This window comes from Daejeonella sp. JGW-45 (assembly GCF_029360805.1).
Classification (GTDB): domain Bacteria; phylum Bacteroidota; class Bacteroidia; order Sphingobacteriales; family Sphingobacteriaceae; genus Daejeonella.
Window position 1 is genome coordinate 519,042 of record NZ_JARKNC010000001.1, and the last position, 57,671, is coordinate 576,712.

Annotated in this window: 56 protein-coding genes (2 of these 56 cut by a window edge); 28 read left to right on the forward strand and 28 right to left on the reverse strand. The window is 43.2% G+C overall.

All coding sequences use genetic code 11. The features are described from left to right. From argG to P2W76_RS02385, 4 genes are all read right to left on the reverse strand, one after another. On the reverse strand, positions 1-266 hold the start of the coding sequence (gene argG / locus P2W76_RS02370) for an argininosuccinate synthase (RefSeq protein WP_276345875.1). The gene continues 925 nt to the left of window position 1, outside the view; the window shows 266 of its 1,191 coding nt (coding positions 1-266); its start codon is at positions 264-266; its stop codon lies off the left edge, out of view. A 1-nt stretch (position 267) separates the two neighbouring features. Further along, entirely contained in the window at positions 268-993 is a 726-nt protein-coding gene (locus P2W76_RS02375) for a GNAT family N-acetyltransferase (protein WP_276345876.1), read from the reverse strand. Between the two features lie 474 nt (positions 994-1,467). Further along, entirely contained in the window at positions 1,468-1,944 is a 477-nt protein-coding gene (locus P2W76_RS02380) for a hypothetical protein (RefSeq protein ID WP_276345877.1), read from the reverse strand. Positions 1,945-2,264: 320 nt separating this feature from the next. Beyond that, entirely contained in the window at positions 2,265-3,071 is an 807-nt protein-coding gene (locus tag P2W76_RS02385) for a DUF4369 domain-containing protein (protein ID WP_276345878.1), read from the reverse strand. 38 nt (positions 3,072-3,109) lie between these two features. On the opposite strand from P2W76_RS02385, the gene P2W76_RS02390 reads away from it, so the two are divergent. After that, positions 3,110-3,568, forward strand: a complete 459-nt coding sequence (locus P2W76_RS02390; RefSeq protein ID WP_276345879.1) for a DUF1801 domain-containing protein — start codon at positions 3,110-3,112, stop codon at positions 3,566-3,568. 11 nt (positions 3,569-3,579) lie between these two features. Here P2W76_RS02390 and P2W76_RS02395 read toward each other — a convergent pair whose 3' ends face one another. Next, the gene (locus tag P2W76_RS02395; protein WP_276345880.1) at positions 3,580-6,129 is read right to left on the reverse strand and encodes a phosphoenolpyruvate carboxylase; all 2,550 of its coding nucleotides are present in this window, start codon (positions 6,127-6,129) and stop codon (positions 3,580-3,582) included. Between the two features lie 137 nt (positions 6,130-6,266). Here P2W76_RS02395 and P2W76_RS02400 point away from each other — a divergent pair, with 137 nt between their 5' ends. The 8 genes from P2W76_RS02400 to P2W76_RS02435 all read left to right on the forward strand — a co-directional run bounded on the left by P2W76_RS02400 (position 6,267) and on the right by P2W76_RS02435 (position 11,948). Continuing rightward, positions 6,267-7,220, forward strand: coding sequence for a hypothetical protein (locus tag P2W76_RS02400; protein ID WP_276345882.1), 954 nt, complete (start codon positions 6,267-6,269; stop codon positions 7,218-7,220). Between the two features lie 413 nt (positions 7,221-7,633). Continuing rightward, positions 7,634-8,170: an ORF6N domain-containing protein gene (locus P2W76_RS02405; protein WP_276345883.1), complete on the forward strand. Its 537-nt coding sequence runs from the start codon at positions 7,634-7,636 to the stop codon at positions 8,168-8,170. A 770-nt stretch (positions 8,171-8,940) separates the two neighbouring features. Then, positions 8,941-9,183 carry a type II toxin-antitoxin system RelE/ParE family toxin gene (locus tag P2W76_RS02410; protein WP_276345884.1) on the forward strand — a complete coding sequence of 81 codons (243 nt, stop codon included), beginning with the start codon at positions 8,941-8,943 and terminating at the stop codon, positions 9,181-9,183. Beyond that, a complete protein-coding gene (locus P2W76_RS02415) occupies positions 9,167-9,469 on the forward strand; it encodes a helix-turn-helix transcriptional regulator (RefSeq protein WP_276345885.1) in 303 nt (100 codons plus the stop codon). The genes P2W76_RS02410 and P2W76_RS02415 overlap by 17 nt, the downstream gene beginning before the upstream one ends. A gap of 186 nt (positions 9,470-9,655) precedes the next feature. Further along, the gene (locus P2W76_RS02420) at positions 9,656-10,153 is read left to right on the forward strand and encodes a DinB family protein (protein WP_276345886.1); all 498 of its coding nucleotides are present in this window, start codon (positions 9,656-9,658) and stop codon (positions 10,151-10,153) included. Between the two features lie 163 nt (positions 10,154-10,316). Then, a complete protein-coding gene (locus P2W76_RS02425; protein WP_276345887.1) occupies positions 10,317-10,535 on the forward strand; it encodes a hypothetical protein in 219 nt (72 codons plus the stop codon). A 124-nt stretch (positions 10,536-10,659) separates the two neighbouring features. Beyond that, the gene (locus tag P2W76_RS02430) at positions 10,660-10,986 is read left to right on the forward strand and encodes a metalloregulator ArsR/SmtB family transcription factor (protein ID WP_276345888.1); all 327 of its coding nucleotides are present in this window, start codon (positions 10,660-10,662) and stop codon (positions 10,984-10,986) included. After that, positions 10,983-11,948 (forward strand): SRPBCC domain-containing protein, encoded by a 966-nt coding sequence (locus P2W76_RS02435; RefSeq protein WP_276345889.1) that lies wholly within the window; start codon positions 10,983-10,985, stop codon positions 11,946-11,948. Before P2W76_RS02430 ends, P2W76_RS02435 begins: the two co-directional genes overlap by 4 nt. A gap of 427 nt (positions 11,949-12,375) precedes the next feature. Here P2W76_RS02435 and P2W76_RS02440 read toward each other — a convergent pair whose 3' ends face one another. Then, a complete protein-coding gene (locus P2W76_RS02440) occupies positions 12,376-12,846 on the reverse strand; it encodes a hypothetical protein (protein WP_276345890.1) in 471 nt (156 codons plus the stop codon). A gap of 454 nt (positions 12,847-13,300) precedes the next feature. On the opposite strand from P2W76_RS02440, the gene P2W76_RS02445 reads away from it, so the two are divergent. Beyond that, complete coding sequence (locus P2W76_RS02445) at positions 13,301-13,825, forward strand: redoxin domain-containing protein (protein ID WP_276345891.1); 525 nt, start codon at positions 13,301-13,303, stop codon at positions 13,823-13,825. Positions 13,826-13,934: 109 nt separating this feature from the next. Here P2W76_RS02445 and P2W76_RS02450 read toward each other — a convergent pair whose 3' ends face one another. The 4 genes from P2W76_RS02450 to P2W76_RS02465 are packed head-to-tail and all read right to left on the reverse strand — an operon-like array spanning position 13,935 to position 20,546. Continuing rightward, positions 13,935-15,110: an Sb-PDE family phosphodiesterase gene (locus P2W76_RS02450; protein WP_276345892.1), complete on the reverse strand. Its 1,176-nt coding sequence runs from the start codon at positions 15,108-15,110 to the stop codon at positions 13,935-13,937. Between the two features lies 1 nt (position 15,111). Further along, positions 15,112-16,110, reverse strand: coding sequence for a phosphodiester glycosidase family protein (locus tag P2W76_RS02455; protein WP_276345893.1), 999 nt, complete (start codon positions 16,108-16,110; stop codon positions 15,112-15,114). Beyond that, a complete protein-coding gene (locus P2W76_RS02460) occupies positions 16,079-17,404 on the reverse strand; it encodes a RagB/SusD family nutrient uptake outer membrane protein (protein WP_276345894.1) in 1,326 nt (441 codons plus the stop codon). The genes P2W76_RS02455 and P2W76_RS02460 overlap by 32 nt, the downstream gene beginning before the upstream one ends. Before the next feature lie 10 nt (positions 17,405-17,414). Continuing rightward, on the reverse strand, positions 17,415-20,546 hold the full coding sequence (locus P2W76_RS02465; protein WP_276345895.1) for a TonB-dependent receptor: 3,132 nt from the start codon (positions 20,544-20,546) through the stop codon (positions 17,415-17,417). Between the two features lie 291 nt (positions 20,547-20,837). Between P2W76_RS02465 and P2W76_RS02470 the strand changes: the two genes are divergently transcribed. The 12 genes from P2W76_RS02470 to P2W76_RS02525 all read left to right on the forward strand — a co-directional run bounded on the left by P2W76_RS02470 (position 20,838) and on the right by P2W76_RS02525 (position 30,636). Next, complete coding sequence (locus P2W76_RS02470) at positions 20,838-21,833, forward strand: hypothetical protein (protein WP_276345896.1); 996 nt, start codon at positions 20,838-20,840, stop codon at positions 21,831-21,833. Between the two features lie 22 nt (positions 21,834-21,855). Further along, entirely contained in the window at positions 21,856-22,329 is a 474-nt protein-coding gene (locus P2W76_RS02475) for a GNAT family N-acetyltransferase (RefSeq protein WP_276345897.1), read from the forward strand. Positions 22,330-22,927: 598 nt separating this feature from the next. Further along, entirely contained in the window at positions 22,928-23,371 is a 444-nt protein-coding gene (gene rplM, locus P2W76_RS02480; protein WP_276345898.1) for a 50S ribosomal protein L13, read from the forward strand. Positions 23,372-23,380: 9 nt separating this feature from the next. Next, positions 23,381-23,770, forward strand: coding sequence for a 30S ribosomal protein S9 (gene rpsI / locus P2W76_RS02485; RefSeq protein WP_276345899.1), 390 nt, complete (start codon positions 23,381-23,383; stop codon positions 23,768-23,770). A gap of 18 nt (positions 23,771-23,788) precedes the next feature. Then, a complete protein-coding gene (gene rpsB / locus P2W76_RS02490) occupies positions 23,789-24,646 on the forward strand; it encodes a 30S ribosomal protein S2 (protein ID WP_276345900.1) in 858 nt (285 codons plus the stop codon). Positions 24,647-24,763: 117 nt separating this feature from the next. Then, positions 24,764-25,603 carry a translation elongation factor Ts gene (gene tsf, locus P2W76_RS02495; protein WP_276345901.1) on the forward strand — a complete coding sequence of 280 codons (840 nt, stop codon included), beginning with the start codon at positions 24,764-24,766 and terminating at the stop codon, positions 25,601-25,603. A gap of 61 nt (positions 25,604-25,664) precedes the next feature. Beyond that, positions 25,665-26,774 (forward strand): N-acetylglucosamine-6-phosphate deacetylase, encoded by a 1,110-nt coding sequence (gene nagA / locus P2W76_RS02500; protein WP_276345902.1) that lies wholly within the window; start codon positions 25,665-25,667, stop codon positions 26,772-26,774. 31 nt (positions 26,775-26,805) lie between these two features. Beyond that, complete coding sequence (pyrH, locus tag P2W76_RS02505; RefSeq protein WP_276345903.1) at positions 26,806-27,513, forward strand: UMP kinase; 708 nt, start codon at positions 26,806-26,808, stop codon at positions 27,511-27,513. 96 nt (positions 27,514-27,609) lie between these two features. Then, the gene (gene frr, locus P2W76_RS02510) at positions 27,610-28,173 is read left to right on the forward strand and encodes a ribosome recycling factor (RefSeq protein ID WP_276345904.1); all 564 of its coding nucleotides are present in this window, start codon (positions 27,610-27,612) and stop codon (positions 28,171-28,173) included. Positions 28,174-28,397: 224 nt separating this feature from the next. After that, positions 28,398-30,152 carry an ABC transporter ATP-binding protein gene (locus P2W76_RS02515; RefSeq protein ID WP_276345905.1) on the forward strand — a complete coding sequence of 585 codons (1,755 nt, stop codon included), beginning with the start codon at positions 28,398-28,400 and terminating at the stop codon, positions 30,150-30,152. A gap of 47 nt (positions 30,153-30,199) precedes the next feature. Then, a complete protein-coding gene (locus tag P2W76_RS02520) occupies positions 30,200-30,424 on the forward strand; it encodes a PLDc N-terminal domain-containing protein (protein ID WP_276345906.1) in 225 nt (74 codons plus the stop codon). Then, positions 30,421-30,636, forward strand: coding sequence for a PLDc N-terminal domain-containing protein (locus P2W76_RS02525; RefSeq protein WP_276345907.1), 216 nt, complete (start codon positions 30,421-30,423; stop codon positions 30,634-30,636). Before P2W76_RS02520 ends, P2W76_RS02525 begins: the two co-directional genes overlap by 4 nt. A 262-nt stretch (positions 30,637-30,898) precedes the next feature. On the opposite strand, the gene P2W76_RS02530 is transcribed toward P2W76_RS02525, so the two are convergent. The 6 genes from P2W76_RS02530 to P2W76_RS02550 all read right to left on the reverse strand — a co-directional run bounded on the left by P2W76_RS02530 (position 30,899) and on the right by P2W76_RS02550 (position 37,295). After that, positions 30,899-32,173 (reverse strand): MFS transporter, encoded by a 1,275-nt coding sequence (locus P2W76_RS02530; RefSeq protein WP_276345908.1) that lies wholly within the window; start codon positions 32,171-32,173, stop codon positions 30,899-30,901. Between the two features lie 61 nt (positions 32,174-32,234). After that, complete coding sequence (recG, locus tag P2W76_RS02535; RefSeq protein ID WP_276345909.1) at positions 32,235-34,340, reverse strand: ATP-dependent DNA helicase RecG; 2,106 nt, start codon at positions 34,338-34,340, stop codon at positions 32,235-32,237. A gap of 23 nt (positions 34,341-34,363) precedes the next feature. Beyond that, entirely contained in the window at positions 34,364-35,269 is a 906-nt protein-coding gene (locus P2W76_RS02540; RefSeq protein ID WP_276345910.1) for an EamA family transporter, read from the reverse strand. A 1-nt stretch (position 35,270) separates the two neighbouring features. Then, positions 35,271-35,651 (reverse strand): RidA family protein, encoded by a 381-nt coding sequence (locus tag P2W76_RS02545; RefSeq protein WP_276345911.1) that lies wholly within the window; start codon positions 35,649-35,651, stop codon positions 35,271-35,273. Between the two features lie 39 nt (positions 35,652-35,690). Continuing rightward, the gene (locus P2W76_RS17900) at positions 35,691-35,834 is read right to left on the reverse strand and encodes a DUF6728 family protein (RefSeq protein WP_346429819.1); all 144 of its coding nucleotides are present in this window, start codon (positions 35,832-35,834) and stop codon (positions 35,691-35,693) included. 78 nt (positions 35,835-35,912) lie between these two features. Beyond that, positions 35,913-37,295: an OmpA family protein gene (locus tag P2W76_RS02550; protein WP_276345912.1), complete on the reverse strand. Its 1,383-nt coding sequence runs from the start codon at positions 37,293-37,295 to the stop codon at positions 35,913-35,915. A 160-nt stretch (positions 37,296-37,455) separates the two neighbouring features. Here P2W76_RS02550 and P2W76_RS02555 point away from each other — a divergent pair, with 160 nt between their 5' ends. Beyond that, positions 37,456-38,745 (forward strand): aminopeptidase P family protein, encoded by a 1,290-nt coding sequence (locus P2W76_RS02555; RefSeq protein ID WP_276345913.1) that lies wholly within the window; start codon positions 37,456-37,458, stop codon positions 38,743-38,745. 3 nt (positions 38,746-38,748) lie between these two features. Here P2W76_RS02555 and meaB read toward each other — a convergent pair whose 3' ends face one another. Next, positions 38,749-39,639, reverse strand: a complete 891-nt coding sequence (gene meaB, locus P2W76_RS02560; RefSeq protein WP_276345914.1) for a methylmalonyl Co-A mutase-associated GTPase MeaB — start codon at positions 39,637-39,639, stop codon at positions 38,749-38,751. Positions 39,640-39,696: 57 nt separating this feature from the next. Here meaB and P2W76_RS02565 point away from each other — a divergent pair, with 57 nt between their 5' ends. From P2W76_RS02565 to P2W76_RS02575, 3 genes are all read left to right on the forward strand, one after another. Further along, the gene (locus tag P2W76_RS02565; protein ID WP_276345915.1) at positions 39,697-40,689 is read left to right on the forward strand and encodes a glycosyltransferase; all 993 of its coding nucleotides are present in this window, start codon (positions 39,697-39,699) and stop codon (positions 40,687-40,689) included. A gap of 62 nt (positions 40,690-40,751) precedes the next feature. After that, positions 40,752-42,587 (forward strand): ABC transporter ATP-binding protein, encoded by a 1,836-nt coding sequence (locus P2W76_RS02570; RefSeq protein ID WP_276345916.1) that lies wholly within the window; start codon positions 40,752-40,754, stop codon positions 42,585-42,587. Between the two features lies 1 nt (position 42,588). Next, positions 42,589-43,389 carry a hypothetical protein gene (locus P2W76_RS02575; RefSeq protein ID WP_276345917.1) on the forward strand — a complete coding sequence of 267 codons (801 nt, stop codon included), beginning with the start codon at positions 42,589-42,591 and terminating at the stop codon, positions 43,387-43,389. Position 43,390: 1 nt separating this feature from the next. Here P2W76_RS02575 and P2W76_RS02580 read toward each other — a convergent pair whose 3' ends face one another. The 5 genes from P2W76_RS02580 to P2W76_RS02600 all read right to left on the reverse strand — a co-directional run bounded on the left by P2W76_RS02580 (position 43,391) and on the right by P2W76_RS02600 (position 50,058). Beyond that, on the reverse strand, positions 43,391-44,230 hold the full coding sequence (locus P2W76_RS02580; protein WP_276345918.1) for an FkbM family methyltransferase: 840 nt from the start codon (positions 44,228-44,230) through the stop codon (positions 43,391-43,393). A gap of 47 nt (positions 44,231-44,277) precedes the next feature. Next, on the reverse strand, positions 44,278-47,274 hold the full coding sequence (gene infB, locus P2W76_RS02585) for a translation initiation factor IF-2 (RefSeq protein ID WP_276345919.1): 2,997 nt from the start codon (positions 47,272-47,274) through the stop codon (positions 44,278-44,280). 161 nt (positions 47,275-47,435) lie between these two features. Next, complete coding sequence (gene nusA / locus P2W76_RS02590) at positions 47,436-48,671, reverse strand: transcription termination factor NusA (RefSeq protein ID WP_276345920.1); 1,236 nt, start codon at positions 48,669-48,671, stop codon at positions 47,436-47,438. A gap of 168 nt (positions 48,672-48,839) precedes the next feature. Next, positions 48,840-49,304, reverse strand: a complete 465-nt coding sequence (gene rimP / locus P2W76_RS02595) for a ribosome assembly cofactor RimP (protein ID WP_276345921.1) — start codon at positions 49,302-49,304, stop codon at positions 48,840-48,842. 328 nt (positions 49,305-49,632) lie between these two features. Beyond that, a complete protein-coding gene (locus P2W76_RS02600) occupies positions 49,633-50,058 on the reverse strand; it encodes a hypothetical protein (protein ID WP_276345922.1) in 426 nt (141 codons plus the stop codon). A 57-nt stretch (positions 50,059-50,115) separates the two neighbouring features. On the opposite strand from P2W76_RS02600, the gene P2W76_RS02605 reads away from it, so the two are divergent. Further along, positions 50,116-50,460, forward strand: coding sequence for a phage holin family protein (locus P2W76_RS02605; RefSeq protein WP_276345923.1), 345 nt, complete (start codon positions 50,116-50,118; stop codon positions 50,458-50,460). Positions 50,461-50,555: 95 nt separating this feature from the next. Here the strand turns inward: P2W76_RS02605 and P2W76_RS02610 are convergent, their stop codons facing one another. The 6 genes from P2W76_RS02610 to panC all read right to left on the reverse strand — a co-directional run bounded on the left by P2W76_RS02610 (position 50,556) and on the right by panC (position 57,510). Further along, complete coding sequence (locus P2W76_RS02610) at positions 50,556-52,673, reverse strand: M1 family aminopeptidase (protein WP_276345924.1); 2,118 nt, start codon at positions 52,671-52,673, stop codon at positions 50,556-50,558. A gap of 3 nt (positions 52,674-52,676) precedes the next feature. Beyond that, positions 52,677-53,918 carry a TlpA disulfide reductase family protein gene (locus P2W76_RS02615; protein ID WP_276345925.1) on the reverse strand — a complete coding sequence of 414 codons (1,242 nt, stop codon included), beginning with the start codon at positions 53,916-53,918 and terminating at the stop codon, positions 52,677-52,679. 11 nt (positions 53,919-53,929) lie between these two features. After that, a complete protein-coding gene (locus P2W76_RS02620) occupies positions 53,930-55,069 on the reverse strand; it encodes an acyl-CoA dehydrogenase (RefSeq protein WP_276345926.1) in 1,140 nt (379 codons plus the stop codon). Between the two features lie 109 nt (positions 55,070-55,178). Next, positions 55,179-55,676 (reverse strand): D-glycero-beta-D-manno-heptose 1-phosphate adenylyltransferase, encoded by a 498-nt coding sequence (gene rfaE2 / locus P2W76_RS02625; protein ID WP_276345927.1) that lies wholly within the window; start codon positions 55,674-55,676, stop codon positions 55,179-55,181. Continuing rightward, positions 55,669-56,664 carry a lysylphosphatidylglycerol synthase transmembrane domain-containing protein gene (locus P2W76_RS02630; RefSeq protein ID WP_276345928.1) on the reverse strand — a complete coding sequence of 332 codons (996 nt, stop codon included), beginning with the start codon at positions 56,662-56,664 and terminating at the stop codon, positions 55,669-55,671. Before P2W76_RS02630 ends, rfaE2 begins: the two co-directional genes overlap by 8 nt. Continuing rightward, a complete protein-coding gene (panC, locus tag P2W76_RS02635; protein WP_276345929.1) occupies positions 56,665-57,510 on the reverse strand; it encodes a pantoate--beta-alanine ligase in 846 nt (281 codons plus the stop codon). 147 nt (positions 57,511-57,657) lie between these two features. Between panC and P2W76_RS02640 the strand changes: the two genes are divergently transcribed. Further along, positions 57,658-57,671, forward strand: partial view of a glycogen/starch synthase gene (locus P2W76_RS02640; protein ID WP_276345930.1) — the 5' portion only. Its footprint extends 811 nt past the window's final position; 14 of the gene's 825 nt are visible here — the first part of the coding sequence; it begins with the start codon at positions 57,658-57,660; the stop codon falls past the right edge of the window.

Below are 57,671 nucleotides of genomic sequence, written 5' to 3' on the forward strand. Positions count from 1 at the left end.
GGGTAAGTTGCATTCTTCAGCACATTTCCGAAGATCAGGTACTTAATACAGCTGTTATAGTAATTCTCGGTTTCATCCACAACTGCGTGTGAAGAAACACCAAGTGCATAAGCGCGTTTCTCAATTTTCTTCAGCTCGTCGTCGGAAAAGCCTCCGGTATTAACGATCACAGAATGAACTTCCAGATCACGGTCTTTCGTTAAATAGATACAACAAAACGAAGTATCTAAACCTCCGCTGAAAGCTAAAACTACCTTCTTCTTCATTTTAATTTTGTAAAAGTTTAATTATTGTAATACTCGTCATAGCAATCATTTTTAATGAATTGCGCAATTTTTCTTCAAGTCTCTCCAGAAGGCTCTGCTTCCGCGATACTTTGCTTAGCCGCTCCTCATCCTGCTTCTGCTTAAGCTCATCAGCCTCCCTCATTTTCCTTTCGATCTCCTTAGCTTTTTCTTCGGGATCCCAGAGCATCGCCGTACACATGCAGTTCTTACGCTCTTTCATTTTAAGGATATCGTAATTCACGCAACTCTGGCAGCCCTTCCAGAAATCCTCATCCTGGGTAAGCATGGAATACGTGACCGGCTCGTAGCCTAGCTCCGAGTTGATCTTCATCACAGCCAAACCGGTGGTAAGGCCAAATATCTTTGCCTCAGGGTACTTGTGTCTTGAAAGTTCAAACACTGCCTTCTTGATCATTCTGGCTAAGCCCCTATTCCTGTATTGCGGATTAACTATCAGGCCCGAATTGGCTACAAAGGTACCATGGCTCCAGGTTTCTATATAACAAAATCCGGCCCAGGTCCCATCTTCATGCAATGCAATAACTGCCTTGCCCTCAAGCATTTTCTGAACGATATACTCCGGGCTTCTCCGGGCAATGCCCGTACCCCTCGCCTTAGCAGATTCTGCCATTTCATCACAGATCTGTTCAGCGTATTTAATATGTTGTTCTGTTGCCGGAATGACAACAAATTCGTTTTCTTTCATGTACTTTGAAGAAAAAAATCCGGCTTTGAGGCGGAAAAAAGACTACGTTTTTAGTCTTTCCTTTTGTGAATAATATCATTGATTGAGGAACCGGAAGAATTTACCGGCTGTATGTTTTGATGCCAAGATCAAGTCCGCGGCATAAAGGGTCGTCGGAAACGCAATACTAATTTTTCAGCGCTGAAATTACTACGTACACAACCCGCCTGGCAAGCCGGGTGACCTGCAGATCCCGTGTGTGTTTGGTAGTTTAAACTATTCATCTTTAATAGTATGTGTGTTTCTAATTATTATGCAAATAACAGAGAAAATCTCGAATAATACAATAGGACAGGTTTATTATTACAATTTGTTAACAAGGAGTAAGTTGTAAGTAATAAGTTGTAGGTTATAAGTTTCTATACGCTGTAAAAAAAGGTCTGAATTAATTTTCCAGGTGTTCGGAAAACTTACAACTTATAACCTACAACTCCTTTACTGTTTCGCAAGGGTCAAATTAATATAAGCTGTTTGACCCGACGTCATTACAGGAGTCTTAAAAACTACACTGTTGTTGGAGACATCGCCAAACTCAATGGAATAACCCGTTTCGACGTCTTTTGGCCTCTGACCGTCCATCAGCTTTTTAAACTGAAAAGTGGGCATTGCTGTGGTCTTGTTAATCGACCAATAAATTGGCTGGACAGTTCCATTGGTGAGGCTGATGGTACCTGTACCGCCGCCTTTCAAATCCCAGGTACTGCCCTGAAAATCCTGCGCATTTGCTATATCAAATACCCTACCGGCCGATGTACCCGCCGGGAAGCCCTGCATATCAACGCTGGTTACGGTCCATTTTCCTGAAACATCTCCCCTCGAAACGGTGGGTGTTGTTGCCGTGTTTGTTGTAGAACAAGCCGCGAAGACTGCTACGAAGCCTAAAATTAAAGTGCTTTTGAATATTGTTTTCATGATTTTATAGATTGATTATTTCTTGTTGGAGATAGTTAAGCAGAAACCTTGCCAATTGCTTCGCTGCGCTCGCGATTGGCAAGGTGAAAGTTGAGAGTTGAAAGCGGCTGTCGTGCCATGACGGTGAAGAATCGGCGGAATAAACGTTTCCGATGTTGACACGGCATTGTACGAAATATTTAAGTGGGAAACGAGACCACATAAACAAAGTAATGATGGATAGTGATCTGGCAGATCTATACGGCACAGAAACCAAACACTCAATCAGACGATCAATAGAAATATCGACCGGTTCGCGGAGTATTCCCGCATCTCCCTTCTCACTTCACCCCAAACATCACTTTCCCCTGGTTGCTCCTCACCAGGTTTTCACTGAGTCCGTTGAGCAGTGGAATATACTCCGCGTAGGTAAGCCTTTTTGCTTCCCACAAGGAGTTGAGGGTATACATGCTAACAAAAGAATCGGGATGGTCTTTAATAAACTGCAAAACCTTGCCCTTGGCCTCATCACGCATGGCCCGGATGGCCGACTGCATTTCATAAGGTAACTCGTTAATATCGGTGATTACTCGCCTGTTAATTACCTGCCCCGATGGCATTGGTCTTCCGCGGGACTGACTTATCGCCCGCGGTGGCATAGAACCGGCCGGGACAGCCACAATCTGAGTTGTTTGAACTACTTGAACCTTCTCAGGCTGTGCAAAATTATCTCCAAGCAGTAACTTATCCATTTTCTTTCTGTCGGCACTGGCAGGACTGCCCATAATGTCGGCCGTAGAAAGCATCATCTTAGAGTTTATAGCAATATCCAGCGGCTCGATATAGAATTTTATCATATGCTGCGCGGCAACTTTTCCGCCTGGCTCTTTGATCACGATGCTCGCCGGCCTGGGTTCATCAACTTTACCCTTAAAGGTGAAGCTGCCCCCCTCGATCGCAACAGAATCTACGATCTTTCCATTAAGGCCTTCATACTGCAAATAGGCCATGCCCTTGGAAGGGTGTTTTTTCACCGACGCACTAATCGTATAGTCCTTATCTTGTGCCAACAGGGTTGCTGAAAAGCAAATTAGCAGAAGGATGGTAAAAGTAAAGTTGTATTTCATAGGATATCTTCTCGGATACATAAATATAGTAATATCTTTAATACCAATTAACGTCGCCTATGACTATCGATCCTATGGCAGAAAAGAAATCAAAACACGTCGAAATAAAAACAAAACCCACCGCTTCAAACGTGGAGGATTTTATCAATGCTCTTCCCGATGAGCAAAAACGGCGAGACAGCTTTACGCTTCTCAAAATGATGAAAGAGGCAAGCGACGAAGAGCCCGTTCTATGGAGCAGTTCGATCATCGGTTTTGGTAATAAGCGGTATAAAAGCCCGGCCACCGGAAGGGAAGTCGACTGGTTACTCATAGGATTCTCACCGCGAAAAGCAAGTTTGTCTCTGTATGTGAGTGTTAATATCCAGGAGCATGCTGCCGCGCTCGAGAAGCTCGGCAAACATAAGACTGGTGTTGGTTGCCTTTATATTAACAAATTGGAAGATATTGATCTGGATGTTTTGAAGAGCATTATTAGGACCGCTTACCGCCGTTCTATGTCGACTACAGGCTCCTGACTCTCTCTTTCTTAAGCCGAATTCCTTTCCGCATTTATAATCCCAAAAGAACACCGCATCACCAGCTTCTCGAATATTTCTACCCCTGGGGAATCAACTTTATTTCCCTTTTCGCGTATCATGGTTAATGCATACTGCTGAATGGTGATCAGCGGCAACTCGATCCGCTGGCGCATTTGTATGGAGAGCTGATCAGTTTCGCGCTCTGACATTAACTCGGATTTACCCGTTAGCATTAAGGTGTATTTTTTAGTGCGCATAAACTCGTCATGGAACATATTCCACAGAACGCCGTATTTAGGATGCTTGGATAAATATGCGGTCAAAGGGAAGAAGCACTTGCTCATCGCCATTTCGCAGTTCCCAATAAGGGTACGGAAATACAATGAACTCTGGTAAAGCTCCATAACCTGGTTCCACTTACCTTCTTTTTCCATCTTCTCGAAAGCTATACCCACTCCATAATAACCGGGAATATTTTGCTTGAGCTGGCTCCACGCCCCCACGTAAGGCACTGCGCGAAGGTCATTCAGGTTAAGCTTTCCTGCTTTACGTTTCGAAGGCCGGCTGCCAATATTTGCTTCTGCATAATAACGCAGCGGGCTTGCAAAGTTCAGGTACTCCAGGAAATCCGGATCATCCTTCAATATCCGGAATGCGTCGTAGCTTTCATCAGATAACTCCTGCAGTAACTGTTCTTCACTTTGGCTCATCGTTGCCGTCCGGGAAGAAAATAAGCCATTGCTTATCCCCGAGTGCATTAGCTGCTCAATATTATAACGGGCTGCCTCCCGCGTTCCAAAATTTGAACTGATCGTCTGCCCCTGTATTGTGAGCTGAATCTCTTTGTTGGCAATATTCTGGCCCATAGATGCATAAAACTGGTGGGTTTTACCGCCACCGCGTGCAGGGGGCCCGCCGCGGCCATCAAAGAAGACCACCTCCACATCATACTCCCGCGAAATACGCGTCAACTCTTCTTTAGCTTTATAAATACTCCAGTTAGCCATCAGGTAACCTCCGTCCTTAGTTCCGTCAGAAAACCCAAGCATGATAGTCTGAACCCTGTCCCTGCGTTTCAGATGTTTCTGGTAGGCCTCATTCTGGTAAAGCAGGGTCATCGCCTTAGCCGCATTCTGAAGGTCGCCGATGGTTTCGAACAGAGGAACAAAATCAACCGTAAGATGCTCTTTCTTCCAACCTGCCATTACAAACAACGCATATACCTCCATCACGTCTACAGCACTGGTTGTGTGACTGATAATGTAGCGGTGACAGCCTTCCGAACCATTAAATTTCTGGACAGTCTGAATTGTGAGCAGCGTTTCAAAAGCATCTTTATCAATATCGGTATCAACTACCAGGGCGTCAACACTCTGGAGGGTTTTGATCTTTGCTTCGTCGCTGAGGGATGTATAATTTTCAGGAAGAACGGAAGTTTTCTCGGCAATCTGTTCGATGAGCTCCTTGTGGGCAGAGCTATCCTGCCGTACGTCCAGCGAGGCAAAGAACAAGCCGAATAAGTTAACTTTGGTCAGCAGGTTATTCACTTTTGCCAGGAACAGGCTGTTATGTTTTTCGATCAGGATATCTCTGATCTCCTTCAGTGTATCAGTGATCTCCTCCTTGGAGAGATCAGCCTTATAACCGGGGATAAACAAGTTCTTGTAAAGTCGATCTTCAAGAGTGGCCAGCAGCGTATCCACGCCCTGGAAAGTCAGTCTGCCTTTCAGCAGCCGCACATCACGATAGTAGCATTTAATGATGCTTCCCCTTAGTGCTTCGGCAACCTTAAGAGTAGTATCCGCTTTTACGAAAGGATTACCATCCCTGTCGCCACCCGGCCAAAACCCCATTCTGATCAGCTGGTTCTTCTCGGTGACAACACCAGGGAACTCGTTGGTAAGGAATGATAAAATGTTACCTGCTGAATGATAGAAAACGTTCTCCAGGAACCAGATCAGGTTAACCGCCTCATCATAAGGCGTAGGCTTCTTCTTTTTAAAGAAAGGAGTTTTCCCTAATTGCTGCAGGTAGGTATTCACCAGCACCGTATCATCACGTAAAAGCGCCTTGCCAAGATCGTGTATGATCCCCAGCACCTCGCTCGGATAAAACTGATTAGGATGAGCGGTAAGCACCATCCGAACCGAAAAGTCCTTGAGCTTTTCGGCAAGCGCCTGCTGTGCGTTAGATTGTATCACCTCTGCCTGAAGCTGCTTTAACGTACCTGAGCCATTCATATCATGAGTTGCCCCGAATGCGGCATCCTCCAGCGCATCAAATAATACCACCTGCCGCTCAGAGTACTGGATAAAACGGAACAACAGGTCTATTTGGTCCTTCTCATTTTCATAAGTAGTATACTGGCGAAAAAATGACTCGATGATCTCAGCAGGGCTTTGCTCTTTCCGGAATCCTTCTTCGCAATGCAGCAGAAATAATGAAAGTAAAATTCCGGTCTTTTCTACCCGGTGAAACGGTAAAGAAGTAAACAAACTGTTATACATCTCAAACTTGGTTCCAACCAGATTCTTAAACTCCGCGAGGGCACTACTCATAATCTTTTAACTAGTATTAAAAAGGAATGTGTAAAAATGGGAAAAATTGGCGAAAGAATGGGTACGGAGCAGAAGAACAAAGAATAAGAAGAAATATTATATTATCTTACAGTATCATTTTACACTAAAGAGTAAACATGCTGCCCATAATCGTAGTCCGGCGTCCGTGGAGCTTTTATTTCCTCCAGCTATTGGTTTTTATTATTATTTCCGGGATCGGATGCGGCATTGCGAGTCGGGCAGTTCTTAAGATTAATAGTGCAGCTTCACTGAATCGGGGTGATTACCTGGGACTAGCTCTTGGAGGAGTGTTTGTCTTTCTCGCCGTTTACATGGTCTTCCGATATTTTAAAAATGCGCCTTCAATAATAGCCGGCGAATCCTCGATAAGCTTCGGCGGGCGTGAGGTTTATGCACTTGCAGATATCCTGGATATTCGGTTCACAGGTAAGGTTCCCCTCCATGTTCTTTGGAGTTTCCCGGTTGAGGGCACCCGCATACTTTTAAAGAACGGCACGGAAAAATACATTTATGACGATTTCTATCCAAATACCTGGGAGTTAAAATCTTTTCTTAAGCAAAGAGTAGTTGACAAGAAAATTTATGAACCTATTGTTCCACAGGATGCAACTAACAATGACGATCCTGAAAGCATCGTGTTCTTTAAAGGAAATCCTATTTTAAGCTTTAGTCCGATAATGGCCTGGACCTTAATTGCATGTGCAAGCTATTTGGGGTATATAATGATACAAAGGGGGGAACCGGGGGTAATTTTTATTGGACTTGCTGCTTTCCTTTTCCTGGCACTCTCTTCTTCTTTGAATTATTTCGGGCTCTCTAACAACTATTTTATTGTCAGGAACCACCATTTTCTTTGGATGAGACATGCCTTTCGTATTGAAAATATTAAGGAAATAATTTTTGAGACTACCCCCAGAGGACCGAACCGCCTCCGAATAATAACCCACGATTTTCGGTCTAAAATATACGGTGCAAGTACCCTAAGAGAGAAACATTGGCTTGCGCTGATGAATAAACTCATGGATAAAGGTATTGTTGTCAGGGATGAATGTATAAAACCAAACGGTTAAAGCACAACCTGGAATATTGCAGGAAAAGCCTTGAGTACCTTCACCAGCTAAGGCCAGCCACGGTTCTTATGAACTCTCCTAAGGAATAAGAATACGTAATTATATACAACCCACAGCTAATTTCAATAAGTATCGACTTTCCGGAAATTTTATACAGGCACCATCTGGGGAAACATCTTCTATTTCCTTGATAACGACCACAGGGCCCAGGCTTATGTTTACCTGAGATCTTTAGGGATTGAGCCACCGGCGTTCCGGGACAGATACTAATCAGTGGAGATTGGAGAACTTGCCTGCCTCAGGCAGATTGAAAGTGTGCAACCGTCTATAGAGATTCAGAACCATTAACTTTCATTGTTCTACCGTTTAATAAGCCGAATTTCTATAGATTATTTATAGTCTTATTTTCGAATATGACTGCGGGCGAAACTCCGATCTCTGAAAAAATTGTTATAAACAAGATATACGAACTGCGCAGCTATCGTGTAATGCTGGATAGTGATCTGGCTGAACTCTATGCAATCGAAACCAAACGCTTGAATGAACAGGTAAGAAGAAATAGAGAACGTTTTCCGCCAGATTTCATGTTTCGGATCAACGAAGATGAATGGACAGTTTTAAGGTCGCAAATTGCGACCTTAAAACGTGGAAAACACTCAAAATATCGTCCTTTCGCTTTTACTGAATATGGAATGTTAATGCTATCCAGTGTACTAAACAGTGGGAAGGCTATCCAGGTTAACATTCAGTTAGTCCGCATATTTTCCAGGCTGCGGCATTTAATAAATGATCATCATTCGCTCCGGATAGATATTTCGGAAATAAAAATTAAACTAAATAATCACGACAAAAGCATCGAGCTTGTTTTTACTTACCTGGATGAGCTGACAGAAGCTAAGGCAAATCCGGAGCCAAGAAAGAGAATCGGATATATGCCCGATGAAATATAGATCTTACGTCGTTACAAAGACGTAGTATGTACCTTGTTTACCGGGCATGGGATTTTTGAAATTCATATCTCAGTCAAACGATCCGGGGGATCTTTACTTGATTTTCCCGTGGAAGGCACAGCCCTTCATTTTAAAGACGGCACGAGGAAGTTCGTTTATGATGATCCGTATTCAAATGGGTGGGAGTTAAAGTCATTCCTGGAGCAAGAACCATCACTTTTTCTGGAAGCATCATTTTTATAGGCTTAGCGACATCAGAGAGATCGTTTATGAAACTCAACCTAAAGCGCCATACTCACTTTGATTGATTACCAGGGATTTCAAAACTAAGCGCTACCCTGCCGGTACCCTGCATGACAAGCACTGGCTTGAACTGATGGATAGGCTGCAGCAAAAAGGTGTGGTCGTAAGGAATGAGTGTATCTCTATAAATAATTGATATCGGCACTTCTCCGACGCTTTTAACACTATATGTGAGCCCTTCTCGGGCCGAATTGCTATAGTCCAAAAATCCAATCAACTCTCCGCAATTCCGGATTATAAACGTTTATACCCGTGTAACTCCGGCTAACGATATTCCTTTTTTCAAATTTACATCTGCAAACTGTTATCATTTAAAGTAACGCATAGTATTAAATGTTGCACTATCGGATAACTTTAATTATCTTTGAAATGGAAAATCAACAACATATAAGAACAGTTTTTCTGTACAAGAACTACTTCTTTGATTTTTTTCATAAACAACGGTAAAAGATAAAATCTACTGGACGTTGAAACTGATTGCAACGGTACACAAGGTACCGGGCGATTATCTAAAACATATTGAAGGCACCGCAGGGCTTTATGAGGTCAGAGTTAGTCATGGAAGCGATGTCTTCAGGATATTTTGCTTTTTCGATGAAGGTAAGATAATAGTCCTCGTCAATGGCTTTCAGAAAAAAAGCCAAAAGACACCTATGTCTGAAATCCAGAGCGCATTAAAAATTAAGAAAGAGTATGAAGACGAAAAATAACTTAAAATCCCTCGACCAGTTTATTGACGAACAATACGGCGAAAAAGGAACAGCTAAGCGTGAAACTCTGGAAGAAGGTTTTGAGTCTTTCAAACTAGGTATAATGCTCCAGCAAGCCCGTATTGAAAAGGGGATGACTCAGGAAGAACTTGCCGAAAAATGTGGTACTAATAAAGGCTACATTTCTAAAATCGAAAATGATATTAAAGAGGTTCGTCTCTCAACTCTCAAAAAAATTGTAGAGTTAGGCTTAGGCGGGCAATTGGAATTATCTATAAAGTTATAATCATCACTCACAGCTTGACGATAGCAAACGAAACTCCTTAATTTTGTCTGGAATTAGTGCGCTTTCAACTCTTAAGAACCTTTGCTTGAAAGCTACCGGTAAATTATTTTCACATCAAAATTTCTGCTGACATACTGTTGTCACAAGCCCCCCGTACTTTTGATATATAAACTAAAAATCAAACGTATGAACACCGTAGAAACATCAGAAAAAATCAACGTAGTTATTACACCAGAAGAACTCCTAAAACATTGGGAAGGACATCGCGGACTGACCCGCAGACTGATCGAAGTTTTCCCTGAGAAAGAGTTTTTCGAGCATTCCATTGGAGGAATGAGGCCTGCGGCACAACTGATCCAGGAGATGATGGATGTGAGCACTGGCGGTGTCCGTGAAATGGCTGGCGGCGATTCCGGCGAAATTGCCGGGCATGGGGTAAAAGCAACATCCATTGCCGAGGCGCTTGACAACTGGGATAAGGATACTGCAGAGCTTTTTGAGAACCTTGCCAAGATCCCGGTTGAGAAATTTCATGAGAGGATATTATCGTTCGGACAATATGAAGGCACCATCTGGGGAAACATCTTCTATTTCCTTGATAACGAGATCCACCACAGGGCTCAGGCGTATGTTTACCTGAGGTCTCTGGGAATTGAACCACCGGCATTCTGGGACAGATATTAAAATAACTGAAAGTTGAAAACTGAAAACTGAAAGTTGAGCAACTGTACCTCAAGAAACTGTTTTAGGCGGTCTCGCTTCAGTTTTCCACTTTTCAGCTTTCAGCTCTCGTTCATGTGTAACACCTTCTTATATTTAAACGTATAGTACTATAATATTTCTTGCCATGAAACAAGTACTGGTATTTAAGACTTCGGTCGGCAGCTCTGAGGATGTGGTAGCGGTGGGACCTTTACTGAATAATTTATTGAATGAAACGGACCGATGGACTTTTGACCTTGAGGATTGCGATAGAGTGCTTCGGGTAGAAGCCGAATCCGTTGGAGCTGATTCTATTATTGAGAAACTTGCAGGTGCCGGTGTAATGTGTGCTGAATTGGAGTAGACGTCTGTTAGCAACCCCCGTATTATTTAAAGTTTAGTCTTTCTTCCAGGCCATAAAATTTTTTTTTAGGATAATTTGCGAAACCAAATAGTTGCATGTATATTTGCAACCATATAGTTGCACAATGGAGACAAGAAGAGATATTTTTCAGGCTATAGCCGACCCCACAAGGCGGGCTATTATTACACTTATTGCGTTACAGGCAATGACGCCAAACGCCATTGCCGAGCATTTTGATGCAACCCGTCAGTCCGTTTCAAAACATTTACGTATTCTGACAGAATGCGAATTAATAACGCCGCAACAACAAGGAAGAGAAATATACTATCAACTGGAAGTAAACAAAATGAAGGAAATCGACAAATGGCTTGAGCAGTTCCGTAAGATCTGGGAAGTACGATTTAATCAACTTGACGAGGTCCTATCAAAAATTAAAGCCAAGAAACAATGAACAGTAATTTAACATTTGACTTTACCGTCGATAAAACAAACAGCGCGGTAAAAGTGAGTCGCGAATTTAGCGCAGACCTCGAAATGGTTTGGGATGCCTGGACAAATCCCGAAATTCTTGACCAATGGTGGGCACCGAAGCCGTATAAAAACAGGACAAAGTCAATGGATTTTAAAGATGGCGGAATGTGGCTTTATTCAATGACCAGTCCGAAAGACGAGGTCCATTGGTGCAAGGCAGACTACAAAAAAATAGACCATCAAAAAAGCTTTTCATACACAGATAATTTTTGTGACGAGAATGGGAATATGAGTCAAAACTTCCCGAACTCATTTTGGAGAAATGTTTTCATCGAAAACGCAGAAACCACAACTGTAAACATTACTATTCAATATGACAGTTTAGAGGCGCTTGAAAAAGTTATCGGTATGGGCTTTAAGGAAGGCTTCGGTATGGCTATGCAAAATCTTGACCAATACATTGAAGCAAAATTTAAGCTTCGGAAGCAAAACAAAATCAGCAACAGAGCAAGGGTATCGAATTATCTGAACTTTGACGGTAAAACCGAAGAAGCATTCCTGTTTTATAAGACGGTTTTCAAAACAGAATTCATCGGCAAAGGCATTGAGCGTTTTGGTGATATACCCGCGAATGCCGGGCACCCGCCTGTTGCTGAGGAAATTAAAAAAATGGTGCTCCACGTTGAGTTACCGATAACAGGAAACCATATTTTAATGGGAACAGACGCACCAAAGGAAATGGGTTTTACCTTAACACGGGGGAACAATATGCACATGTGTATTGAGCCGGAAACAAGAGAGGAGGCCGACCGCCTGTTTAACGAACTCTCAGCCGGAGGCAATATCACTATGCCTATGGCAGATATGTTTTTCGGCGCTTACTTTGGTGAGTTTTCCGACAAATACGGCATTAATTGGATGATAAATTTTCAAAATAAGTAATGAAAAGGACAAACATATTTTATTGGGTATTCACAGGACTGTTTAATCCCAATGTTCGGATTGGATTCTGTCATAGAAAATTATTGTACCGGTTATTGCAATTTACTACAGTAATGCAGCAAAAAGGTGCAACGTTGTAGTAAATTACTACAGTGACGGAGCAAATTACTGCAACGTTGTAGTAACTTACTACTTTGATGCAGCAAAAAGGTGTAACGATGCAGTAAATTACTACAATGACGGTGCAAAAAGGTGCAACGTTGTAGCAAGTTACTACAGTGATGAAACAAATTGGTGCAACGTTGCAGTCAATTACTGTAATGCTGGGAATCCGGACTTTGCAATACATAAAAAGCCCCACCGGCGCAGCAGGCAGCTGCACCGGTGGGGCTATGATCCGCAATATTGTGATGTGGGAGTCCGGATCCTAGACCTTAAGAGCCTCTATGGGCCTGCTACGCCTTACAAACCGCTTTGCAATATCGGCTGTAATGCTTTTTACACCAACATTACTTTTAGATCCTCGTTTCAGATAGGCATATACCAGGTCAGCAAACTGCATAGCGTCTGATCCGGCCGCCAGCATGGTATCATTTATCCCTTCCAGAAGGGCTTCTACCTCTATACGGATAGCCATTAACTGATTAACCAGGGTGACATCCTTCGAAAATTCCGTAACGTCAACACTCGCCGGTATAAGCGACCCGAATGTTTGAGAACCCTGCAAACTCAGGTTCACATATTCTACGCTTTTTGCACCCATTTTCCGGCTTCTTCGCCTTTCCTGTACCGATAAATTAATAAGAAAAGGCATTTTGTCTTTCACCTGCGATAATGATTCTAATACTGTTGTTTTGTCTGCATCGTTTAATATCGCAGACACTCTGTTTGTGCTCATAAGTTTAATTTTTTTAAGTTCATAAAATAGTTCAGAACGTTAATCAAAATAGTATTTTCAGAGCTGTTCCATACCTGCACGCAGGTTCCGTCTGCCTGGCTGGATTTGCTTACTAAATGTAATAAAAAGTCATGAGAAAAGCAAGAATAAAACGATAATTATTTGATTGATTATCAGTACTTTAAAACTATTTTTTGAGGCTATTTTTGGTCTAAAAATCGCCACTGAAATGGCCGCTTTATACACGGATTTTTTCATAAAAACCACTTCATTTTCCTGCTTATATTGGATGCTCTGCTGGCATTTCCTAAGTCACCCCGCCACGGGTAAAGATGAAACTTTTAGCCGTGCAGACGGCGGAGTTAATTAAATCTCTTTTGCAAGTTTTTGTCTCGCAGAATGGCTATTTGGAAAACGTTTAGTAGATTAACCATAAATAAAAGACACCGGCATCATGACGCTCAAATTGATCTCTGCAGTATTGCTATTTTCTTTCACCATTTTGCTGGGCCTGAACGCTCAGGTGCCTCCTGTTAAACTCAGATCTGCTACAGATAACAGCACTTTCGAACTAAAAAAAGAAAGGGGCAAGTTCGTTGCTCTCCACTTCCTTCTAAAAACCGAATGCCCTTTCTGTATAAAGCATACCCGGGACTACTTCTCAAAGGCGAAAACCCTTCCGAACGTCAGGCAGGTTTTTATTAAACCGGATTCTGAATTGGAGATCCAGGCCTGGGCAAAGAAATTATCCCCGGGCGAGCAAGCCCAATTCCCGATCTATCGGGACCCGGATGCAAAATTGGCTGACCTGTTCAAGATCCCCAATGGCTATCGTTTTCACGGCCAGGTGGTTCACTACCCAGCTACTATTCTGATCGATCCGAAAGGGAAAGAGGTTTATAGGTATGTAGGGAAGAGTAATACGGACAGGTTGAGCTTCGAGGCCCTTGCTGAGAAAGTGAAGGAGTTTAACCGGTAGTATATATGGCGTCTCATCTGGCTTACTGTTGCGAGACTGAGCACGAAGAATGACGAACACTAAATATAAAATCCCGCTCCCTAACTATAGGCAGACGGGATCTTTCTATTTATAAAGGTTTAAGCGTTATTACAGTACTTAAATCTTCATTGACGCCTGTAAATAAATTCTCAACACGGCATTGAAGATCTGTTGCTGAGGGCGAATCCCATACAGCTTTCAAAATAACATTCACTTTTTCCTTCGCATTCACTGTTACTCTTCCCATCGGAAAACCTTCGATCATATATTTTGAAGATAACTTTAGCTTGAAAGGGATATCGGTATTATTCTGAAAGGTAATGACCAGGATATTTTCCTCATTTCTCTTTTTGTATTCGCTGCTAACGGTTACCGCTGATCTGAAGAACGGTTCCAATTCTGTCTTTCTTCCGATCAGGATGTCATCATAATACACAATCGTCCGGCGTGCAATCATAGCCTCCTGTATACTTTCCACGCTTTTCTCACGTGCAAGCACCAGGGTCATTGGACGATGAGTATTCTTATAGCTGTTGCTGATATCGTAGTGCTCATCCGAATTGGCAATCATGGTGAGGTTGTGCTTTATTGCCATATCATGCCCAATCACATTATATTTACCTGAATTTACGACCTCAACTCCACCAAGGATCTTTTTGTCAAGCAGCTCCTGGTGAAAATCAGTAAAAATATTCCGGTCCTTTTTGTCCCACCACGAGTATCCCGGATGATTGTAAAACACAAAAGCGCCCTGATCTTTTACTTCCAGAAACGGCGACATTAATTCGGCCCGTTTAATAGAATCTTTCATCACAAACTGCTTATGAATGGTTTTCATGTAGTCATATTTCAGTTTGTTCGGGTCTTTCACAAAAAGGGCGTTGTGGTGATAAGGAGAGACACGCGGAGAGATCTCCAGCCCTTTCACGATCAGCACGTTGGTTTTTTTTGCAGACTCGGTAGCAATCTCATACGAACGGTTACCATCACGTTTCAGATCTTCAGGATATCCTTCATAATCGAAGTGCTCCGTTAACGATATGGCGTCGAGACCATCCCGTTCGGCTTCACGTACCCGGAAGCTCGGCCAGACATGCCCGTCAGAAAAGACAGTATGCAGGTGGAAATCACACTTCAGGGTTATAAATCCGGGAATATTTACAAGCACAGGGTAGTTTTGCCTGACACTGTCTGCCAGTCCTGAGCCATAAGAACTTAACGCTGCAAACAGCAGCGCTAAGTTTAAAACTAATTTTAATCTCATCTTATTTTCTGGATGTAACGATCAGCGAATTTCTGATCCTTCGTTGTCCGTAATGATCGAATTTCTTATCATCAGTAGGATAGTTTATCACCCCGGTAGAGCTCACATTACTATCTTTCAGCCACATGGTAGTAGATCCACCGCCATCAAGATTCAGCGCGTCCTTAGGATTAAACCATTGGCGGATAAACTGAGTAAGCTCTTTGGCCGACATCCCTGCTGCTTTTTCAGCCCTGCCATCCACAGTAATCAGGAGAATGTGATTATTCTCAGTTCTTGCCACGGCAGTTCTTGGATGACGAACACCCTGGTGACGGTCCGGATCTTCGTAATTCAGGCTGTCCAAAGGCTTCTCGCGCGGCTTGGCGAAGTTTTCGCCTACCGGCTTATAATCAAATATCAGCATCGGCGATCCACTGATCACATTGGCATATGGCAGGCTCCGGTAAATCTTGTTATTACCGTAGATAATTCCACTGTTTTGTTTAGCAGGATCATAATAGAATGCTCCTTCATGTTTCCAAAATAACCGATGTCCTTCAGGAACCGACACTTCGATCTTAACCTTATTTGCTGACTTGAAGAACGATGATGACACAGAATCTCCTGGATTATCTTTATTCCTGAGGATCTCATAATAAGTACCGTTGACAGCTGCAAGCGCATTTGGAATTTTCTGCACCACCGATGATAGCGAGTCCGAAGGTCTTGAATCGACGAAGGTGATCTGACTTTCCGGGTTATTCAGATCGATATCTAATACATTCACTATCTGCCCGGAATTAAATGGCTGATAAAACCCTTCGTATTGATAGTGGGTCAGCCAGCTTTTCAGACTGCTTTTTTTCCAAACTGTCGCTGTGGTGCCGGCAGCAAAAGCCCGACCTGCTGCTACCTTTTGCTGCCCTTTTACTGATCCGAAGGCCAGTACAAGAAAGGCTAACAAGTATAAACGATTTGCTTTCATGTTAATATCCCTGGTTCTGAACAAGTTTTCCATTAGACAGGGTTATTTGCGCACCAGGTATTGGCATTACATATTTATCCTGAGTTTTAATATTGGGAAGCTGCGCTGCCTTATTTGTCCGCACCAGATCATAAAACAAGAAACCTTCGCTAAACAGCTCCCGTCGTCTTTCCTCCAGGATCAGGTTCAGGTAATTATCTGCCGTACCAGATTCTGCGAGCGTTAGTGCAGGCAAGCCGCGTTTCACACGGATAGCGTTTAAGTAGTCTAACCCTTGTGCCTGCGCGAAACCTTCGGCACAGATCAGATGCATCTCCGAGATCCTCGACACAATGATGGGCTGGACGTCCCAATATTTGCTGATGATCATATTGAACGTACCGTCTGTGTTAGTGATCTTTTGAATATTGATCGTCTTACGCTTGTCGTCTGCCGGATAGAGCTGGTTCAGCACATAATCAGACGGTTGTACAAAATAAGATCCGGCCCATGCAGTTCCATACGGCCAGAACAGCGCCGAAAAACGCAGATTTTTCTCTGACTTCAGATTTTCAAAGGCAAAAATCGCCTCCGGTGCCGACGACGTTCTAAAAATATCGCCATAGTTATCTGCAATAGCAAGCCCTGTCTGATCTATCACTTCTTTAGCAAGCTTTGCAGCACCTGATTTATCCCCCAGCGCTAGCAAGACACGCGCTTTTAACGCTTTAGCGCCTTCTATTGATACCGTTTTAACCCCGGTGGTTTTTAATGCCCGGCCGTTGCCAATAGCATAATCAAGATCCTTGTTGATCTGATCCCAGACTTGCGCTTTCGGTGTCTTGGCAATATTCTCAGTAGTATTAACAATAATTAAAGGAACATCGCCAAAGGTTGTTACGAGCTGGTAGTACAAGTAAGCCCTGAGGTAGCTGGTCTCTGCTTTAACCGCGGTAATGGCTGCATCAGACCCTAATGATTCTGCCGCCGTCAAAATAATGTTTGCATTGTAGATGTTGCGATAGCTGTTTGTCCATATCCGGGATGAGAAGCCATTCCGGTCATCTAATGTATTCCCGGTAATAAGAGCGCCATACGCACTGTTGTTTCCAGAAAGAGCAGTCCAGGTATAGTTACCTCCGCGAAGATCGTTCAAAAAGTAATCGTCACGGTCGCCGAAGGTTCTCAGGTAAAGTCCGTTCAGGAAAAACCTGATGTTTGAAGCGCTGATCTGATCAGGCGAAACTGCGCTTTCCGGTTTCACGTCCAGTTTATCGGCACATGCACCCAATAGAAACGAGCCGATCACAAAAAGGATGATGAATTGTATTTTAAATATCTTAAGCATGACTTTAAGTTTAGAAATTAACATTTAGACCCAGCATGAAACTCCGTGGCTGAGGTGTAACCAGGTTATCAACACCGAACGAACGAGCGTCAAGCCCCATAGATGCTTCCGGATCATAACCACTGTATTTGGTAAAGGTGTACAGGTTGTTTACTGATGCAAAAACACGTGCCTGGCTGATACGAAGCTGTTTGATCAGATTAACCGGAAGCTGGTATCCAAGAGTGACATTCTTAATTCTCAGAAAGGAGCCGTCTTCCAGGTAATAAGTGCTGTTGCGAACGTTATTTCCGCTCTTTGTTGCTCTTGGTACCGTATTACTTGTGCCCGGTCCTGTCCATCTCTTCAGATAATTATCCTTGAAAGCGCCGTAGTTACTGGCACCCATATGATCCAGGCCAGTTCTCCAGCCTGCTGCAATATCGCTGCCGACAGAGAAGGTATTAAATACAGAAAGATCAAAATTTGAGAACTTGAAGCTGTTGGTAAGGCCTCCGGAAAAGTCCGCCTGTGAAGTACCGATCTTTTTACGGTCACTTGAGTTAATGATATTGTTCTTATCGAGATCTTCAAAAATGACATCTCCCGGACGAACGCCTGCACCCTGCAACTGTGCCGGGATCTCAGACAAATTCTGGTAGATACCTAACTGCTTGTATCCATAGAATATGCCCAGAGCCTCACCGGGGATAATAGCATTCCATCCGCCAACGGTGATCGGTTCTTCTCCTATCAGGCTTAACACCTCGTTACGGATAAATGAAATATTAAAGCTTGTTGACCATCTCAGGCGTTTATCGATATTCACGCTGCTGATACTGAGCTCATGGCCACGGTTTTCCATAGAGCCGATGTTAGACGTCCGCGTAGTAAAACCACTGGTTCCCAGAACCGGAAGGTTATACAGAAGGTCTTCGGTCTTCTTAATGAAATAATCATAGGTAATACCCAGGCGGCCTTTGAAAAACGAAAGGTCGATACCAAGATCTGATTGCGTTGCGGTTTCCCACTTCAGGTCTGTATTGCCAAGTGCAGTTACGCTTAAACCGGTTTGCAGGTTGTAATTATAGCCTCCGGAAGCAAGCGGCAAATAGCTGAAATTACCGATACCGTCCTGGTTACCTGTTTTGCCCCAGCTTAAACGAACCTTACCAAACTCAAGCCAGTCAGGCGTATTGATAAAACTTTCATTGGTAACAGCCCAGGCGCCCGAAACCGAAGGGAATGTTGCAAACCGATTGGCTTTGCTGAATTTGGATGAGCCGTCATATCTCGCTGAAGCGGAAAGAAAATAACGGTCTTTAAAATTCAATGTCAGCCTGCCGAGATAAGACTCGATGGCATATTCTGAAGCATCACCATCAGCAGTTCGGATAGTTGCGGAGGTAACGTTCTGGAAATCATCGGAAGGGAACTCCGTACCTGTCGCCTGGTTAAAATTATACTTATTCTGGAAAAAGCTATGGCCGGCAACAACATCTACATTAAGGCCGTTCGTCCAGGTGTTCTTATAACTAAGCGTATTGTCAAACGTAGCGGAGTAACGGTTATTCCGGATATCGTTTGTGTATCCTTTAGCATTATACGGGTGTTCCATTTCTTGGTGGCGGAAACCCCTTCCCTGCCGGATCTCAGTGTTATAACCGCTATGATAGGTAAAATGCTTCAGGAAGTTAACGTTTCCGTAAAGGTTAACTAGTCCCTGAAAGTTGTCGTCGAAAGTATCATCCTTCGCCAGGATCAGCACACCATTGTGCCTTAGAATATCCTTGCCGCCAACAGCGAATGAACCATTAGGCAGGTAAGGTCTGTCGTATGGCCGCTGTTCCAGGTTACGCTGAAATAAAGCAGTACCCTGATCACCATTAGGAATAGATGTAGAGTGAGTAAAATTACCTCCCAGCCTTAACCCGAAATTAAAGGTTTGATTAGGCTTGAAATCAATGTTACTTCTTAATGAATAGCGTTTCAAAGAACTTTTTTTGATCAGGCCTTCCTGATACTGATACCCGGCAGAAGTGAAGTGGTTCATATTATCATTACCACCGCTGAACGAGAAATCAGTCTGGTTTGAAGCCGCAGGATCATTGATGATCAGCTCCTGCCAGTTTACATCGTATGGATCAGCCGGTACAACACCCAGTACCGTTGCAATATTTATATAACCGGTTTGACCTGGCTGATAGTTCATATCACGGTTGAAGTTGTTTGTTGCCTCTGTCTGGAGTGCGATATACTCTTGCGGATTAAGCAGGTTAAGTTTTTTTGGCATTGTCTGAATCCCTGACAACTGCGAAACAGCAATACGCGGTGTGCCTTTCTTACCTTGTTTGGTTGTAATTAATATCACTCCGTTAGTTGCACGGCTACCATAAATAGCAGCGGCGGCGGCATCTTTTAAAACATCGATTGACTCAACATCGGATGGATTAATAAGCGATAATGGGTCCTGCCTGTATTCTCCGGAAAAGTTATAGCTCGCCAGGTCTTTTGATAAAGGGATTCCGTCGATCACATAAAGTGGCTCATTATCACCATTGATAGAGCTTACACCTCTGATGCTGACCCGCGACGCGCCGCCGGGTGTGCCGTTTGAAACAGTCATATTGACCCCGGCGATCTGTCCCTGCATCAATTGATTAGCAGAGGTTACATTACGCTCGGAAACATCCGCGGCATCCAGGCGGGAAACGGCATTGGTTAGGTTACGTTTGGTATTTTTACCATATCCTACCACCAGCACTTCGTTCAGGTTATTCTGGTCAACGTCAAGGGTTATAACTAGCTCGCGACCGGTCGGCCTTACTTCTGCTGGTTTATACCCGATAGAAGTAATTATAAGGATAGCATTATTGTCCGGCGCATTAATGCTGAATCTGCCATCCACATCCGTGCTGGTTGCTGTCTGCGTGTTTTTGATCTTTACTGATGCACCGGGCAAGGGTAAGCCCTCTTTATCAATCACCCGGCCCCGGATAATTGCCCGTGAGAGTTTGGAACCTGCTACAGTTGTTGCAGCCGCTTTTGTAAGGTTTACTTCATTACTATAGCCTGTATTTATAGTAACGAGAAGTAACAAGACCGGCACGGAAAACCGGCAAAATAAATGGAATGGTTTATTCCACACTAGAGATAATTTCATAAATTTGAGTTTGATGCGTAATAAATTCAGGCGGATGTGTTCACACCACATTCGTCTGCTTTTTTGATACTTCGATCCGGATGGTTAAATCATCATTTGTTAATCCATTTTTTCCTTTCATAATTCATTGCTGATCCTAAGTATTCTTGCAAAGGATCGATCGGTGGGTTGTGAAGAAGACATGGTCCTGTCACGCCGGCAAAAGTATCAGCCCGCAGTTAGCATAAGGTTATATGTATGTTAATAAATCAAACCCTTTTTAATTATATTAGAGTGCTTAAATAATCTCATTTGAAATCACTCAAGTCGTTTAAACTGCTTATAATACTTCTTCTAAGCAGTACCGATGTGGTTTTGTCACAGGCATTAACAGATCAAAATATTAAGGGGTACGGCAAGATTGATTCTATCAATAGGCCTGAAGAAGTTGAAGCGTTCGTCCGCTCAATTGAAAATAGATACTCAAGTTTCATGGTTAATACGGTACTGACTTTCGACGATGACAATTGTTTCCGGCTGGGTGATCTCAACAAGTTAACTGCGATTACCAAAGCTGATTTCGATAAAAACGGTTTCACCGACTTGCTGGTGATCGGAATGCTCGGAAAACACCCTGTAGTTCTTTGTCTCATGGGTTCTATTAACAATGAGATTGATATGCACGTAATAAGTAAACATTTTCGGCGAACGTGCTCAATCGCCCGGATAGTTTATGAGAACGGTACCCCATTGATTGAGTACAAGTACTTTAAAGCTAACTATGCGATTGTGTACAAAGATGAACCGGTCAATTCGGACAAACTGATTTTCAAGTTCGGCGGTTTTGTCGATTACAACCTGTCACCGAAAAAATACAACATCGAAAAAATCGAATATACCATGGGCGCAGGAGGGGATCCGTTATCAAGTTTCTCAATGGAGATTAATTCCAAGCACAAGGGCAGGTATATTAGCCAGAACGTTGATTTTTTGTCCCGTAAAAACACTGAATATATAAATTTCAATGGGATGATACCCGATACTATACATGACGAAATATTCGGGCTACTCAATTATGCAGACTTTCCAAATCTTAACGACAACTATGCAATCACCGCTACAGACCATGCAACTGCCTTACTAAAAATAACTTATGATGGCGGCAAGATCAAAACTATAAGAGACTATGGCCTTCTAGGCACCCAAAGCTTAAACAGGCTCTATCAAATAATGGATTCTCTGAGAAGCCAGGTTTGGACACCTGAGCCCATTAAAGCTATAATTCCGTTGCCCGGCGCTACAAATTAGCCATCAATACAGGATAGTGACCATGTTCGAAATCTCCTTTAGAATAGCAAATTTTTCAGATTTGCCCGAGATGCAGCAATTATTTGTGGATACCGTAAGGGCCATTTGCCGTAAAGATTATAATGACGAGCAAATACAAGCCTGGATTTCAGGAGTGAAGGATACGCAACGCTGGCGGCAGCGTTTAGATGAACAGCATGTATTGCTGGCGCTCACGGGAGATCAGATCACCGCCTTCGGCACCATAAAGGACGGAAACTATATTGATATGTTTTTCGTGCACAAAGACTTCCAGGGGCAGGGTATTGCGGGAAAAATATATTCAGAGCTTGAAGACAAAGCTCGTGAACTTAATTCGGACTACATTGATTCTAAGGTAAGTATCACCGCAAGGCCTTTTTTTGAGAAGATGGGTTTTTTGGTCTTAGCTGAACAGACGGTGAAACGGATGGGGGTTGAGCTGGTGAATTATAGGATGCGGAAAATGGTAAAGTAGCCCACAGGTATGAACACATAGAATGACCCCGAAGGTGGTCATATGTTTATAGAAAATTAGGCTAGTCGTGTTCCCGACCCGAAGGTGGTCGCATGTGAAGTTACAACACATACGACCACCTTCGGGGTCGCTTGGTCAGTGACATTCTTTTGCTATAAACATACGACCCCTTCAGGGTCGAACAGCCAAACCCATGGTTAAACTAGATGATTCACTTGTTCCTTCAATAGCAGCACGAACCAACCCGATCTAAACCTGATGGCAGCGCAAAGCCCGGAGCCGAAGACAAAATTGATTCTTTAAAGAGAAATTACAATGGCGAGGACTTGCAGCGAACAGCAGGTCTGCCTGTTCCTATGAAAATCAGGCCTTGCTTTCCAAAAAATCAAAATACCCCGGATGATGCGCACTAAATTCAAATCTCCATAGTCCACTACCAGCCTATACCCCGATAAGTTCTCCTTTAGCTTTCAGTTTTCAGCTTTCAGCTCCTCAGAATTTTCAACCCAACTATTTGCGCTTTAATGAAATTCTCCTATCTTTGCAGTCCCGAAATTTCGGGGCAATAGAATATATTAAATAATTTAAATTCAAGCAAGTGAATACGTTAAGTTACAAAACTGTCTCTGCCAACAAAGCGACCGTCAGCAAAGAATGGGTAGTTGTTGACGCTCAAGGAGAGATTTTGGGGCGCTTGTCTTCTAAGATCGCAATGATGATCAGAGGAAAAAACAAGCCATCGTACACCCCACACGTAGACTGCGGCGATAATGTAATTGTTATCAACGCAGACAAAGTCAAATTGACCGGAAACAAATTCGCTGAAAAGCAGTATGTTTCTTACACCGGTTATCCTGGTGGTCAGAAATTCATTTCTCCTAAGGAATTGATGGCTAAGCATCCTACCCGTGTGGTAGAGAAAGCTGTACGTGGAATGTTACCTAAAAACAGCCTGGGCCGTGCCTTGTACAAAAACCTTCATGTTTATGCAGGTGCTGAACATCCGCATGCAGCGCAAAATCCTAAAACCATTAAACCGTAATCAAGAGAAATGTCAACTATCACCAACACTTCAGGAAGAAGAAAAACAGCAGTTGCGCGCATTTATCTGCAAGATGGAAGCGGCACAGTTACCGTGAACGGTAAAGATTACAAGGAGTATTTTCCAACATTGCCATTACAATATATCGTGATGCAGTCAACAGAAGTTTCTGAATCTATCGGAAAATTCGATGTGGTTGTTAACGTTGCCGGCGGTGGTGTTAAAGGACAGGCAGAAGCCGTTCGTTTAGCAATCGCCAAAGCTATTGTAGAACTGGATCCAGAGAAGAAACCTGCATTGAGAGCTAAAGGCATTATGACCCGTGACGACCGTATGGTTGAGCGTAAAAAACCAGGTCGTAAGAAAGCCCGTAAGAAATTTCAATTTAGTAAACGTTAATCTCAGGAGGATAAGACAATGGCAAGAACAACATATCAGGACTTACTGGATGCAGGTGTACACTTTGGTCACCTTACCCGCAAATGGGATCCGAAAATGGCTCCATACATTTTCATGGAGCGCAACGGCATCCACATTATAGATTTAAATAAAACTTTAACAAAATTAGAAGAAGCTGCGGCTGCGATCAAACAGATCGTAAAATCAGGGCGTAAGATCTTATTTGTTTCTACCAAGAAACAAGCTAAAGACATCGTTGCTGAGCAGGCCCGTTCTGTAAACATGCCTTACGTAACCGAGCGTTGGTTAGGTGGTATGTTAACTAACTTTGCTACTGTTCGTAAATCGATCAAAAAGATGTCTAACATCGATAAGATGACTAAAGACGGAACTTATGACGTTTTATCGAAGAAAGAAAAATTGATGATCCAGCGTGAGCGTATCAAATTAGAATCCCTTCTTGGAGGTATTGCTGATCTGAACCGTTTACCGGCGGCATTATTCATTATCGACGTGAAGAAAGAGCATATCTCTGTTGCTGAGGCGATGAAATTAAACATCCCTACATTTGCAATGGTTGATACCAACTCTGATCCGTCAAACATCGACTTCCCGATCCCGGCTAACGATGATGCTACTAAATCAATTACATTGATCACTGAAGTTATCATGAAAGCTATCCACGAAGGATTGGACGAGCGTAAACGTGAAAAAGAAGAAGAGGCTGACAAAGAAGCTGCTTCTGCTAAAGCAAAAATTGATACTGATGGCGAAGCTAAAGACGAGCCAGCTACTCCGGGCAAACGTACCCGTAAAGCTGCAGGTGTTGAAGGTGTAGCTGTTGACGCAGAAGCTGAAGCGAAGAGCGAAGAGTAATCTCTTATTCCCGGTACATTCGGGAGGTCCCCGCATTCGCGGGGATGACAACAATATTAATTTTTAATAATTACAGGACCGCATACAAATGTGGTCCTGTATTAAATAAGCAAAAACATGTCTACAGTACAAATTACTGCCGCAGATGTAAATAAATTACGCCAGCAAACCGGTGCCGGTATGATGGATTGCAAAAAAGCATTGACCGAAGCTAACGGTGACTTCGAAGCAGCTATTGATTACCTGCGTAAGAAAGGCGCTAAGGTTGCTGCAAGCCGTCAGGACCGCGAGTCGAACGAAGGTGTAGTTATTGCAAAAACAACAGCAGACGGAAAACGTGGAGTAATCGTTGAATTCAATTGTGAAACTGACTTCGTAGCGAAGAACGCTGATTTCATAGCTTTTGCAAACAGCATTGCTGATCTTGCAGTCGACAAGAACCCAGGTTCTGTTGAAGAATTGTTAAGCCTTGAGCTTGATGGTGAGAAATTATCTGACACGATCATTTCGAAAACCGGAACTATCGGTGAGAAAGTTGGTGTATCTAAATACGAAACGGTAACCGGCGAAAAAGTTATCGCTTACATCCACGGGAACTATCGTCTAGGCGTATTGGTTGCCCTTAGCTCAAATCCGGCAAGTGCGGATGAAGTTGGTAAAGATGTGGCTATGCAGATTGCTGCAATGAATCCTGTAGCTATTGACAAGGCTGACGTTGATTCAAAAACGATCGAAAAAGAACTTGAGATCGCTAAAGATCAGATCCGTGCAGAAGGCAAGCCAGAAGAAATGGTTGAAAAGATCGCTGCTGGTAAGCTGAACAAATTCTACAAAGATTCTACTTTATTAAACCAGGAGTTCGTTAAAGACTCATCGAAGTCGGTAGCTCAATTCCTTAATGATGTGGATAAAGGCTTAACCGTTACCGCATTCAAGCGGGTTCAGTTAGGAGCTTAATATCATTTAGATCCTCTCCGAATTGGAGAGGATTTTTTTTGCCCTTTTATTTTTGAACAGTATGAAAACTGCTCTTGTCAATGCTATATTATTTACTGGTAAAGAAAAGCTTGATAACAAGGCTCTCCTGGTCGTTGATGGTACGGTCCATTCGATCGTAGAAAACTCGGAAGTTCCCGCAGATTTTATCAAGACTGATCTTACAGGTCTGAACATTGCGCCTGGATTGATCGATCTTCAGATCTACGGGAGCGGCGGAAAGCTATTCGGAGCGCTGCCCGATGTTGAGGGATTGAAGCAAATGGAAACAGATCTTCTGGCGCAGGGGACAACCGGTTTCCTCGCCTGCTCGGCTACCAACAGCGCTGAGGTTTTCGAAAAGGTTATCGATTCAGCCAGGGAATATCGCAAGTCGGCAAAAGGAAATTTCTGGGGCATACACCTGGAGGGGCCTTATCTTAATCCTGCTAAAAAGGGTGCTCACCCTGACGAGTTTATCAGGAAAGGCAATATCCCGGAAATGAGATCATGGATCGAACGCGGTGCGGGAGAGGTGAAGATGATGACTATTGCTCCGGAACTCCAGGATCCGGAATTTATCGATTATCTCAATTCCGAAAAGATCATCATCTCTGCGGGGCATAGTAATGCCACGTATGATGAGGCAATGGGTTTTCTGAATAATCCGGTACAAACTTGTACCCATCTTTTTAATGCCATGCCCCAGATCCATCACCGCGACCCAGGGCTGATACCTGCTATATTTAAGCTCAAGCCATACGCCAGCATTATCGCCGATGGTATGCATGTTGCTTTTCCGTTGATAGAAATAGCAAAAAAGCAAATGGGCGACAAACTATTTCTGATCACAGATGCTGTGACTGAGGCGCGGGAAGGTATTTATCAGCATATTTTTACCGGCGAAAAATACGTCATGCCCGATGGTACCTTGTCCGGTTCGTCCATGACCATGCTTCAATCTGTTGCCAATTGCGTTCAAAAGGCTGATATAGAACTTGATGAAGCTTTACGGATGGCGTCGACATATCCGGCAACGCTGTTCGGAACTACAAAAAAAGGATACCTCACGCCAGGCTCGGATGCGGATATTATTGTCTTTACAAGTGACTTTAAACATCACAGCACTTACCTGGCGGGTACATTGAACTAAAATTTAATAACTTTACAAAAATATTCTCTTCATGACTTATAAACGCATACTGTTAAAATTAAGCGGCGAATCATTAATGGGCGACAAGCAGTACGGCATCGATATTGACCGGGTAGCGCAATACGCAAAAGACATTAATGAAGTACATGCACAGGGAATTGAAATTGCAATAGTAATCGGCGGCGGGAACATTTACCGTGGCCTCAGTGCCGAGAAAGCCGGCATGGACCGGGTTCAGGCCGACTATATGGGAATGCTTGCTACCGTTATCAATAGTATGGCGCTCCAGGACGCGCTTGAAAAAACCGGTGTTAAGACCAGGCTGCTAACTGCTATCAAGATGGAGCAGATCTGTGAGCCATTCATTCGCCGTCGTGCAGTGCGCCACCTCGAAAAAGGCAGGATCGTGATTTTTGGTGCTGGTACAGGTAACCCCTATTTTACGACCGATACAGCGGCCTCGTTAAGGGCCGTGGAGATCAATGCCGATGTGGTAATGAAGGGAACACGCGTGGATGGCATCTATACAGCTGATCCTTTGAAGGATCCATCCGCTACGCGATTTGATGAAATTACCTTTACGGAAGTCTACAAAAAGAACCTGAATGTGATGGACATGACGGCTATTACTTTATGCCAGGAAAATAATTTGCCCATCATCGTATTTGATATGAATAAGCCGGGCAATTTTAAACGGATCACAAACGGAGAACCTATTGGAACTTTAGTTAAAGGGTAGTGGGCTATCAGCTATCAGCCCTGAGCTATCAGCTGAAAGCTCATTACGTATAAGCTCATAGATTTTAATTATTTTTACAGATCGAACAGGACCATTATGAACGACCTTATAAAAAAACAATTAGATGATGCCAGAGCTCACATGGATAAAGCCGTTGAGTTTTGTGATAATGAATTGGTAAAGATCCGTGCCGGTAAGGCGATGCCTACTATGCTTGACGGCATTTTTGTAGATTATTACGGCACACCAACCGCCTTGAATCAGGTAGCGGCTGTTAACACACCCGATGCACGTACACTTGTTGTGCAGCCCTGGGAAAAAACCATGCTCATTCCAATCGAACGGGCCATTATGGAAGCCAATATCGGACTGAACCCACAGAATGATGGTACGGTTATACGTCTGAACGTTCCGCCTCTAACCGAAGAACGCCGCCGTGACCTTGTGAAAAAAGTTAAGGAAGAAGTAGAGAGAGGGCGTATTGCAGTGCGTAATATCCGGAAAGATGCAAATGAAAAGATCAAACGTACCAAAGGCGAAGGGGTTTCGGACGACGAAATAAAAACAGGCGAAGGGGAAGTACAAAAACTGACTGATGGTTACATAGTTAAAATAGATAAACTGATGGAAGCCAAAGAAAAAGATATCATGACGGTTTAATAATAATCTGTTTGTAAAAAGGAAAGGGAATAGGTTAAATGCTTATTCCCTTTTTTACTTTTGAAGAATCAAGAGCCGAGAATCAGGAGTCAAGACATCGCCACCAATCTTTCGTCTTATTATCGACCATTTTATGTCTTGGTTCTTGATTCTTGGCTCTAATTTATGCACCTTTAATCCCCCAGTCCCGGCTGATACACCTAAGGATCAACAACATAAATCAAATGAAGCTATTACTTGAATATTTAAAGAATTATAAAGGCCTGATTGCTCTGGCGCTGGTCCTTGCTGCAGTTAACCAAATATTCTCTCTTCTAGATCCATGGATATTTCGCAAGATCATTGATACTTACGTAACGAGGTATGAGGAATACACAACTGAAGAATTCTTTAAAGGTGCGGGATTGCTCATCCTGGCTGCAATGGGTGTGGCCATGGTTTCAAGGATCGCCAAGAATTTCCAGGACTACTACGTGAACGTGATCACACAGCGCCTCGGCGCAAAGATCTACTCGGACGGACTTGCACACTCACTGGAGCTGCCTTATTCAGTATTTGAAGACCAGCGCAGCGGGGAGACCTTAGGCATATTGCAGAAAGTACGAACCGACACGGAAAAACTCATCACGGCGTTCATAAATATTGTGTTTACATCACTGGTGGGTGTAACATTTGTATTTATTTATGCGATCAATATTCACTGGTCCATAGCCGTGGTCTATATGTCTGTAATCCCTATCCTGGGTTTTATCAGTTCTGTCCTCAGCAAAAAGATAAAAGTCGTTCAGAAGCTTATCGTCAGCGAAACAACCGCGCTTGCAGGATCAACCACAGAGTCGCTTAGAAATATAGAGTTGGTGAAGAGCCTTGGCTTATCAAACCAAGAGATAAACAGGCTTAACGGTGTGACTGAGAAGATACTTAAACTCGAGCTAAGGAAAGTAAAGTATGTGCGAAGCCTGAGCTTCGTGCAGGGAACTTTAGTAAACCTTTTGCGAAACGGGATCCTGCTGCTGATGCTCTATCTGATCTTCGCAGGCAGGATCAGCGTTGGTGAGTTCTTTTCCTTGTTTATTTATTCCTTCTTCATATTTGGTCCGCTGCAGGAATTGGGGAATATTATTAATATTTACCGGGAAACGGAAGTCTCGCTTGATAACTTCAGAGGAATATTAAATACCCCTAAGGAGAAAAAGCCATTGAATCCAGAGCGCCTCGGTCGAATAAACAGGCTCCGTTTTGATTCGGTCAGCTTTAAACATCAATCGGCAAACCGCAATGCTCTTGAAAATATATCATTTGAGACGCATAAAGGCGAAACTATCGCATTTGTTGGACCATCCGGCTCAGGCAAAACAACACTGGTAAAATTATTGGTAGGCCTTTATCATCCCAGCAGCGGCGAAGTGCTGTATAATAACGTTTCAGGAACGGAGATCAATCTCGACGAGCTGCGGGAAAAGATTGGTTTCGTAACACAGGATACACAGCTATTTTCCGGGACGATCCGTGAAAACCTGTTGTTTGTCCGTCCGGACGCAAGCGACGAAGAATGTATGCGGGTTTTACACAAAGCAGCCTGCCAGAATTTACTGGCCCGTGCTGATAAAGGCCTGGATACTATTATCGGTGAAGGCGGAGTAAAGGTGTCGGGAGGTGAAAAACAGCGCTTATCCATCGCAAGAGCTCTTCTTCGTCAACCTAACATTCTTGTCTTTGATGAGGCTACATCTTCCCTGGATTCCATAACGGAGGAAGAAATCACAGAAACCATCCGTGATGTATCGGTTATCAGCGACCATATTACCATCCTGATAGCCCACAGGCTTTCCACGATCATGCATGCCGATAAAATATTTGTCCTGGAGAAAGGGAGCATTATTGAATCGGGGAGACATCTTGAACTCCTGGCCGAAAAGGGGTTATATTATGCGATGTGGCGTCAGCAAATTGGTGAAAAGCATACACTTGAAGTATAGTTGTAAAACTTAACAGGCTATTGGCTGTTTGTTTTAAAACTTAAATTATGCTTTGCGCAATAAGCCTGGAATTCGGACCATCAGAAATCGCTATGGTGATATTTGCCATACTCATTTTATTGGTACTGGTTCCGTTCACAATTATCGACAGCCTCAGATCCCCAAACCTAACGCCTATTCAGAAATTTGCCTGGATTGTTTTTATCATTATTGCTCCGTACCTTGGAGCAATAGCTTATCTTCTCTGGGGAAGAAAACAAAAAATGGTATGATCACACTAAGCATTGTCCTTTTTATCGGCGGTCTTTTCAGGTTTATTTTCGCAATAATCTGGTTTATCCTGCTCATCATCACCTTGATGGACCTGTTTAAAAGCAACTTTCCTTTAAACACAAAGCTCCTCTGGCTGATCGTGATACTGCTTGCACCGGTACTCGGGTGTTTAGCGTATCTGTTTTGGGGAAAGCACCAAAGCACGATTTAATTTTTGATTGAATTAGTTCCTTAATGGTCGGTTGCGGCTCTTCCCTGACTTGATCAGGGATCTCGTCATAGACGCGGCGCAGCCCGCGTCCTCTGCAAATTAAACGTGGAAGCACGCATCTAGCGAAGCTGAATTAATTATCATAGTGAATTAAACAAACGACAAAGACCGGTCTACACCTGTGGCAGTCCGCGTGCCAGGACGAGACCCTGCCTACGCAGGCAGGCCCGGATAAATCGGGAAAGAATTCGCGTCGAATACCTTAATCCAGATTGATCTGCTTTAAACTCAATGGAATTAATTTCTTTGTCTTAAGGTACGTGACAAATACGATTATCAGTGTCATTGATCCGCCAAACAACACCGATGGAATGGTTCCCATAAGCCTGGCCGTGGCTCCCGATTCAAAGGCCCCGATCTCATTGGACGACCCTATGAACATTGAATTTACCGCCGATACCCGCCCCCTCATTTCGTCGGGTGTTAAGATTTGAAGAATGGTGGACCGGATAATCACACTGACGCTGTCGAAGGCACCTTCGAAAAACAGGATAAGCAAGGAAAGGTAGAAATTTCGCGACAGGCCAAACGCGATGATACAGATACCAAACCCACTTACTGCGAGCAGCAGATTTTTCCAGGGCTTATTCATGGGGGGATATTTCGCCATTATAAACATGGTGATTACCGCTCCCAGAGCCGGCGCTGCACGCAGTAAGCCCAATCCTTCTGACCCCACCTTTAAAATATCGTGAGCAAAGATCGGCATCAATGCCACCGCTCCGCCAAAGAACACGGAAAACATGTCAAGACTTAGTGCTCCAACCAACATACGACTTTTAAACACAAAACGGATCCCCTCTTCCAGGCTTTTATATATGCTCTCTTTGGGGATAAACTTCACCGGATGGCTTTTAATAAAGAAAATAATACATGTGAGCGACATCGTAATAAATGATATAATTACGACAAAACAAGATGTTATTCCCCCGAAGCCGTAGAGGAGACCTCCGGCTGCCGGGCCAACAATAGACCCTAACTGATAGGCCCCGCTGTTCCATGTGGACGAATTCGGATAATGTTCTTTTGGAATGATCTGTCCCATGGTGGCGAAAGCGGTGGGTGAATAAAATCCGCGCGCGAGACCGATACAAAAGATCATAAGATACATGACGGTAATTATCAACGTCTGGGATAGTATACTCAAGGCCTCTTTCGATGTGACGAAAGCCAGAACTGAAGAACATACTAACATCGTCGCCATGATCTTTATAAGCATGGTCTTTTTGTTCGACTTATCGGCAACGTATCCGCCGTAGAGCGTTACTGTAATAGAAGGTATTGCTTCTGCAAGTCCGATGAGACCAAGTGATAATGGGTCTTTAGTAAGCTGATAGATGTACCAGCCTACTACAACGGCCTGGATCTGGTAGGCAAAAGTGAAAAGAAAACGCATAGCAATGTAGGAGCGAAACTCCGGGAATCTCAATGCTATATAAGGATCAGTTTTGGTTCTGACCGGGGGTATATCATCCATTTTTAGTAAAGCAATTATCCGGCATTTGGTTTATATTCTAAGGTGTTTTATAAACGCTGGCTCAGGATATTTTATCCCAACTTATACCACCTGACTTACGCTCAAAATACTGACTTAATAGTTTGTTTTCTTCATTTTTTAACTCCGGATCTTTTTCCAGCGCCTTGATCACCGTTTGTCGTGCTTCCGTTAATATCTGCTGATCTAAAGCCAGGTCTGCAAGTTTGAGATCAAGCACACCACTTTGCTGAGTGCCCTCGATATTACCCGGCCCCCGAAGCTGAAGATCTATTTCGGCTATCTCAAAGCCGTCATTGGTTCTCACCATCGTCTCAAGCCGTACTGTTGCATCCTGACTGAGCTTATTACCAGACATCAATATACAGAAAGATTGTTCCGCTCCCCGGCCGACCCGACCCCGCAGTTGATGGAGCTGTGACAGGCCAAAACGTTCGGCATTTTCAATGATCATGACACTCGCATTAGGAACGTTTACGCCTACCTCAATTACTGTTGTAGCAACCATAATCTGAGTTTGCCTTCTAACAAAGCGCTCCATCTCTGACGACTTTTCTTTGGCTGTCAGCTTTCCATGGACGATACTGATATTATATAAAGGCGACGGGAACTCGTTGCTGATTGCTTCTATGCCCGCTTCCAGGTAAAGCAGATCGAGCTTTTCGCTTTCTTTGATCAGAGGATATACAATATAGATTTGCCGGCCCTTTGCTATTTCTTCACGCATAAAACCAAACATCCGGAGGCGCTGGTTATGGTACATATGAACTGTCTTTATTGGCTTTCTGCCTGCGGGCAATTCGTCAATAACAGAAACATCCAGGTCGCCATACAAAGTCATGGCAAGGGTGCGTGGAATCGGTGTAGCGGTCATAACCAAAACATGAGGAGGAATGGAGTTCTTCCGCCAAAGCTTGGCACGCTGTTCCACGCCAAACCTGTGCTGCTCATCTATAACCACGAGCCCCAGGTTCTGAAACTGCACTGCGTCTTCGATCAACGCGTGCGTTCCGACTAAAATATGGAGTGAACCATTTTCGAGTCGCTCATGCAGTGCTTTTCTCGATTTTTTAGAAGTCGATCCGGTTAGAATTTCAACTTCCACAAGACCATCACCAACTAATGCTTTAATAGAGAGATAATGTTGCTGGGCCAGGATCTCAGTGGGTGCCATCATACAAGCTTGGAAGCCATTATCTATTGCTAAAAGCATCATCATTAGCGCGACAACCGTTTTGCCGCTGCCGACATCGCCCTGCAACAATCGGTTCATTTGTATTCCTTTCTGCGTATCCTGCCTGATCTCTTTGATCACCCTTTTTTGGGCTTCAGTCAGGGAGAAGGGAAGCCGCTCATTATAAAAAGTATTAAACTTGTCGCCTACAATGGAGAAAACGGCTCCTCTGAATTTATGAGTGCGTAATAACTTGGTTCGTAATAGCTTTAATTGAATAAAGAATAGCTCATCAAACTTAAGCCTTCTTTCAGCCGACCTGAGCAACTCTGTATTATCCGGGAAATGAATGTTAAATAGAGCTCTTTGGCGGCTCATCAGTTTATGCCCGGCCAATACGTAGGCCGGGAGGGTTTCGTCCACCTGACGTATTACCTGATCGATCAGGTGGGCCTGGATCTTCTGCAAACCTCGGCTGTCGAGATTAAATTGCTTAAGTTTTTCGGTGGAGCTATAAACCGGCTGCAGGGTAAGATTACCCCTGTTTATTGCCTTAGGCTGATACTGTTCTATTTCTGGATGGGTCACAGAAACCCGCCCGTTGAAAACGCCTGGCTTTCCAAAAATCATGTACACTGAGCCCACCTGAATTGTCTTATCTATCCACTTTACACTCTGGAACCAGACGAGTTCAATACTGCCCGTTTCGTCCTTGAATTGTGCTACGAGACGCTTTGTCTGCTTCTCGCCAAGAATTTCTTTTGAAACAATCCTGCCTAAAACTTGCACTGCCGGGAGCTCCCCATGTAATTCCCGAATCTTATAAAAACGGGTACGGTCTATATAGCGAAATGGATAATGCTCAAGAAGATCACCATAGGTAAATACACCCAGATCCTTTTTTAGAATATCAGCGCGCTGCGTACCGACGCCCTTTAGATATTCAACCGGCGTCTTTAAGATATGTTCTGTCACTTCCGGCTGGTATTTCCTGATGTTTATTCAACAGGCCTTTTAACTAATTCTTTAATGGTACTCCAGTTAAATACTACCACAGCGATCGCAAGCATGGTATAAGCGTATAACTGATGGGAATTAATTCCTTCGTGAAAATAGAAAAATGCTACACCAAAAGCAACGATGGGATTTAGATAAATGATGATCCCCAGTGTAGAAGAGGGCATCCCAATAAGAGCATAAAGGCTCAAAAACAGAGGGACTATGGTAAATACAACTGAAATCAATATTATAATCAGCCAAAAATGCAGGTCTGCGGGAAGGGCCTGAAAGTCAGCCAGGAATAAGGGCAGTATGACAAGTGTAGCAATAAGTAAATGTATTCCAAGCATAACCAGCTTGTCGACTTTACCCATCACCCTCTGGATAATCAGGTAGAAAGCGTAGAGAGATGCAATCAAAACGGACCATAACACCTCTTTCGCAGAGCCCTGAGAAAGTACAATAATGCTAATCACGGCAAGACCCAGAGCCAGTAGTTGTAACCCTGAAAGACGCTCCTTCAAAATAAAAAAACCACCAATTGCTGTTATAAGAGGGCATACCATATAGGCAAAAGCTGCCGACGTTAGGCTGACCTCATTGACCGCGTAGATGTAAGTAAACCAGTTACCTGTGATAAGAAAGCCTGCGAAAATAGTTAGCCATATTAACCTTTTTCGTTCTTTGCGGGAATCTGCCCTGAGATCCTCTATATTTTTCCTTAGATACTTAAGCCGGAAAGTTAAGATAACGATCCAAGTAATAACCAGCGAAATGAATACCCGGTAATACAGGATGTCTTCGGGTTTATAATCACTAATGACTCTAAGGGGAATTGCGAAGAAGCCCCAAATAACTACAGCTACTAACGCAGCCAAAAAGTATTTACTTCTGTTTGCCTTCAATTCAGGCTTTATAAGCAATAACTGAAATCTCTACATTGACATTCTTGGGTAATCCAAGAACGGCAACTGTTTCCCTTGCCGGAAAATCAGATTCAAAATATGAGCCGTAAACAGAGTTCACTGCGGCGAAATGGTTCATATCACTCAGAAAAATACTTGTCTTTATTATATCTCCGAAGGAAAAACCAGAAGCGGCCAAAAGTGCTTTGATATTTAGCATAACCCGTTCAGTCTCCCCCTCAATATTTCCCTCGACAAGCTCGTTCGTTTCGGGATCAATTGCGATTTGCCCGGACAGGAAAAGCATATTACCGGCTTTAACCGCCTGGCTATATGGTCCTATCGGTGAAGGAGCATTCTTAGTGTAAGTTATAGATTTCATAAAGAAGAATCTATGTTAGCGATAGTAACAGGAGTCTCATTACTTGGATAAGATAAACCAGTCTAATAACTTGTACAGTATTCCGCCGATGAACATAATAATAGCTAGTGCATTTATATAATGCATGACACGCAGATTAAAACTAGTTGGCCGGTCTGGGTCCTGTTTTCTAAAAAAGTACATCTAAACAAATTTATAAAAAAAAATCCCGTTCCGAATAACGGAACGGGACTCTTTACAATATGCTTATATACAATATTGTTATTGTACTCTGAACTCAACACGACGGTTTTGAACACGACCAGACTCAGTTGCGTTAGACGCTACCGGACGGCTTTCACCAAATCCTGTTGTAGAAATTCTGCTTGCAGCGATACCAGAGTTAACCAGGTAAGTCTTAACTGAATTTGCTCTATCTCTAGACAAAGTCATGTTATACTCAGTAGTTCCTTCTGATGAAGCGTGGCCATCTAACTGAACACGTGCTGAAGAATTTGATTTAAGATCAGAAGATAATTTATCTAATGTTGGGAACGCATCAGTTCTTAATACAGAAGAGTCAAACTCGAACTGGATAGTAGAACCAACTACACCAGCAGGAGCAGGGCATCCGTTGTATTCTGCAGTACCTTTAACAGTAGGGCAAGCATCTTTTGAATCTGGAATACCATCAGCATCCACATCAAGAGGGCAACCTGAACCGTCAACTTTAATTCCAGCTTCAGTGTTAGGGCACTTGTCTAATTTATCAGCAACACCGTCACCATCTGAATCTTTTAACAGATCCTGAGCTTCAAGAGCACTAACACGGCCTTTAAGAGCCTCAACTTCCTGACGTAATGTAGGATCTTTTAATTCATCATACATTAAAGCTACAGGGTTAACCCAGTCTAAACTTGGCTTAGCAGTAGAACCTAAAGAGAATTCTAATCCAGCTGAAGCGTAAGACCATTTGTCTTTAGAATTAGGTTTTGCATAAATCCCATCAAGATTATCTCCATCAAGGAAGTTCATGGTGTATCCTAAGTCAAAGTTTACACGCTCAGAAACTTTAAATTTAGCTCCCACACCAACTGGGTAGAAAGACTCCTGAACATATTTCTCATCACGGTTATCACCTGCTTTACCTTTCCAGTCAAACGGAACTCTAGGAGCAAATCCAACGATACCCCAACCTGCTTTTGCAGTGAAGTTCAAATTGTTTTCTCTTTTAAGGAAATCAACTGTAACAACGTTTACAGTTCCTGCAAGAGATAATGCGTAAGCAAGATCTGTTTCGAAAGAAGTGTAACTTCCAGCTGGAACAAATGATTTAGTAGGATCGTTTTCACCTGAAAGCTCTCCGCGCACAGCATCAAACTGAAGTCCGAAAGAGTGGCCAAGTTGTTTACGAAGTGACAAGCCGTAACCTAACTCAAGATTCACCTTGTTGAAGTCGTTAGTACCGCCAATAGCAACCATCGGTGCTAAAACACCTGCATTAATTCCCAGACTCCATGTTCTGTACTGTCCTGCTCCGCCAAATATTTTGGCAGACGAACTCGCCGGCGTCGAAGTGGCGTCCTGGGCATTAGCGACACCGCTAAAGCCTAAGGCTGCTACTAACGAAAACGCAACGGCTTTCTTAATTGTAGAATAATTCATACTTTGTTTTTTTAAAGGTTAACAATTTTTTATTAATGTAATTTACACAAAAATAGTCATAAGTTTGACATGTGCAAATTAACAAATACTGTTCCAATTATTTTTCAACAACAATTGTTTTCTTTTAGAGTTTTATTTGCCATCATAATTTGTTGCTACAATGAAATACCCAGCAATCAACAACCAACTATTTCGACTAAATCGCAAAAACTTCACGAATAAGCTCTCCCGCAACTCAATAGCCATATTTCAATCCCATGATGAGTTTCCCAGAAGCGGTGATCAAAATCATGTGTTTAAACAGAATCCAGACCTGTTTTACCTAAGTGGCATAGATCAAGAACAGTCTGTTTTGCTATTATTTCCAGACTGTCCTAATCCACTATACAGAGAAGTACTATTTTTAAGACAGACCAATGAACACATTGCAGTTTGGGAAGGACATAAGCTTTCAACAAGCGAAGCAAAAAAAATATCGGGAATAGAAAATATATTCTGGCTGGACGATCTTTGGAAAATCCTGCCATCCATTATAAATTACGCAGATAAGATCTATCTTAACACAAATGAAAACGATCGTTATGTTCATCAGGTACCTTACCGTGATATTCGATTTATCGAAGAAATAAAGAAATATTATCCGCTTCATCACTATGAACGTGCGGCTCCCTTGTTGCGGGATCTCCGTCCCGTTAAATCGGAAATAGAGATAGAACTTACAAAAAAAGCATGTAGTATTACCAGGGATGCCTTCATCAGGATACTTAAGTTCATAAAACCCGGTGTTGCCGAATACGAGATCGAGGCAGAAATAATTCATGAATTCATCCGCCAGCGGTCTACAGGACACGCTTATGCACCGATAATCGCATCAGGAAAGAATGCCAACATCCTTCATTATACCGACAATAACCAGGTTTGCAAAGACGGCGAGGTAATCTTATTTGATTTCGGAGCTGAATATGCAAACTATAACGCGGACATGAGCCGGTCGGTACCCGTGAACGGTAAATTCACTACACGACAGAAAGAAGTTTATAACTCCGTTCTCAAGATAATGAGAGAGGCCAAAAAAATGCTTGCTCCTGGTGTTGTATGGAACGATTATCATAATGAGGTTGGTAAGGTTGTTACCTCAGAATTGCTTACGCTTGGCTTGCTGGACAAACATGACGTAGCAAAACAAGATCCTGCCATGCCGCTATACAAGAAATATTTCATGCATGGCACGTCCCACCATTTAGGAATAGACGTGCATGATTTTGCCAGTCGCTACAAACCATTCGAAGAGGGGAATATTTTAACCTGCGAACCCGGCATATACATTCCTGAGGAAGGATTGGGCATAAGGCTTGAAAACAATATCGTTCTCATGAAAAATGGCAATATTGATCTGATGGACGATATTCCCTTAGAAGCTGAGGAAATTGAAGAGATTATGAATTCCTGATCGTCAGTTTATTGATTCAATAAACTGATAAAGATTAAAATCAGGGTTTTTATATGCCAGGTTAATCTCGTCAAACAGCTTTTGCCGGTCGACGCTCTTCATTCGCTTGTACTGCAGCAATTTCCACGCTTTTTCCGCCAGTAAAAAGGGTTTCCGATCGGCTTTTGTAATTGTGTGACTCTCGATGGCAGATATCAGGTCGCGAACTCCTTCAGAGCGGTTTGCAGTTGTTTTGATAACGGGAATAAGTTGCGGTCTCCCGTGAACGAGATTTTTCAAGTTATTAGCAAAAGTATCTGCGCCTTCCCTGTCAGACTTATTTACCACAAATATGTCGGCAATTTCCATCAATCCCGACTTAATGTTTTGTATTTCATCTCCCGATTCAGGCACAAGCACAACAACGCTGATATCTGCAAGACCAGCTATCTCTACTTCAGACTGCCCTACCCCCACCGTTTCTATCAAAATATAATCAAAACCTGCAGCTTTCAGCACGTCGGTCATTTCAATGGTCTTACTGGAAAGGCCTCCTAAAGAACCCCTGGTGGCTATTGACCGGATAAAAACATTTTTCTTGTTGAATTGCTCCGACATTCTGATCCTGTCGCCGAGTAGTGATCCCAGATTAAAGGGAGAAGTAGGGTCTACCGCAAGAACAGCAACCGACTTCCCATTTCCAGACCAATAGTTTACTAATCCGTTTACCAAGCTGCTTTTTCCCGCACCCGGCGGACCAGTGATGCCAATAACCGGCGTTTCTCGGTTAGTGAGGGATTTCAAAAACTCGGCGGAGCCGGCAAGGTCATTCTCAACAATGGTTAAAGCACGAGCAAGGCTTTTGAAATTACCTGATCTTACCTGAACTACCATTTCCGGGAGCGATATCGCCATTAACCTATATTTTATCTAAATTTGTACAAATAAAGGAATTTTATCACACCTTCAGATTTGAAAGATTTGAACATTTCAGTTGTCATTCCGAACTATAATGGTGTGCATCTATTTCCAGAAACCCTTCCACCACTGATCCGGGCACTGGAGCAATCCGGCAAGCAATTTGAAATTATAATTAGTGACGACTGCTCAACCGATGATTCAGTGAATTATCTGAAACAAAATTTTCCAGGAACCTCGGTATTAACCAACGAAAGAAATTCAGGGTTTTCCATTACCATTAACCGGGGTATAGCAAAATGTAAATACGAACTGGTTTTGTTGCTTAACAGCGATGTTAAACTCACAGATAATTATTTCACAGATCAATTTAAGTATTTCCAGATGCCCGATACATTCGGGGTAATGGGTAAGATTATTGGCTGGCATGATGATATTGTGCAGGATGGAGCGAAGTATCCGAAGTTTGAAGGCTTCAAGCTTAAAACCTCTGTCAATCATTTACCCGATTCGAACAACCCTGTTTACAGCATGTATCTCTCGGGGGCAAATGCCTTGGTAGACAGAAAAAAAATACTTAGTCTTAATGGATTTGACGAGCTGTTCAGTCCCTTTTACATGGAAGATGTAGATCTTTCCATAAGAGCCTGGAGGATGGGATGGAAATGCTACTTTGAACCTGGCGCAGTTTGCCGTCACAAGACGTCCACGAGTATTACGTCTAAAAACAAAAAAGACTTTATAAGACAGATCTATAACCGCAACAAAATGTACTTTCATGCAATTCACTTGCAAGGTTTATCGCTGATAGGATGGTATATTCAAACTTTACTCGAACTGGTTTTCAGGGTACTCACATTTCGTTTTGATTATTTGAGGTCTTTTGTTGACTTTATACGAAACATCGATGGAGTCAGGAGCTCAAAAGTCAAAATTAGTAAACTGAGTAAAATCACCCAGACCAGCTTAAGTCTTCGCAAGGTGGTTGACAAAATAAGAAACTCTATCTCCGAAACAAATACCAACATTCTTAAAAGGAATGCATGAGCATTGTAATATGCATAAGGAGTACTCTCCAAATGAGTAACTTTGCACGCTAATCCCGATTAATGAAGACTTTTTTTCGACTTTTGCGCTTTGCGACACCCATAGAGAACTTCGCTGTTCCTTTCTTTATAACATCTATTTTAGGAGTAATTTTCGGTCTCTTGAATTTTACGTTGCTGATACCTGTATTCGAGTTATTGTTCAATCAGACTAGCGAATTTGGAGCTAAGGCGCCCCAGGTAGCGCCAGTTTTTGATTTTAGCTTGTCCTATTTCAAAGACGTCTTTTACTATCATTTTCAAGCTGTAATTGATAGCGCGGGTAAGGTGGGAGCGTTAAAAATGGTTTGCGCAATCATAGTCGCATCGGTAATTCTCAGCAATCTGTTTAAATATCTTTCTATGAGAGTTATTGAGAATTTCAGGTTAGTGATAATTACGCGAATCCGCAATAGTATTTTCAAAAAGCTGACCGACATTGATATTCAATATTTTAGCAGTCAACGCAAAGGCGATCTTATTTCAAGATTTATGACAGACGTGATTACGATACAGGATTCTATTATACGTTCCATGCAGGTCATTCTCCGCGAGCCGATAACAATTATTTTAAATTTTGCTGTTCTTTTTGCTATATCAGTCCAATTAACTCTTTTTGCTCTGGTACTGATTCCCATATCAGGCATATTAATCACAACCATTGTTAAACGCTTGAAAAAGCATGCCACGGCTGCCCAGGAATCACAGGGTGCCCTTGTATCAAGTATTGAGGAAAGCTTAAGTGGAGTGAAGATCATCAAGTCTTTCAATGCAGAGTCATACATGCAAAAGAAGTTTAGTGAGGTGAATATGCATGCAAGCAGGATACACAGGCGATTGGCGCGCAGAGTTCTGCTGGCGTCCCCCGTTTCAGAAATGCTGGGAGTAATAACGGTTGCTGCATTATTATTTTATGGTGGAACACTTATTCTCGCGGAGGGGTCTGAATTACAGGGTGCGGAATTTATAGGTTATATTATAATTTTTTCGCAGATCATCCCCCCTGCTAAGGCATTTTCAGAGGCATTTGGAAATATTTCACAGGGCATCTCTGCCGGGGAAAGAGTTTTTCAATTACTGGATGCTCCTGAGAATATTACTAATTCGACCAGGGCCATCAATAAAAATTCTTTTTCTAACTCAATTGAAGTTAAAAATGTGTCTTTTTCCTATGGCAGTAAAAAAGTACTGAATAAAATCAGCTTTGCCGTCGACAAAGGAAATACGGTTGCTTTGGTTGGCCCTTCCGGAGGCGGAAAAACAACATTGATGGATATGTTTCCCCGCTTTATGGATCCTGGCTCAGGTAAGCTTCTTATTGACGATATTGATATCAAAGATATTCTGATGACAGATCTGAGGGCCTTGATGGGTATAGTAAATCAGGAATCTGTTCTCTTTAATGATACTATATTTAATAACATTGCGTTTGGAAGATCGGTATCTGAAAAAGAAGTCCACGAGGCAGCAAAGATTGCGAATGCACATGAATTTATTTTAAGTAGTGAGCATGGCTATCAAACCAATATCGGGGACAGAGGAATGAAACTTTCGGGGGGGCAGAAACAAAGGATTTGCATAGCTAGGGCGGTACTGAGTAATCCTCCTATACTATTACTGGACGAAGCCACATCTGCACTTGACACGAAATCAGAGAAACTTGTTCAGCAAGCCTTGCAAAAGTTAATGCAAAACAGAACCTCTATTGTAATTGCTCATCGTCTAAGCACAATCAAGGAAGCTGATCGTATTATTGTTATCGATGGAGGACAGATTGTTGAGGAAGGAAAGCATCATGAATTAATGGATAACCAAGGGTTATATAAAAAGCTTGTTGACATGCAAACTTTTAGCAGCTAAGATGCCGCCACTAAAAATATCAAAAACTGAAAACTTTAAATTCCGGTTTTCCATATGCACACTGGTAACTAAGCCGGCGGAGTATACCGGAATGGTGGAGTCATTCGTAAAAGCAGGTTTCACTGAAATGGACTGCCAATACCTCTATGCAGATAATTCTGACGGGAATGAATTCGAAGCTTTTGGCAGTATAAACCGTTTTCTAAGGGAGTCCCAGGGCGAATTCGTCATTATTTGCCATCAGGATGTCTTAATTACTATTGATGATCGCCGGCAGCTTGAAGATCAGATTACACTGGTTTCGAGCCTGGATCCGGATTGGGCTGTTCTGGGAAATGCAGGAGTTAATAACATGTATAATATTTCTATGGTAATTACTCATTATGATAAGCAATCTCATCGCTCTGGATTATTACCGTCAAAAGTTCAATCACTCGACGAAAATTTCCTGCTGATTAAAGCATCTGCTAATCTGGCCGTAGCAGGTGACCTTGAGGGGTTTCATTTATATGGAACTGATATATGCCTTATCGCCGAATGCCTGGGCTATTCGGCATTCGCCATAGATTTTCATATCGTACACAACGGCAGGGGTATTATGGATAAATCTTTTTATAATCTCTCTGAGAAACTATCGCTGAAATATTCATCTTTCTTCCGAAGCAGATACATCCGGTCGACAATGACAAGTTTTTATGTCACTTCAAATCAATTAATGAGTTTATTAATGAATATAAGAATTGTAAAGGGTCTTGCGAGACAGTATTACAAACTAAGATTTAAGTATACGGGGAAGATATAAGCTACTTCTTATAACAGAATACGTTCAGTGCCATATTAAAAGCTTCCGCTATATTGTGTTCATCAATAAATGGCTTTTTACGAATATCAGATTCTTTAATGTAATAGGTAAAGCTCTGCTCAGATACTAATTCCAGTAACTTATGCAGCGTCTGAGGTTCCTTGATGCTGTTATGATATTCAAAGAATATATGCCGAACTTTATGTAATTCGTTGCGACAGCCGTTCAAAACAACTCCTTCGGCACCCTCTATATCAATCTTTAACAAGTCTACATCGGCACTGAGGAAATCGGTCAACGGAACAGTCTCAATTTTAATTGGCTTTGCGTGTTTATATGTATTTTCCAGCCTGCCTCCCATTTTTCCATCGGCAAAAAACGTTAAAACATCCACTTTATCCCAAACTGCTTTTTGGTAAGCGGTGACATTTTTCAAGTTGAACGTTTCTATATTTTCCTTTAAGATGCTAAATATCTCAGGATCAGGTTCAAATGCTATTATCTGATGATTCGGATAATTTTGAGAAAAATACAGGACACTTAAACCCATATTAGCTCCACAATCAATTATCGTTCTGGCATCCCTTGAAGGCTTGAACTCATATATATTCGAATCAAAAAGCTCTTTATAGGTAGCCGTAAAACTTGCGCCGTCATGATATATAAAAGGCTTTCCAAATATATTGGTTGTACCTTTTTGAGATCTTGGATTGGCAGCAATGATTGACAGTTCTAAATTAATGTCCACACTATTACCTGCAACCTGTAGTAGCTTAAAATAGTTCCTTTTGATTGTCTTTCTTAAACCCACGCCGTTCTTATTCAGTAATAAAATATTCAAAAAAAAAAGCGATCATCGCAGACCGCTTTTCCAATTTATGTTAAAACCTATAATTTCCTCTTCACCTCAACCTGCTCATACGACTCGACGATATCGCCAACTTCAATGTTGTTGAAGTTTTGAATGTTCAAACCGCACTCGTAGCCTGTGGCAACTTCTTTTACGTCATCTTTGAAACGTTTTAACGAAGCCAGCTCACCTGTGTAGATAACCACGCCATCGCGAATGATACGTATCTTGCTATTCCTGGTGATCTTACCGTCGAGTACCATACAACCTGCGATAGTACCCACTTTACTGATCTTGAATACCTCACGGATCTCAACGTTTGAAGTAATTTTCTCTTCAAATTCAGGATCAAGCATTCCCTCCATCGCAGCTTTAACTTCGTTGATGGCATCGTAAATGATAGAGTATAGCCGGATATCGATCTGCTCTGCTTCTGCGAGTTTGCGGGCACTGGCCGAAGGGCGTACCTGGAAACCTATGATGATCGCATCTGAGGCAGAAGCCAGCAAAACATCCGATTCGGAGATCTGGCCTACTGATTTATGTATGATATTAACCTGTATCTGTTCGGTTGATAGTTTCAATAATGAATCCGAAAGTGCTTCGATAGATCCATCCACGTCACCCTTAACAATAACGTTAAGCTCCTTGAAGTTACCGATCGCCAGACGACGGCCGATCTCGTCAAGGGTAATGTGTTTCTGTGTACGTAATCCCTGCTCGCGCTGTAATTGAAGTCTCTTGTTTGCCACCTGGCGCGCTTCAACTTCACTTTCCATTACATTGAACTTATCTCCGGAAGTTGGTGCTCCCTGCATACCAAGAACCTGTACCGGCGTCGAAGGACCTGCTTTGTCCACCTTTACTCCACGTTCATTATGCAGCGCTTTTACCCTTCCGGAATACCCCCCCGCAAGGATCGGATCGCCTACCTTCAACGTTCCCGCCTGTATTAGGACGGTAGTTACAATACCTCGTCCTTTATCTAAAGCTGCTTCTATAACGCTACCCACAGCACGCTTATTAGGATTAGCTTTAAGTTCGAGCAGATCTGCTTCGAGTAATACCTTTTCTAATAAAAGGTCTATACCCGCACCCGTTTTACCGGAAATTTCCTGGCTCTGATATTTACCACCCCAGTCTTCGACAAGGATGTTCATCGCCGACAATTGCTCTCTGATCTTATCTGCGTTTGCTCCGGCTTTGTCTACCTTACTAAAGGCGAACACAATCGGAACATTAGCTGCCTGCGCATGATTAATAGCCTCACGTGTTTGAGGCATAACGCTATCGTCAGCCGCGATTACAATAATTGCAATATCTGTTACCATGGCACCACGGGCACGCATCGCAGTAAAGGCTTCGTGACCAGGTGTATCAAGGAATGTTATCTTACGGCCGTTCTCAAGTGTTACCTCATAAGCACCGATGTGCTGAGTAATACCCCCTGCCTCACCGGCAATAACGTTGGTTTTGCGTACAAAATCAAGTAATGATGTTTTACCGTGATCGACGTGACCCATTACGGTAACTATCGGTGCTCTTGGAACTAATGACTCTTCGGTATCAACTTCTTCCAACAGTCCGCTTTCCTCATCCTCCGGTTTAACGAATTCTACTTCGTAACCAAACTCATCCGCAACAATAGTCAGAGTTTCCGCATCTAACCTTTGATTGATCGATACGAACATTCCCAGGCTCATACAGGTTGAGATGATCTGTGTTACCGGAACATCAAGCATTAAAGCAAGCTCGTTGGCTGTTACAAACTCCGTGACCTTTATAGTCTTGGATTGCATTTCCAGTTCCATTGCTGCCTCTTCCGCTGTTTGCGCAACATCATCACGTTTTTGACGGCGAAGTTTAGCGCGCTGAGCGAATTTTCCTGATTTACCTGCACCGCTTAAACGCGCCAGTGTGGCTTTTATCTGGTCTTGTATTTCTTTATCTGTTGGCTCGGCTTTAGGAGTACTATCTGTACGCGGCTTATTCCTGAAATCAGGACGTGCACCGCCGGGAGTATTTTGGCCCGGTCTTGCATTTCTGAAATCCGGGCGATTACCCTGATATCCTCCTCCGGGAGCTCCGGGAGCTGGTGCCGGCCGATTGGTTCCGGGTTGTTGATTCCCACCCGGCTGTCCGGGAACGTTATCCTTACGTTTACGCTTGCGCTTATGATCTGCACCAGCCGCACTTGACGACGAGGCTACGGGTTGTCCGCGGCGTGCAGGCGTAACTGGCAGTTCAATTCTTCCAATTACATTCGGCCCGCTTAAGCGTTCCGCCTTAGCCCGTATAACCGTTGCATCAGGGTTACTTTCCTGCGTATTTGGTCTGTTCTCTATCTTTTCTTCTGCTGGTTTAACTTCTGCAGCAGGCTCAGCTTTCGCCTGAGGTTTGTCTTCAGTTTCAGCAACAACCCGTTTAGAAACTTCAACCGGTTTTTCTACCTCCTTTACAGGCTCAACTGGTTCGGCTTTAGGTTCAGCAGCTTTTACTGGTTCCGCTGGTACGGGTGGAGCAACTGGAGCTTCCGGTTGAACCGCTGGCTTTTCTGCTTCAACAGGCTTTTTATCAGGGCGTGTTTTAGAATTAAGATCATCCAGATTGATCTTACCAACTATTTTCACACCAGGTAATGCACCCTCATCGGGCTTCTGCTGTTCAGCAGCAGGCTCGGCAGGAGCAGACTTTGGCCTTTCAACCACAGGGGGCGTATACGAACTCACGTTCTTGATCAGGATCTCTTCCTGTTCAAAATCTTTTGAACGTGGCTGCGGTTCAGCCCTCTCAGGTGTAACAGGCAGATCATCGCGACGAATCTTGCCTATAACAATCTGTTTGGCTTCTTCTTTTACGATCTTATCACCCTGGTACTCCTTTAAAAGAACATCATACATCTCATCCGTGAGTTTAGTGTTCGGACGGGCTTCAACTTTGTAACCCTTCTTCGCTAAAAACTCAACCGCTGTAGATAAGCCTATATTCAGCTCTTTCGCAGTTTTAAGTAAATTTGTGCTTTTACCTTCTGACATTTATTATTTAACCTCGCTTATTTTTGTACAAAAGTACGGTTTTTATCTTTGTTTCAGTATCAAGAATCAAGTATCAGGTATCAAAGATTAATTCCTGCTTACTATCTGGCATCTTATTATACTAATTTAACGTAAACGTATCACGTAAAACGAAATACTTTTTACTCAAACTCTGATCTCAGGATTTCCATCACATCTTTAACCGTGTTCTCTTCAAGATCAGTACGTTTCACCAATTCATCTACTGTTAAAGCCAGAACTGATTTTGCCGTATCCAACCCAACGCGTTTAAATTCGTCAATGATCCATCCTTCAATTTCATCTGAGAACTCTTCGATATCTACATCTTCATCATCTTCATGTGCCTCACGGTAAACATCGATCTCATAGCCTGTCAGTTTGCCGGCAAGCTTGATATTATGTCCGCCACGCCCAATTGCTAACGAAACCTGATCAGGCTTTAAATACACCGCCGCTCTCTTCTCTTCATCATCCAATTTGATGCTGGTGATCTTCGCCGGGCTCAGTGCACGCTGTATATACAACGAAATATTATTTGTATAGTTTATAACATCGATGTTCTCATTCTTCAGCTCACGAACAATGCCATGGATGCGTGAACCTTTCATACCCACACATGCTCCTACCGGGTCAATCCTGTCGTCGTATGATTCAACTGCAACTTTAGCACGCTCACCCGGTTCACGAACGATCTTCTTAATAGTGATCAAGCCGTCGAAGATCTCAGGCACTTCCATCTCGAACAAACGCTGAAGGAACTCAGGAGCGGTACGCGAAATAATGATCTTAGGGTTGCCGTTAAGCATCTCTACTTTATCAATAATAGCCCGTACAGAATCGCCTTTCTTAAAATAATCTGCCGGGATCTGCTCCGTTTTCGGAAGTAAAAGTTCATTGCCTTCATCATCAAGCACAAGCGTTTCTTTCTTCCACACCTGATAAACTTCACCAGTTACTATTTCTCCCACACGATCTTTGTATTTCTTAAAGATCTCATCTTTCTCCAGCTCAAGGATCTTTGAAACCAGGGTTTGGCGGGCAGCAAGTATCGCACGGCGGCCGAAACTTTCAAGAGTGATCTGCTCGATAAAATCATCACCCACTTCGAGGTCGGGATCTATAGCTTTTGCTTCCGCGAGCTCTATTTCCAGATCGTCATCCTCTGAGAAACCATCTTCCATAACGGTTCTTGTACGCCAGATCTCCAAATCCCCGTTATCCGGATTTACAATGACGTCGCAGTTTTCGTCGTTGCCATACCTTTTACGCAACATGCTCCGAAAAACCTCTTCCAACACGCTAATAACCGTAGGACGGTCAATATTCTTAAAGTCTTTAAACTCCTGGAATGAATCGATTAAATTAATATTGCTCATTTTTTATTGAGATTTGAAATTTGAGATATGAGATGTGAGATTGAACGCTATCTAACGTCTCACATCTAGCATCTCATATCTAATTATTTAAAATTAATATTGCTCTTTTTTTTTGAGATATGGGATGTGGGATCGAACGCTGTCTCACATCTAGCATCTCATATCTAATTATTTAAAACTCACTAAAACTTTTGTTTCTGATATATCTGTAAAGGGAATAACGTTCTGCATCACAGTTGCCTTTTTCCCTTTTTCCTTAATACTTTCTTCTAAAGTAATTCCATCCCCGTCAGCTGCGATCAGCTTGCCCTCCTTCTTATCACCGTTTTTCAGCTTAATACTCAACGAACGGTTAATATTTTTCTGATACTGCCGGAACGATTTTAAAGGCGTATCCAATCCGGGCGAAGAAACCTCCAGGTTATATGCCTGCTCAATCGTATTTTCTTCTTCCAGGTGAAATCCAACGTGGCGGCTAACAGCTACGCAATCAGTTATTGCAACTCCATTATCACCATCTATAAGGATGGATAACTGACCGCTGCTGCGCATCTGTACATCTACTAAAAACAGATCCGGGCGATCAGCGATCTTCTCTTCAACCAGTTCAATAACCCTCTTTTCTATGCTCATAATACCTTTTTGTCCGTGTTTAAAAAACAAACGGGTAAAAAAAGAGCCCCGATAATGTCGGGGCTCTTCTCAGATCGGATGCAAATATAAATAAAAACATTCTGATTACAAACAACTAAAATAGAACAGGTTAGAAATCATCGCCTTTACTTTGAATTTTTCGAAGAGCCAGATACCAGGGGCGGCTGACGATATACACTAAGTCCAACCGGATAACCCTTCCTGACGTATTTCTATCCATTCACTCTCTATTCACTACCGGTTCACTAACAATAAACCTTAAATCCAGGCTTTTCTTTTTGTAGAAATACACTAAGCTCTTGTCAATCTATCGTTTAATGAATTTGTACTCCAGGAAGTCGCCCGCCGGCAAAAGATCCCTTTGGGAAATAATATCTTCCGGTTCCTGCATAAGCTCACGGGTATAACATCGCGAAAAGTAAGCCTGCCCCTTTTTAAAACCTGCTGCAGGTGTGAATTGCACCAGGCTATCCAAAACAAGGTAAGATCCATCCAGTGCGTCCTGGAAATCTCTCATTTCTTTGTCGGCCGGCTCTTCATAAACAGCAAAGAAATCTTTCCATTGCTCAGTGCCAAGGGAATCTGCGCGAAACTCGGCAATAGCATAGGAAGAAATGTTCTGAAGTTCCACCGAGGTACTGTCGGCCGAAAGGGCTATGCGGACACCGGTTGAAGCATTGATTCTATCCTGCGCCGGACCACAGCCAACCGATGCCAGAAAAATAATTAACATAATGTAAAACAGATTTTTCATCTTCATGGTTACATAGACTATTCTAAGCTAGTAATTATGAGACTTATCATTGAAATTTTATTAATGGGCGTGGCCGTTGCGATAGCGGCTTACTTACTCCCCGGTGTAGATGTATCGGGATTCTGGAGTGCGGTTATAGCAGGCGTACTTATCGCGCTGGCGAATGCCACCATCGGAACTATTCTGCGCATCCTGACATTCCCGATCAACTTTCTGACACTTGGCTTGATGTCGTTTATTATTACCGTGCTGATGGTGTTGCTGGTAGACAACCTGATGGACAGCTTTAACACCACAGGATTCTTTTCAGCTCTCATGTTTGCAATCGTGCTGGCGGTGTTGAAGATGATATTTTCGGCGGTTGACAATGACCGGGGTTAATGGAATGGGGGGAATAGGGAATGGGGGAATAGGAAATGAATTCCGGTTTTCTTTTCTCTATTTCCCATTACCTATTTCCCATTCCCCTAACCCCCCTATTTCCCCACAATCGCCTCCGTCGCCCTCACAACGCTCGGTGCCTTATCCTTTTTAGTGATCTCAAAAACATCTCTGTTGTTCCGGGATGTAAAATGACGCCCGAGTGCGTTAACCGCCGCTACGCGCACATGTGATACTTCATCCTTGAGCGCTATCGTACGGATGGTTTCGTAAGCAGCATTCTGCTCCTCAGATGTGAGTCTATCCGCAACGGCTATCGCTGCTGTACGGATAAACCAATTCTTATCCTTAAATGCTTCAACGAGGGTCAGCCGGGCAAGAGGATCACTTTTCTGCTGTAGCATCACCATAACCGCTTCAAATCTATCCATGAACAGGGGGGCGTTCTTATATTGAAAAATATATTGGGCCAGAGTCTTATTTTCCGTTTTCTCTCCGAGAAGGTATTTCCCGGCGTCGGCATTCACCAGGTCGGGCGCAACAGAAGATGAGAACAGGAACGTTTGATCTGGCTTATCCAGCACTATACTTTTACGCTCAACCTTACCTCCCGAGTAAATGTCGACTTCAAGCGGGATACGGTACACAGGCGTCTTTGTCAAATCCTGCGTTTGCCTGATGTTAACAGAAATCTCTTTTTTATCTGCATTATAGCTGCTTTGGATATTTAATACAGGATGACCTGAAGCCAGGAACCACTGGTTGAAAAACCAGTTCAGGTCCGTGCCGGTCACCTCTTCGAAAGCAAGCCTCAGATCGTGGATCTCAGCGCTCTTGTAAGAATGCCTGGTAAGGTAGAGGTGCAGGGCTTGAAAAAAGGCCTCATCTCCGACCGTCTTACGAAGCATGTGAAGTATTCGCCCGCCTTTTTGATAACTGATCTCATCAAACATTTGCTCCCGGTCGGCATAGTCGAAACGGATCACATCCGGGCTTTTCTTACGATCGCCGCCCAGGTAGGCAGAGAGGTCCTCAAGGCCCTTCAGATCCGCAATGTCACGGCCGTATTTATGTTCTTCCCATAGGTATTCTCCATAGGTTGCGAACGATTCGTTTAAAGGAAGGTTCGACCACGACTCGGCTGTTACCAGGTTGCCGAACCATTGGTGAAACAGCTCGTGAGCAATTATATCCTCATGGTTTTCATCCAGGTACTGGCCCGCCGACATATTCATCCTGTCAAAAAACACGCTGGCTGTGGTATTTTCCATGGCGCCGCTGACAAAATCGCGGACAACGATCTGTGAGTACTTATCCCACGGATAGTCTATGCCAAGTTTCTTTGAGAAGAACTCGATCATTTCCGGTGTTTTGCCAAAAACAAGTTTAGCGGTCGAAGCGAAAGCAGGTTCGGTGTAATAGTTGACTTCTTTATCCCGCCACTTATCTTTTGTAATGGTAAAATCGCCAACTGCGATCATTGTAAGATAGGTAGCGTGGGGCTGCTCCTGGCGCCAGCTATCGGTGCGGGTACCATTTCCATTCAGGCTGCTGTACTCAAGCGATCCGTTAGAAAGGCTGACATATTCATTTGGCACAGTGATGTTGATCTCCTGTGTCATCTTTTCCTGCGGGCCGTTAATAGTCGGGAACCAACTGGAATTACACTCCGTTTCTCCCTGGGTCCAGATCTGGCGCGGCTTCTCTTTGTCCTTCCCCTCCCGGTTGATAAAATAGAGCCCGCGGTCACCGGCCGAGGCAATATCTTCGCCAATCTTTAACTTATTCGGCATTGCCACGTAGTCCACATAAACGGTATAGGTCTGATCACGGGTATATTGTTTGTCAAGTTTAATCTGCAGCTTCTTGCCATCGTAGGTATAGCGCACCGGCTGGTGGTCGTCCTTTTTGACAAGAGACACGCTGTTGATCTTAAAGCCATTCGCATCCAGGGTCATCTGATCCGACGAATAGAAATACGGCCGGGCTTGTATAGTCGCTTTACCGTAGACGTAGGCGCTGTCCCAATTGAAGCTGAGATCGAGTTTAGTATGAATTATATCGGTTAACTTAGGATAACTCGCCCTGTAAATATTTAATCCCGGCGCGTTCTCGCTTACTGTTATCGGATCGAGATTTACCATTTTGGGAGTTGAGCATGATAGGAAAAATGCCGCCAGGATGGAGCAGGGTAGGAAGTATTTTGTCTTCATAGATTAGTCTTCAGCGAGCAGGTCATTAATTGTTTTCTCAAATTCCTGTACGAAATCATCATAATGCTTGCCGGTACCGGGCCCGCTAAAGCCGGTGTGTATTTTTCTTACTACCCCTTTTTTGTCGATGATCATCAGGGTAGGGAAAGCTTCGAAGTTATTAAGCATCGGCAGGCTTTTTTGGACATCACCTTTCTCGTTCGTATACCCGGTTAACAGCATCTCATAAGGCACGTTGAACCTGTCACGCAGACGCCGGACGTTCTTCCTCGAACGTTCGAGATCGGTGGTCCGCTCATAAGCAAGGCCGATAATCTCCACGCCCCTGCTGTTAAACTTATTGTAAAACGGCACAAGGTAAGCAGTTTCGTCCATGCAGTTAGGGCACCATGAGCCGAGGAATTGTACCAATACAACTTTGTTCCGGTATTTCTCGTCAGTAATAGACACATCTTTTCCATCTAATGACGGAAAGGTAAAATCTATCCGGTCAAAACCCTTTTTTAATGCAGTTAACGAATAGGCATCCGGTAACAGGGCCTGTTCATCTTTACGGGCTGCCCAGGTCCTGATGCCTGAAGGCCCATAATAGAACTTACCGTCTACAATGGTACTATCATTAACCAGGGTGCCGGTAAACAAATAGGCATTGCCCCCATCAAAGCTGGATAGATAGAGTCTACTATCTGAAACCGTTCCCTCCAGGAAGCGGTAATCGCCGGTGGTGGTTAGAAAGGTACCCGACAAGCGGCCATTTTCCTGACTAAATTCTCCTACAGCAATAGTAGTATCTCCGGTATCAGGAGTGGCAAATGTGGCAGACCACCGTCCGGACACATTCGGTATCGCGCTTTTATTGGCTTTAAAGAATCGCCAGTCGTCGCCATATTTCGCCTCGAAATTCATGACCGCATCTTTGTCTGCCAGATGCTTGATCCATTTTCCCGAAAGCAAATTGCCTTTGTTCTTAGCTTTGATCTCTGTGTCAAAAAGGGGCATATTGATGAAGATAGAATCGTCGGCATGTGAAATTTCATCCACCCCCAGACGTTCCTTACCGTTCATGAGATAGATGTATTTTTTACCCAGCGAATCAACAACCTCGAAGTTAAAAGGGATTTCAGCTGCTGAATCCGTTTTAAGCGTCGCCCGCCAAATTCCTGTCTTCAGTTCTGTATCAGAAGATTTGCACGAAAAAGCTAATAAGATAGCAAAAACACAGGTAATGTTTAAAATTGATCTCATCCGTTTTATTTTTATTTCAATATTTCACGTGCTATAATGATCTTTTGGATCTCTGAAGTACCTTCATATATCTGGGTGATCTTAGCATCCCTCATAAGCCTTTCCACATGATATTCTTTAACAAACCCATAACCCCCATGAATCTGTACTGCTTCGACAGTGACTTTCATCGCTACCTGCGAAGCATAGAGCTTGGCCATTGAGCTCGCCTGGGCATATGGCAGATCCTGGTCTTTAAGCCAGGCAGCTTTAAGGCATAACATTCTAGCGGCCTCAATTTCCGTAGCCATATCGGCGAGTTTAAACTGGATTGCCTGGTGGCCCGATATAGGCTTTCCGAAAGCTTTCCTTTCCTGTGAATAGTTCAACGCCAGCTCATAGGCGCCCGAGGCGATGCCTAATGCCTGTGACGCGATACCGATCCTGCCACCCTCCAGCGTTTTCATAGCAAATTTGAAACCAGAACCCTCTTCGCCGATACGGTTCTCTTTAGGCACTTTCACATCTGTGAACATTAAAGAGTGCGTGTCTGAGCCCCTGATCCCCAGCTTGTTTTCTTTTGGCCCGACAGTGAAGCCAGGCATACCCTTTTCTACGATCAGCGCGTTTATGCCCTGGTGCCTCTTTGCGGGATTTGTCTGGGCAATGACGAGGTACGTAGACGCGGAACTTCCGTTAGTGATCCAGTTCTTTGTTCCATTCAGCAAATAGTGGTCGCCCATATCCACGGCGGTAGTCTGCTGCGATGTGGCGTCAGACCCTGCCTCAGGTTCAGAAAGACAGAATGCGCCGAGTTTTTCGCCAGCAGCGAGAGGCTTCAAATATTTTTCCTTTTGTTCTTCTGAACCATACTTCTCCAGCCCGAAACATACTAGGGAATTATTTACTGATACCACTACGGATGCTGAAGCATCAATTTTGGACAGCTCCTCCATAGCCAATACGTAAGACACGGTGTCGAGACCCGATCCATTATACTTTGGGTCCACCATCATACCCAGAAAACCCAGTTCGCCTAATTTCCTGATTTGTTCCGCAGGAAATTTCTGGTTCTCATCCCGATCAATGACTCCCGGCTTAAGTTCGGTATTAGCAAAATCCCGCGCCGCATCACGGATCATTAATTGCTCTTCTGAAAGTTCGAAATACATAGATAATTGGTTAGTTCAGCAAGATAATCTTTTGGGTGACTATTTGCCGGAATACAAATTAAGGAATATTTCTCATCAACTGTATTGATGAAGGTTGGAATTAGACCGGTTATTTAGTGAATGACCTGATCTTTTGCTCGATCAAAGTAGTCGAATATCCCGGCAGATAATCCAATGTCTTTACCTGCCCGCCATTTTCCAGAACAACATCCGCGCCCACAATCTGCCCGATGGTATAATCTGCACCTTTCACCAGTATATCCGGCTTCACGACTGTAATAAGATTGAGGGGAGTGTCTTCATCAAACAATATAACCGCGTCGACGAAGGAGAAAGAAGCCAGCATCAGCGCACGCGAGTCTTCAGCCATTATGGGTCTGCCCGGACCTTTCACTCCTTTTGCTGATTTATCAGAATTCAACCCGATGATCAGCCTGTCGCCAAGATCGGCCGCCTTGGATAAATAATCAATGTGACCCTTATGGAGCAGATCAAACCAACCGTTGGTAAAGACAATCTTTTTTTCAAGCAAACGCCACATATTGAGCCTTGCCTGAAGCTGCTCCAGGGTAAATATTTTTTCCTCTATGTGCTGAAGTTTACCCATTCCGAATAGCTTTTGACGTTTTTAACATGATCAAAATTAAGCTAATTGCACCAGCAAATAGAATTAATATCGTTTGTGAGGAGTGAATGAGAAGCGCATAGGCAAGTCCCTCGCTCTTTGGAATATCGTATACAAGCAAACCCTCAGATACCATATAATGGAAAGCACCGATGCCACCCTGAACAGGCACGATCATACCGAGACTGCTAAATACCAATACCGAAAGCGCAGCAAACACACCCAGGCCCGAAGTGGCTTCGAGTGCGAAGAAACATAGGTAGGTGGACAGGCCATAAAGGAACCATATAAGCACGGAACAGAAAACAAAACCGGTTTTATCTTCGAGGCCCTTTACGGACATAATACCACTTTTCATGTCCATAAATAATTTATACAGCTTGTTCTTTATTCCCCACTCCCGTTTTTTCATGAGCAGGTAAAATAATCCGATAGCCAGAAGAAGAACAAGGCCTGCAAATACCAGAATAGTCAAATTACCGGCGCTTCCATCAAGCTTGACCAGGACGTTCTGGTAGAGGAAGTTGGCAAGAAGATCAAACTGCAATATTATTCCCAGGGCGAGTATGATCAGCAGCATAAGGAGATCAACTACCCGCTCAACGATCACCGTTCCGATGAGTTTAATAATAGGGATATTATCCGTCTTATTTATTACACCGCAGCGTGACACTTCACCCATTCGCGGGAATGCGACATTGGCCATATATCCTATGATGATAGCGTAACAGGCGCTCAATATAGAAGGGGTGCCATGCCCCAGAGGGCTGATCATCATTCTCCACCGGATAGCCCTGACCACGTGTGCCAGGAAACACACTATAAGAGAGGCCGCAACCCAAACATAGTCTGCTTCACGCAGATCTTCCAGCAACTTACCCCAATCCTGTCCGCGGAATGCCAGGACCATTAAAGCGATTCCCAGAACCAATAAGAGTAAATATTTAAGAGCCGATATGTATTGTTTCAATTATTTAGTTGTTAATATCATATTATCGATAATCCGGATACTTCCTACCCGGGCAGCTACAAGCGCGATAATAGTACCTTCTTGCTTTGAGGCGGCTGGCTGAAAAGTTTCTGCGTTGAAGATCTCGAAATATTCAGGCTCAATTCCGGGACTTGCTGCAAGAAAATCAAGCGCTTCTTCCCTGACTTGCGCAATACTTTTGTCTTTAAATCCTGTCTTCGCCCGCGTTAGCGCCTTATATAATGCCAGGGCATTTTGCCGGTCTGCTTCTGACAGGTAAACATTCCTGGAGCTCATGGCAAGACCATCTTTCTCACGCACTATCGGGCACCTGACCAGCTTAACTGACATCTGGAGTTTCTTCACCATGAGAGAGATGATCATAAACTGCTGAAAGTCCTTCTGACCAAAAAATGCATAATCAGGGTTGACGATATCGAACAGCTTTTTAACTATCTGGGTAACGCCCTGGTAATGCCCTGGCCTGATCTCTCCTTCAAGGATAATATCAAGCCCATCCAGCTCTATATGCCAGTTATCTGAACTCCTGTACATCTCATCTACCTCGGGCAAAAAAAGCACATCACAACTAACCTCGCGAAGTTTGCGGATATCGTCTTCGATTGGTCTTGGATAGTTTTCAAGATCGCTTTTATCATTAAACTGGGTGGGGTTAACAAAAATGCTGCAAACTACAATACTGGTTTTGTTTTTTGCTGCCTCTATTAACGATAAATGTCCCTGATGCAACGCTCCCATCGTAGGTACAAAACCTACCGTCCTGCCCGGCGATCTTAATTCATTTAAATAGTTGTGAACTTCTGCGCGGGTCCTGAAAATTTCCAAAATATGTATCCGTTAATTGTGCTCAAAAATGGTTAAATACTTAAATACCACCAAAACAACTTGCCTAAATCGTTGATATTTCATAAGATATTGCTTATCTTTGCTGTTCGAAAACTTTTCTTAACCCTTAATTTAATCAAATTGGAGATGGCAAAAACGAA

What these genes read in the sequence shown, in the direction of transcription:
- P2W76_RS02550 (WP_276345912.1), bottom strand. Translation starts at nt 37,295, where the DNA reads ATGAATTATTCTACAATTAAGAAAGCCGTTGCGTTTTCGTTAGTAGCA.
- P2W76_RS02530 (WP_276345908.1), bottom strand. Translation starts at nt 32,173, where the DNA reads ATGGATGATATACCCCCGGTCAGAACCAAAACTGATCCTTATATAGCA.
- P2W76_RS02520 (WP_276345906.1), top strand. Translation starts at nt 30,200, where the DNA reads ATGCTTTGCGCAATAAGCCTGGAATTCGGACCATCAGAAATCGCTATG.
- frr (WP_276345904.1), top strand. Translation starts at nt 27,610, where the DNA reads ATGAACGACCTTATAAAAAAACAATTAGATGATGCCAGAGCTCACATG.
- rfaE2 (WP_276345927.1), bottom strand. Translation starts at nt 55,676, where the DNA reads ATGGGTAAACTTCAGCACATAGAGGAAAAAATATTTACCCTGGAGCAG.
- P2W76_RS02380 (WP_276345877.1), bottom strand. Translation starts at nt 1,944, where the DNA reads ATGAAAACAATATTCAAAAGCACTTTAATTTTAGGCTTCGTAGCAGTC.
- P2W76_RS02430 (WP_276345888.1), top strand. Translation starts at nt 10,660, where the DNA reads ATGGAGACAAGAAGAGATATTTTTCAGGCTATAGCCGACCCCACAAGG.
- P2W76_RS02475 (WP_276345897.1), top strand. Translation starts at nt 21,856, where the DNA reads ATGTTCGAAATCTCCTTTAGAATAGCAAATTTTTCAGATTTGCCCGAG.
- pyrH (WP_276345903.1), top strand. Translation starts at nt 26,806, where the DNA reads ATGACTTATAAACGCATACTGTTAAAATTAAGCGGCGAATCATTAATG.
- P2W76_RS02465 (WP_276345895.1), bottom strand. Translation starts at nt 20,546, where the DNA reads ATGAAATTATCTCTAGTGTGGAATAAACCATTCCATTTATTTTGCCGG.
- P2W76_RS02435 (WP_276345889.1), top strand. Translation starts at nt 10,983, where the DNA reads ATGAACAGTAATTTAACATTTGACTTTACCGTCGATAAAACAAACAGC.
- tsf (WP_276345901.1), top strand. Translation starts at nt 24,764, where the DNA reads ATGTCTACAGTACAAATTACTGCCGCAGATGTAAATAAATTACGCCAG.
- rpsI (WP_276345899.1), top strand. Translation starts at nt 23,381, where the DNA reads ATGTCAACTATCACCAACACTTCAGGAAGAAGAAAAACAGCAGTTGCG.
- P2W76_RS02385 (WP_276345878.1), bottom strand. Translation starts at nt 3,071, where the DNA reads ATGTATCCGAGAAGATATCCTATGAAATACAACTTTACTTTTACCATC.
- rimP (WP_276345921.1), bottom strand. Translation starts at nt 49,304, where the DNA reads ATGAGCATAGAAAAGAGGGTTATTGAACTGGTTGAAGAGAAGATCGCT.
- P2W76_RS02445 (WP_276345891.1), top strand. Translation starts at nt 13,301, where the DNA reads ATGACGCTCAAATTGATCTCTGCAGTATTGCTATTTTCTTTCACCATT.
- P2W76_RS02455 (WP_276345893.1), bottom strand. Translation starts at nt 16,110, where the DNA reads ATGGAAAACTTGTTCAGAACCAGGGATATTAACATGAAAGCAAATCGT.
- meaB (WP_276345914.1), bottom strand. Translation starts at nt 39,639, where the DNA reads ATGGCGATATCGCTCCCGGAAATGGTAGTTCAGGTAAGATCAGGTAAT.
- P2W76_RS02575 (WP_276345917.1), top strand. Translation starts at nt 42,589, where the DNA reads ATGCCGCCACTAAAAATATCAAAAACTGAAAACTTTAAATTCCGGTTT.
- P2W76_RS17900 (WP_346429819.1), bottom strand. Translation starts at nt 35,834, where the DNA reads ATGTACTTTTTTAGAAAACAGGACCCAGACCGGCCAACTAGTTTTAAT.
- P2W76_RS02545 (WP_276345911.1), bottom strand. Translation starts at nt 35,651, where the DNA reads ATGAAATCTATAACTTACACTAAGAATGCTCCTTCACCGATAGGACCA.
- P2W76_RS02415 (WP_276345885.1), top strand. Translation starts at nt 9,167, where the DNA reads ATGAAGACGAAAAATAACTTAAAATCCCTCGACCAGTTTATTGACGAA.
- P2W76_RS02610 (WP_276345924.1), bottom strand. Translation starts at nt 52,673, where the DNA reads ATGAAGACAAAATACTTCCTACCCTGCTCCATCCTGGCGGCATTTTTC.
- P2W76_RS02420 (WP_276345886.1), top strand. Translation starts at nt 9,656, where the DNA reads ATGAACACCGTAGAAACATCAGAAAAAATCAACGTAGTTATTACACCA.
- P2W76_RS02450 (WP_276345892.1), bottom strand. Translation starts at nt 15,110, where the DNA reads ATGAGATTAAAATTAGTTTTAAACTTAGCGCTGCTGTTTGCAGCGTTA.
- rpsB (WP_276345900.1), top strand. Translation starts at nt 23,789, where the DNA reads ATGGCAAGAACAACATATCAGGACTTACTGGATGCAGGTGTACACTTT.
- P2W76_RS02460 (WP_276345894.1), bottom strand. Translation starts at nt 17,404, where the DNA reads ATGCTTAAGATATTTAAAATACAATTCATCATCCTTTTTGTGATCGGC.
- P2W76_RS02525 (WP_276345907.1), top strand. Translation starts at nt 30,421, where the DNA reads ATGATCACACTAAGCATTGTCCTTTTTATCGGCGGTCTTTTCAGGTTT.
- nagA (WP_276345902.1), top strand. Translation starts at nt 25,665, where the DNA reads ATGAAAACTGCTCTTGTCAATGCTATATTATTTACTGGTAAAGAAAAG.
- P2W76_RS02555 (WP_276345913.1), top strand. Translation starts at nt 37,456, where the DNA reads ATGAAATACCCAGCAATCAACAACCAACTATTTCGACTAAATCGCAAA.
- P2W76_RS02375 (WP_276345876.1), bottom strand. Translation starts at nt 993, where the DNA reads ATGAAAGAAAACGAATTTGTTGTCATTCCGGCAACAGAACAACATATT.
- infB (WP_276345919.1), bottom strand. Translation starts at nt 47,274, where the DNA reads ATGTCAGAAGGTAAAAGCACAAATTTACTTAAAACTGCGAAAGAGCTG.
- P2W76_RS02405 (WP_276345883.1), top strand. Translation starts at nt 7,634, where the DNA reads ATGACTGCGGGCGAAACTCCGATCTCTGAAAAAATTGTTATAAACAAG.
- P2W76_RS02605 (WP_276345923.1), top strand. Translation starts at nt 50,116, where the DNA reads ATGAGACTTATCATTGAAATTTTATTAATGGGCGTGGCCGTTGCGATA.
- P2W76_RS02390 (WP_276345879.1), top strand. Translation starts at nt 3,110, where the DNA reads ATGACTATCGATCCTATGGCAGAAAAGAAATCAAAACACGTCGAAATA.
- P2W76_RS02440 (WP_276345890.1), bottom strand. Translation starts at nt 12,846, where the DNA reads ATGAGCACAAACAGAGTGTCTGCGATATTAAACGATGCAGACAAAACA.
- P2W76_RS02400 (WP_276345882.1), top strand. Translation starts at nt 6,267, where the DNA reads ATGCTGCCCATAATCGTAGTCCGGCGTCCGTGGAGCTTTTATTTCCTC.
- P2W76_RS02570 (WP_276345916.1), top strand. Translation starts at nt 40,752, where the DNA reads ATGAAGACTTTTTTTCGACTTTTGCGCTTTGCGACACCCATAGAGAAC.
- P2W76_RS02515 (WP_276345905.1), top strand. Translation starts at nt 28,398, where the DNA reads ATGAAGCTATTACTTGAATATTTAAAGAATTATAAAGGCCTGATTGCT.
- nusA (WP_276345920.1), bottom strand. Translation starts at nt 48,671, where the DNA reads ATGAGCAATATTAATTTAATCGATTCATTCCAGGAGTTTAAAGACTTT.
- P2W76_RS02425 (WP_276345887.1), top strand. Translation starts at nt 10,317, where the DNA reads ATGAAACAAGTACTGGTATTTAAGACTTCGGTCGGCAGCTCTGAGGAT.
- P2W76_RS02620 (WP_276345926.1), bottom strand. Translation starts at nt 55,069, where the DNA reads ATGTATTTCGAACTTTCAGAAGAGCAATTAATGATCCGTGATGCGGCG.
- P2W76_RS02600 (WP_276345922.1), bottom strand. Translation starts at nt 50,058, where the DNA reads ATGTTAATTATTTTTCTGGCATCGGTTGGCTGTGGTCCGGCGCAGGAT.
- P2W76_RS02615 (WP_276345925.1), bottom strand. Translation starts at nt 53,918, where the DNA reads ATGAGATCAATTTTAAACATTACCTGTGTTTTTGCTATCTTATTAGCT.
- P2W76_RS02395 (WP_276345880.1), bottom strand. Translation starts at nt 6,129, where the DNA reads ATGAGTAGTGCCCTCGCGGAGTTTAAGAATCTGGTTGGAACCAAGTTT.